Source organism: Shewanella sp. 10N.286.52.C2 (assembly GCF_002874545.1).
In the GTDB taxonomy this organism is placed as follows: domain Bacteria; phylum Pseudomonadota; class Gammaproteobacteria; order Enterobacterales; family Shewanellaceae; genus Shewanella.
Genome location: NZ_MCTV01000039.1, coordinates 57,672 through 115,342 on the forward strand (window position 1 = coordinate 57,672; position 57,671 = coordinate 115,342).

51 protein-coding genes (2 of these 51 cut by a window edge) are annotated in these 57,671 nt (G+C 41.2%); 18 read left to right on the forward strand and 33 right to left on the reverse strand.

Annotation, left to right across the window (positions count from 1 at the left end; all coding sequences use genetic code 11):
- Window positions 1-145: the 3' end of a DNA endonuclease SmrA gene (gene smrA / locus BCU94_RS14075; RefSeq protein WP_102476731.1), read on the forward strand. Its footprint begins 446 nt before the window's first position; the window shows 145 of its 591 coding nt (coding positions 447-591); its start codon lies off the left edge, out of view; the stop codon is at window positions 143-145.
- Between the two features lie 113 nt (window positions 146-258).
- On the opposite strand, the gene BCU94_RS14080 is transcribed toward smrA, so the two are convergent.
- A complete protein-coding gene (locus BCU94_RS14080) occupies window positions 259-2,142 on the reverse strand; it encodes a M2 family metallopeptidase (protein WP_102476732.1) in 1,884 nt (627 codons plus the stop codon).
- A gap of 193 nt (window positions 2,143-2,335) precedes the next feature.
- Here BCU94_RS14080 and BCU94_RS14085 point away from each other — a divergent pair, with 193 nt between their 5' ends.
- Window positions 2,336-2,977 (forward strand): TetR/AcrR family transcriptional regulator, encoded by a 642-nt coding sequence (locus tag BCU94_RS14085; RefSeq protein WP_102476733.1) that lies wholly within the window; start codon window positions 2,336-2,338, stop codon window positions 2,975-2,977.
- Window positions 2,978-2,989: 12 nt separating this feature from the next.
- Entirely contained in the window at window positions 2,990-5,266 is a 2,277-nt protein-coding gene (locus BCU94_RS14090) for an acyl-CoA dehydrogenase (RefSeq protein ID WP_102476734.1), read from the forward strand.
- 205 nt (window positions 5,267-5,471) lie between these two features.
- On the opposite strand, the gene pyk is transcribed toward BCU94_RS14090, so the two are convergent.
- Together pyk and BCU94_RS14100 are read right to left on the reverse strand one after the other, a co-directional pair.
- Entirely contained in the window at window positions 5,472-6,911 is a 1,440-nt protein-coding gene (pyk, locus tag BCU94_RS14095; RefSeq protein WP_102476735.1) for a pyruvate kinase, read from the reverse strand.
- Between the two features lie 209 nt (window positions 6,912-7,120).
- Complete coding sequence (locus tag BCU94_RS14100) at window positions 7,121-7,975, reverse strand: MurR/RpiR family transcriptional regulator (RefSeq protein ID WP_102435538.1); 855 nt, start codon at window positions 7,973-7,975, stop codon at window positions 7,121-7,123.
- A 330-nt stretch (window positions 7,976-8,305) separates the two neighbouring features.
- Between BCU94_RS14100 and zwf the strand changes: the two genes are divergently transcribed.
- The 6 genes from zwf (at window position 8,306) to BCU94_RS14130 (ending at window position 14,938) form a co-directional block, all read left to right on the forward strand.
- The gene (gene zwf / locus BCU94_RS14105) at window positions 8,306-9,778 is read left to right on the forward strand and encodes a glucose-6-phosphate dehydrogenase (RefSeq protein WP_102435536.1); all 1,473 of its coding nucleotides are present in this window, start codon (window positions 8,306-8,308) and stop codon (window positions 9,776-9,778) included.
- A 9-nt stretch (window positions 9,779-9,787) separates the two neighbouring features.
- A complete protein-coding gene (pgl, locus tag BCU94_RS14110) occupies window positions 9,788-10,486 on the forward strand; it encodes a 6-phosphogluconolactonase (protein WP_102476736.1) in 699 nt (232 codons plus the stop codon).
- Window positions 10,487-10,497: 11 nt separating this feature from the next.
- Entirely contained in the window at window positions 10,498-12,324 is a 1,827-nt protein-coding gene (gene edd, locus BCU94_RS14115; protein ID WP_102476737.1) for a phosphogluconate dehydratase, read from the forward strand.
- Window positions 12,325-12,343: 19 nt separating this feature from the next.
- A complete protein-coding gene (locus tag BCU94_RS14120; RefSeq protein ID WP_102476738.1) occupies window positions 12,344-12,985 on the forward strand; it encodes a bifunctional 4-hydroxy-2-oxoglutarate aldolase/2-dehydro-3-deoxy-phosphogluconate aldolase in 642 nt (213 codons plus the stop codon).
- Window positions 12,986-13,122: 137 nt separating this feature from the next.
- The gene (locus tag BCU94_RS14125; RefSeq protein WP_102476739.1) at window positions 13,123-13,830 is read left to right on the forward strand and encodes a class I SAM-dependent methyltransferase; all 708 of its coding nucleotides are present in this window, start codon (window positions 13,123-13,125) and stop codon (window positions 13,828-13,830) included.
- 4 nt (window positions 13,831-13,834) lie between these two features.
- Window positions 13,835-14,938: a hypothetical protein gene (locus tag BCU94_RS14130; RefSeq protein WP_102476740.1), complete on the forward strand. Its 1,104-nt coding sequence runs from the start codon at window positions 13,835-13,837 to the stop codon at window positions 14,936-14,938.
- A gap of 41 nt (window positions 14,939-14,979) precedes the next feature.
- Here the strand turns inward: BCU94_RS14130 and BCU94_RS14135 are convergent, their stop codons facing one another.
- The gene (locus BCU94_RS14135; protein WP_102476741.1) at window positions 14,980-15,576 is read right to left on the reverse strand and encodes a DUF1569 domain-containing protein; all 597 of its coding nucleotides are present in this window, start codon (window positions 15,574-15,576) and stop codon (window positions 14,980-14,982) included.
- 83 nt (window positions 15,577-15,659) lie between these two features.
- Entirely contained in the window at window positions 15,660-16,508 is an 849-nt protein-coding gene (locus BCU94_RS14140; protein ID WP_102476742.1) for a LysR family transcriptional regulator, read from the reverse strand.
- A gap of 139 nt (window positions 16,509-16,647) precedes the next feature.
- Between BCU94_RS14140 and rimK the strand changes: the two genes are divergently transcribed.
- From rimK to BCU94_RS14160, 4 genes are read left to right on the forward strand one after another with little or no spacing between them, the layout of a single operon-like run.
- Window positions 16,648-17,553 (forward strand): 30S ribosomal protein S6--L-glutamate ligase, encoded by a 906-nt coding sequence (gene rimK / locus BCU94_RS14145; RefSeq protein WP_102476743.1) that lies wholly within the window; start codon window positions 16,648-16,650, stop codon window positions 17,551-17,553.
- A gap of 13 nt (window positions 17,554-17,566) precedes the next feature.
- The gene (locus BCU94_RS14150; protein ID WP_102476744.1) at window positions 17,567-18,589 is read left to right on the forward strand and encodes a succinylglutamate desuccinylase/aspartoacylase family protein; all 1,023 of its coding nucleotides are present in this window, start codon (window positions 17,567-17,569) and stop codon (window positions 18,587-18,589) included.
- 11 nt (window positions 18,590-18,600) lie between these two features.
- Entirely contained in the window at window positions 18,601-19,026 is a 426-nt protein-coding gene (locus BCU94_RS14155) for a RimK/LysX family protein (RefSeq protein WP_102435517.1), read from the forward strand.
- Between the two features lie 45 nt (window positions 19,027-19,071).
- Window positions 19,072-19,935 (forward strand): mechanosensitive ion channel domain-containing protein, encoded by an 864-nt coding sequence (locus tag BCU94_RS14160; RefSeq protein WP_102476745.1) that lies wholly within the window; start codon window positions 19,072-19,074, stop codon window positions 19,933-19,935.
- Window positions 19,936-20,099: 164 nt separating this feature from the next.
- On the opposite strand, the gene adhE is transcribed toward BCU94_RS14160, so the two are convergent.
- The 3 genes from adhE to yfbR form a co-directional block, all read right to left on the reverse strand.
- Window positions 20,100-22,712: a bifunctional acetaldehyde-CoA/alcohol dehydrogenase gene (adhE, locus tag BCU94_RS14165; RefSeq protein ID WP_102435513.1), complete on the reverse strand. Its 2,613-nt coding sequence runs from the start codon at window positions 22,710-22,712 to the stop codon at window positions 20,100-20,102.
- Window positions 22,713-23,103: 391 nt separating this feature from the next.
- Window positions 23,104-24,468 (reverse strand): anti-phage deoxyguanosine triphosphatase, encoded by a 1,365-nt coding sequence (locus tag BCU94_RS14170; protein ID WP_102476863.1) that lies wholly within the window; start codon window positions 24,466-24,468, stop codon window positions 23,104-23,106.
- 93 nt (window positions 24,469-24,561) lie between these two features.
- Window positions 24,562-25,170, reverse strand: coding sequence for a 5'-deoxynucleotidase (yfbR, locus tag BCU94_RS14175; RefSeq protein ID WP_102435511.1), 609 nt, complete (start codon window positions 25,168-25,170; stop codon window positions 24,562-24,564).
- Between the two features lie 209 nt (window positions 25,171-25,379).
- On the opposite strand from yfbR, the gene BCU94_RS14180 reads away from it, so the two are divergent.
- On the forward strand, window positions 25,380-26,288 hold the full coding sequence (locus tag BCU94_RS14180; protein WP_102476746.1) for a hypothetical protein: 909 nt from the start codon (window positions 25,380-25,382) through the stop codon (window positions 26,286-26,288).
- A gap of 14 nt (window positions 26,289-26,302) precedes the next feature.
- Here the strand turns inward: BCU94_RS14180 and BCU94_RS14185 are convergent, their stop codons facing one another.
- Window positions 26,303-27,115: an endonuclease/exonuclease/phosphatase family protein gene (locus BCU94_RS14185; RefSeq protein WP_102435508.1), complete on the reverse strand. Its 813-nt coding sequence runs from the start codon at window positions 27,113-27,115 to the stop codon at window positions 26,303-26,305.
- Window positions 27,116-27,267: 152 nt separating this feature from the next.
- On the opposite strand from BCU94_RS14185, the gene cls reads away from it, so the two are divergent.
- Window positions 27,268-28,719 (forward strand): cardiolipin synthase, encoded by a 1,452-nt coding sequence (gene cls / locus BCU94_RS14190; RefSeq protein ID WP_102476747.1) that lies wholly within the window; start codon window positions 27,268-27,270, stop codon window positions 28,717-28,719.
- A 151-nt stretch (window positions 28,720-28,870) separates the two neighbouring features.
- Here the strand turns inward: cls and BCU94_RS14195 are convergent, their stop codons facing one another.
- The 7 genes from BCU94_RS14195 to BCU94_RS14225 form a co-directional block, all read right to left on the reverse strand.
- Entirely contained in the window at window positions 28,871-30,085 is a 1,215-nt protein-coding gene (locus BCU94_RS14195; protein ID WP_102476748.1) for a pyridoxal phosphate-dependent aminotransferase, read from the reverse strand.
- A gap of 331 nt (window positions 30,086-30,416) precedes the next feature.
- On the reverse strand, window positions 30,417-30,977 hold the full coding sequence (efp, locus tag BCU94_RS14200; RefSeq protein WP_076540967.1) for an elongation factor P: 561 nt from the start codon (window positions 30,975-30,977) through the stop codon (window positions 30,417-30,419).
- 46 nt (window positions 30,978-31,023) lie between these two features.
- On the reverse strand, window positions 31,024-32,217 hold the full coding sequence (earP, locus tag BCU94_RS14205) for an elongation factor P maturation arginine rhamnosyltransferase EarP (RefSeq protein ID WP_102476749.1): 1,194 nt from the start codon (window positions 32,215-32,217) through the stop codon (window positions 31,024-31,026).
- A gap of 121 nt (window positions 32,218-32,338) precedes the next feature.
- Window positions 32,339-32,866 (reverse strand): flavodoxin FldA, encoded by a 528-nt coding sequence (gene fldA, locus BCU94_RS14210; protein WP_076540963.1) that lies wholly within the window; start codon window positions 32,864-32,866, stop codon window positions 32,339-32,341.
- A 49-nt stretch (window positions 32,867-32,915) separates the two neighbouring features.
- Window positions 32,916-33,188, reverse strand: a complete 273-nt coding sequence (gene ybfE, locus BCU94_RS14215) for a LexA regulated protein (RefSeq protein WP_076540961.1) — start codon at window positions 33,186-33,188, stop codon at window positions 32,916-32,918.
- 8 nt (window positions 33,189-33,196) lie between these two features.
- On the reverse strand, window positions 33,197-33,418 hold the full coding sequence (locus tag BCU94_RS14220) for a DUF2788 domain-containing protein (RefSeq protein ID WP_076540959.1): 222 nt from the start codon (window positions 33,416-33,418) through the stop codon (window positions 33,197-33,199).
- Between the two features lie 109 nt (window positions 33,419-33,527).
- Window positions 33,528-34,292: an alpha/beta fold hydrolase gene (locus tag BCU94_RS14225; protein WP_102476750.1), complete on the reverse strand. Its 765-nt coding sequence runs from the start codon at window positions 34,290-34,292 to the stop codon at window positions 33,528-33,530.
- Between the two features lie 307 nt (window positions 34,293-34,599).
- On the opposite strand from BCU94_RS14225, the gene seqA reads away from it, so the two are divergent.
- Both seqA and pgm read left to right on the forward strand, forming a co-directional pair.
- Window positions 34,600-35,193: a replication initiation negative regulator SeqA gene (seqA, locus tag BCU94_RS14230; RefSeq protein ID WP_102435498.1), complete on the forward strand. Its 594-nt coding sequence runs from the start codon at window positions 34,600-34,602 to the stop codon at window positions 35,191-35,193.
- Between the two features lie 34 nt (window positions 35,194-35,227).
- Window positions 35,228-36,868: a phosphoglucomutase (alpha-D-glucose-1,6-bisphosphate-dependent) gene (gene pgm / locus BCU94_RS14235; protein ID WP_102476751.1), complete on the forward strand. Its 1,641-nt coding sequence runs from the start codon at window positions 35,228-35,230 to the stop codon at window positions 36,866-36,868.
- A 91-nt stretch (window positions 36,869-36,959) separates the two neighbouring features.
- Here pgm and BCU94_RS14240 read toward each other — a convergent pair whose 3' ends face one another.
- From BCU94_RS14240 to BCU94_RS14305, 15 genes are all read right to left on the reverse strand, one after another.
- Window positions 36,960-38,123: a DUF1501 domain-containing protein gene (locus BCU94_RS14240; protein ID WP_102476752.1), complete on the reverse strand. Its 1,164-nt coding sequence runs from the start codon at window positions 38,121-38,123 to the stop codon at window positions 36,960-36,962.
- A 1-nt stretch (window position 38,124) separates the two neighbouring features.
- Window positions 38,125-39,531, reverse strand: coding sequence for a DUF1800 domain-containing protein (locus tag BCU94_RS14245; RefSeq protein WP_102476753.1), 1,407 nt, complete (start codon window positions 39,529-39,531; stop codon window positions 38,125-38,127).
- 434 nt (window positions 39,532-39,965) lie between these two features.
- A complete protein-coding gene (locus tag BCU94_RS19670) occupies window positions 39,966-40,130 on the reverse strand; it encodes a hypothetical protein (RefSeq protein ID WP_198589276.1) in 165 nt (54 codons plus the stop codon).
- A gap of 59 nt (window positions 40,131-40,189) precedes the next feature.
- Window positions 40,190-40,537 (reverse strand): hydrogenase maturation nickel metallochaperone HypA, encoded by a 348-nt coding sequence (locus tag BCU94_RS14250; protein WP_102435491.1) that lies wholly within the window; start codon window positions 40,535-40,537, stop codon window positions 40,190-40,192.
- Window positions 40,537-41,550: a hydrogenase expression/formation protein HypE gene (gene hypE, locus BCU94_RS14255; RefSeq protein WP_102476754.1), complete on the reverse strand. Its 1,014-nt coding sequence runs from the start codon at window positions 41,548-41,550 to the stop codon at window positions 40,537-40,539. The genes BCU94_RS14250 and hypE overlap by 1 nt, the downstream gene beginning before the upstream one ends.
- Window positions 41,537-42,664, reverse strand: a complete 1,128-nt coding sequence (gene hypD / locus BCU94_RS14260) for a hydrogenase formation protein HypD (protein ID WP_102476755.1) — start codon at window positions 42,662-42,664, stop codon at window positions 41,537-41,539. Before hypD ends, hypE begins: the two co-directional genes overlap by 14 nt.
- Window positions 42,661-42,906 (reverse strand): HypC/HybG/HupF family hydrogenase formation chaperone, encoded by a 246-nt coding sequence (gene hypC, locus BCU94_RS14265; RefSeq protein ID WP_102435486.1) that lies wholly within the window; start codon window positions 42,904-42,906, stop codon window positions 42,661-42,663. The genes hypD and hypC overlap by 4 nt, the downstream gene beginning before the upstream one ends.
- Window position 42,907: 1 nt before the next feature.
- Complete coding sequence (gene hypB / locus BCU94_RS14270) at window positions 42,908-43,627, reverse strand: hydrogenase nickel incorporation protein HypB (protein ID WP_102476756.1); 720 nt, start codon at window positions 43,625-43,627, stop codon at window positions 42,908-42,910.
- Window positions 43,628-43,729: 102 nt separating this feature from the next.
- The gene (gene hypF / locus BCU94_RS14275; RefSeq protein WP_102476757.1) at window positions 43,730-46,108 is read right to left on the reverse strand and encodes a carbamoyltransferase HypF; all 2,379 of its coding nucleotides are present in this window, start codon (window positions 46,106-46,108) and stop codon (window positions 43,730-43,732) included.
- A gap of 4 nt (window positions 46,109-46,112) precedes the next feature.
- On the reverse strand, window positions 46,113-48,074 hold the full coding sequence (locus BCU94_RS14280; protein WP_102476758.1) for a hypothetical protein: 1,962 nt from the start codon (window positions 48,072-48,074) through the stop codon (window positions 46,113-46,115).
- Window positions 48,067-48,621, reverse strand: a complete 555-nt coding sequence (locus tag BCU94_RS14285; RefSeq protein ID WP_102476759.1) for a HyaD/HybD family hydrogenase maturation endopeptidase — start codon at window positions 48,619-48,621, stop codon at window positions 48,067-48,069. The genes BCU94_RS14280 and BCU94_RS14285 overlap by 8 nt, the downstream gene beginning before the upstream one ends.
- Window positions 48,622-48,624: 3 nt before the next feature.
- Window positions 48,625-49,290, reverse strand: coding sequence for a Ni/Fe-hydrogenase, b-type cytochrome subunit (gene cybH, locus BCU94_RS14290; RefSeq protein ID WP_102476760.1), 666 nt, complete (start codon window positions 49,288-49,290; stop codon window positions 48,625-48,627).
- A 29-nt stretch (window positions 49,291-49,319) separates the two neighbouring features.
- The gene (gene hyaB, locus BCU94_RS14295; RefSeq protein ID WP_102435476.1) at window positions 49,320-51,023 is read right to left on the reverse strand and encodes a nickel-dependent hydrogenase large subunit; all 1,704 of its coding nucleotides are present in this window, start codon (window positions 51,021-51,023) and stop codon (window positions 49,320-49,322) included.
- A gap of 3 nt (window positions 51,024-51,026) precedes the next feature.
- Window positions 51,027-52,163 carry a nickel-dependent hydrogenase small subunit gene (gene hyaA / locus BCU94_RS14300; protein WP_102435474.1) on the reverse strand — a complete coding sequence of 379 codons (1,137 nt, stop codon included), beginning with the start codon at window positions 52,161-52,163 and terminating at the stop codon, window positions 51,027-51,029.
- A 353-nt stretch (window positions 52,164-52,516) separates the two neighbouring features.
- Window positions 52,517-54,778 (reverse strand): cytochrome c3 family protein, encoded by a 2,262-nt coding sequence (locus BCU94_RS14305; RefSeq protein ID WP_102476761.1) that lies wholly within the window; start codon window positions 54,776-54,778, stop codon window positions 52,517-52,519.
- A 332-nt stretch (window positions 54,779-55,110) separates the two neighbouring features.
- Between BCU94_RS14305 and BCU94_RS14310 the strand changes: the two genes are divergently transcribed.
- Window positions 55,111-55,359, forward strand: a complete 249-nt coding sequence (locus tag BCU94_RS14310) for a YdcH family protein (RefSeq protein ID WP_102476762.1) — start codon at window positions 55,111-55,113, stop codon at window positions 55,357-55,359.
- A gap of 50 nt (window positions 55,360-55,409) precedes the next feature.
- Here BCU94_RS14310 and BCU94_RS14315 read toward each other — a convergent pair whose 3' ends face one another.
- Window positions 55,410-56,711 (reverse strand): ectonucleotide pyrophosphatase/phosphodiesterase, encoded by a 1,302-nt coding sequence (locus BCU94_RS14315; protein WP_102476763.1) that lies wholly within the window; start codon window positions 56,709-56,711, stop codon window positions 55,410-55,412.
- A 235-nt stretch (window positions 56,712-56,946) separates the two neighbouring features.
- A protein-coding gene (locus tag BCU94_RS14320) for an efflux RND transporter permease subunit (protein ID WP_102476764.1) crosses the window boundary here: on the reverse strand, window positions 56,947-57,671 show its 3' portion. Its footprint extends 2,473 nt past the window's final position; the window shows 725 of its 3,198 coding nt (coding positions 2,474-3,198); its start codon lies beyond the right edge, outside the window; the stop codon is at window positions 56,947-56,949.

The following is a 57,671-nucleotide window of genomic DNA, read 5'->3' on the forward strand; positions in this document are numbered from 1 at the left end:
GATGCAGTTAGACGAAGTGCAAGCCTATCATTCTGCTACTCGTACTCAGGGTGGCACCGGTGCAGTATTTGTTATGCTGGTTAAATCCGCTCAGCAACGAATTGAGGCAAGTGAAACTAATCGTAAAGGAAGCGGTTTTAGGTAGTCTATATTATCGGCATCACATAGCGTTATTACCCTTATAACAAGGCCTACTCACTAAAACAGTCAGTGGGCCTATTTGTTATTGGCAGTTCATTTAAAACAGCTAACGATGAGTTACCAACCGCATTGACGGTTTTGTTGGCTATTTTGCTTATCTAACCACACTTGTAATGGCGCAAAATAATCGAGTACCGCTTTAGCATCCATGTTTTTAGTGCCAGTGACGATATTTAACGCTTCAGGCCACGGCTGACTTAAACCTGACTCAAGCATTTGATTAAGCTTATCTCCGGCGTCTTTATTACCATAAATACTACAACGGTGCACTGGGCCTTTATTACCGGCGATCTCACATAATGCTTTATGGAACTGGAATTGAAGTACGTGGGCTAAAAAGTAGCGTGTGTAAGGAACATTGCCAGGGACGTGATATTTAGCGCCCGGATCAAAGTCTGCTTCAGTACGTGCTATAGGCGCTTTAACGCCTTGGTATTTTTCACGTAAATCCCACCAAGCTTGGTTATATTGAGCTGGGCTAATTTCGCCATTAAATACTTTCCAGCGCCATTGATCGATCATCAAACCAAATGGCATGAAGGCAATTTTATCAAGGGCTTGACGCAGTAACAGTCCGATGTCTTTTGATTCATCAGGCACTTCATCTAATAGACCGATTTGTTTGAGGTAACTCGGCGTAATTGATAGCGCAATCGTGTCACCAATGGCTTCATGGAAACCGTCGTTTGCAGAACCTTTAAATAGGTGAGGTTGGTTTTTATAAGCGCGCTGATAATAGTTGTGACCTAATTCATGATGAATAACGGTAAAGTCTTCGGCGGTTTTTTGAATACACATTTTAATGCGAATATCGTCTTCGTTATCTAGATCCCAAGCTGAAGCATGACAAACGACATCGCGATCTTTAGGTTGCACAAATAATGAGCGAGTCCAAAATGTTTCTGGTAGCGCTTCAAAGCCTAATGATGAGAAAAACCCTTCAGCTTGCTTAACCATTTTAATTTCATCATAGTTATTGGCCGCTAAAAGCTCGGTAACATTGTAGCCAGGATCTGCATCATCAGGGGCGACAGTATTGTAAATGGTTCCCCATTGCTGAGCCCACATATTACCCAATAGATGCGCAGGAATAGGACCATTATCTGGTGCTACCTCGTCTCCATATTGCTGATTTAGTTCGCCACGGACATAACAATGTAGTGAATCATATAAAGGTTTAATATCACCCCAAAGTCGGTCTAATTCGGCTGAAAACGCCTCAGGCTCCATATCATATTGACTACGCCAAAGTTCTGATAAATCGCTAAAGCCTAAATCTTGCGCGCCTTCATTAGCCAGCTCAACTTCACGTTTAAATAATGGACGCATAGGTTTGGCTATTTCACGCCATCCTTGCCATGCTTCTAATAGCACCGCAGGATCTTGAGATTCAGCCATCAAATTTGATAATTCTGGCTGGGTTAAGCAGCGACCATCGGCAAAACAGTATTTCCCTTTACCGTATAAGCCATTCAGTTCTGAGCTAATTTGTGCAAGCTCAGCGTTTTTAGCAGGATCTAATGGCGCAGGTAATACCAAGCTACTTCGTAAAATATGTAACTTGCGGGCGTTAACAGGATCTAATTCGACCTTGGCATATTTAGCCGCTTCGGTGGCAAAGCCAACTGACATCGAAGTCATTTTTTCACTAATTGCAGCAGAAAGCGCAGCAGTATCTTCAGTGATAAAATTGCTATAAACCCATTCGGTGCGTGCGCCTTCTACAGAGAGTTTGGCCAACTGTGCTTCAGCATCATTAATAAATGCGATTGCTGAAGCGCTATCAATTTTGGTTGTTTTTTCAGTTGATTGGCTAGCTGGTGGCAGAGGATTTGTGGTGGTTAAATTAATCTCTTCATCCATTTGTTGGCAGGCTGAAAGGCCAAGCGCCATTGAAATAACAACAGCGATAGTAGACGGTTGTTTAAAAGTTAACTTCATCTTACAGGTTTCCTTATTTTTATTTTCGACGACAGTTTACATAATTAACTTAAATATTGCATTTTAGTTGCAACTTGGTGCGCAAAGGGTTGCTGTTACTGTGTTGAGATGTAATAGCTACAAGAAATTAGATTGACAACTGTGCGCTCAATGTTTAATTTAAACGAGTGTTTTAATTGATTTGGGTCATGGAATGGCAGGCAAAACAGATACAAAAACAAGAATATTAGATGCTGCTGAAAAACTTTTCGCTGAGAGGGGCTTTTCAGAAACATCTTTACGTCTAATTACTAGCAAAGCCGAAGTTAATTTAGCTTCAGTTAATTATCATTTTGGTTCAAAGAAAGAGCTGATTAGAGCCGTATTAGCACGCTATTTAGATGTGTTCATGCCAAGTGCAGCTGCTGAAATAGATAGATTATTTAAAAATCCACAACTAGCTAATTTGAATGAGATATTTTCATCTCTAATTAATCCATTATTGGAATTAAACCAAGTAAGGCAGGGTGGAACAACGATATTTCTGCAATTGTTAGGTCGTGGTTATATCGAAAGTCAGGGCCATTTAAGGTGGTTTATCACCACGCATTATGGTGATTATTTAAAAGTTTTCGTTAAAGCGGTATCAGAAAGTGCGCCGCATATTCCGCCTGCAGAAATGTTTTGGCGACTACACTTTACCTTAGGGACCATAGTATTCACCATGGCTTCAGCTGATGCACTTAACGAAATTGCAGAAGCTGATTATGGTGAACATAATGATACTGAAGCAATCATTCGTAAGGTGATTCCATATATGGCCGCTGGTGTTTCAGTGCCAATTTTAGCTAAGTAATAAGGGATTAACATGACTGTCGTTATACTGGTTTTAATAGCACTTGCTGTGTTATTTGGTGTGCGTAATTTAAGGATGCGATTTATCACGCGTCCGGTTTTTTCGTTTTTTAAGAAAGTACTTCCGCCATTATCTAGTACTGAAAAAGAGGCGATGGAAGCGGGTGATGTGTGGTGGGAAGGTGAATTGTTTGGCGGAAATCCAAACTGGAACACGCTTCACAATTACGGTAAACCCCAATTAACAGCAGCTGAGCAAGACTTTATCAATAACCAAGTGCAAACAGCGCTGAGTATGATTGATGATTATGACATTGTTCACAACCGCAAAGACTTACCACCTGAGTTATGGGATTACTTCAAAAAAGAAGGTTTTTTTGCATTAATTATTCCCACTAAATTTGGTGGTCGAGAGTTTTCTGCCTACGCCAACTCAACCATTGTCAGTAAAATTGCCTCTCGCAGCATTAGTGCAGCCGTTACGGTTATGGTTCCTAACTCTTTAGGCCCTGGTGAGTTATTAACTCATTATGGTACTGAAGAGCAAAAACAGCGTTGGTTACCTGCCTTAGCAAATGGTGACGAATTACCTTGTTTTGCCTTAACGGGTCCTGAAGCGGGATCAGACGCTGGTGCAATACCTGATACTGGTATTGTGTGTCGCCGCGAATTTAATGGTGAAGAAGTATTAGGTTTAAGTCTTACTTGGGATAAACGTTACATTACCTTGGCACCTGTAGCTACAGTGCTTGGTCTTGCATTTCAAATGCGTGACCCTGAGGGCTTATTAGGTGATACGGTTAATCTTGGTATTACCTGTGCGTTAATTCCAACCGATCATCCCGGTGTTGAAATTGGTCGTCGTCATAATCCATTGATGATGGCCTTTATGAACGGCACCACAAGTGGTGAAGATGTATTCATTCCACTGGATTGGATTATTGGCGGCCCTCAGTTTGCGGGTAAAGGCTGGAGAATGCTGGTTGAGTGTTTATCTGCCGGCCGTGGTATTTCATTGCCAGCATTGGCAACTGCATCGGGTCATATGGCCACTAAAACCACAACAGCTTATAGTTATGTAAGACAGCAGTTCGGTATGCCAATTGGTAAATTTGAAGGTGTACAAGAAGCGCTAGCGCGTATTATCGCTAACACTTATCAATTAGAAGCGGCCAGATGTTTAACCACCACCGGTATTGATTTAAAAGTGAAACCATCGGTGGTTACCGCGATTGCTAAATATCACATGACTGAATTAGGTCGAGATGTGGTAGAAGATGCGATGGATATTCAGTCTGGTAAAGGTATTCAGTTAGGGTCGAAAAACTATCTCGGTCATGCTTATATGGCCAGTCCTATTTCTATCACTGTTGAAGGGGCGAATATTTTGACCCGTTCGCTGATGATTTTTGGTCAAGGGGCAACACGCTGTCATCCTTATGTATTGGCTGAAATGGAAACTGCGGCGATGGAAGATAAAAAAGCAGCCATTAACCGTTTCGATTCATTATTAATGGGCCATATGACTTATGCTATTCGAAATGGCGTCATGGCTTTCTTTAATGCATTAACAGCCAGTAAAACCAATTCATCGCCAGTTAGTGGTACCACTCAGCAATATTATCGTGATATGAGCCGTATCTCGGCAGCTTTAGCGATAATGACTGATTTAGCTATGTTGGTCATGGGCGGTGATTTAAAACGTAAAGAGATGATCTCAGCGCGTATGGGCGATGTGCTAAGTCAATTATACCTAGCATCAGCAACCTTAAAGCTGTTTGAAGATAATGGCCGTCAACAAGATGATTTACCGGCAGTGCATTATGTCATGACTGAAAGATTACATCTTGCCGCTAAAGCATTGGAAGAGGCTATTCGTAACTTCCCAAATAAGTTTGTTAGCGTATTGCTTAGAGTGATCATATTTCCATTAGGTAATCACTTTAATGCGCCAACTGACAAACAAGCAACGACCTTAGCAGATGGTTTCATGCAACCTTCGCCAGCAAGAGATAGGTTAACTTTCTTATGTGCTGATTTTGACGGAGATAGCAGCGGCATTGCTGAAGTTGAGCAAGCATTTACAGCTAAATATGCTTGTAAAGGTTTGTACTCTCGCCTTAAGAAAGCCCAAAAAGCGGGGACTCTTGATGCGAAACAGCCAATGGTTGACTTGTTTAACCAAGCTTTAGCCAATGACGTGATTAATCAAGCAGAGCTTGAGCAGCTACTTGATGCCAATGAAAAGCGCTTAGCTGCGATTCATGTCAATGATTTTGAAAGCCTATAATCGAAAGTTAACTGACGTTTGACTGTAACGGTCTAGCGTTACCTGAGGTTTGAATGTTAAACAAGTAATGTTTATGCCTTGGGTACTGTTAGCCTGAAATAATGACGACACACAATTTTCTAAATCAAAACACACATATTTAGCACATAAAAAAACCACCTAATCAGGTGGTTTTTTATTAGCTATTTGAAGCAATTAACTCATATTAAGCAACAACAAGTACTTTACAAGTGTTAGTGCCACCAACAGTTTCCATTGCATCGCCTTTAGTCATTAATACCATGTCACCTGATTTAAGGTAACCAGCACCTGCAACCGCTTTTAACGCTTCTGATGCTAATGCATCAGCTGGGAAAGCTGTAGAATCAAACTGAACTGGCATAACGCCACGGAATAAAGCTAATTTTGCTAAGGTCTTTTGATGACGAGACAGTGCGAAAATTGGTAATGCAGAGCTGATGCGCGACATTAACTTGGTGGTTTCGCCTGATTCAGTCAAGCTGATGATAGCTTTAACACCTTTTAAATGGTTTGCAGCATACATAGTTGAAAGGGCAATGGTTTCTTCAATAGTATCGAATGTTTCGTTCATTCTATGCTTAGAAGACATCACAGATGGATGCTGTTCTGCACCAGCACAAACATTGCTCATTGCTAACACAGTTTCTTCAGGGAAGTCACCGGCAGCAGTTTCAGCTGAAAGCATCACAGCGTCAGTGCCATCTAGTACGGCGTTCGCTACGTCCATAACTTCAGCACGAGTTGGCATAGGGCTTGAAATCATTGATTCCATCATTTGAGTTGCAGTAATCACAACTTTGTTCAATTGACGTGAACGACGGATAAGTTTCTTTTGTACTGCAACCAATGCAGCATCGCCAATTTCAACACCTAAGTCACCACGTGCAACCATTACCGCGTCAGATGCTTTAATGACATCGTCCATCGCTTCATCAGTACCAACAGCTTCTGCACGTTCTACTTTTGATACAATAAGTGCAAAACTGCCCGCATCTTCAGCAAGCTTACGTGCTAAATTTAAATCAGCGCCAGTACGTGGGAAAGAAACGGCTAAGTAATCAACCTGAATTTGCGCAGCCGTTAAAATATCTGCTTTGTCTTTTTCAGTTAGTGCAGGGGCTGTTAATCCGCCGCCTTTTTTGTTGATGCCTTTATTATTAGATAAAGGACCCGCAACAGTAACACTAGTGAAAACTTTACGACCTTCTACAGATTCAACTTTAAGCTGAACACGGCCGTCATCAAGCATAAGAATGTCACCTATGACAACGTCATTTGGCAATTCTTTATAATCGATACCAACTTGTTTCTCGTCACCTTCACCTTTAGCAAGATCTGCATCTAAAATGAAAGTATCACCTAAATTCAACTGAATTTTTTTGTTATCTTTAAAGGTAGATACACGAATTTTGGGGCCTTGCAAATCACCTAATACAGCTACGTGAACACCTAACTCTTTTGCAATATTGCGAGCGTCAGTAGCACGTTTAAGATGATCTTCTGGTGAGCCGTGTGAGAAGTTAAGACGTACAACATTTGCACCAGCGGCAATGATTTTACGTAGGTTATCATCGCGGTCGGTTGCAGGTCCAAGTGTCGTAACGATTTTAGTTCTGCGGAACATAGGATACTCCGTTAATTTAAAAGAAAAAGAATTCGGTACTAAATATTATGAACTTATATTAACAGAGATTTTCGAATTATGTAGGAAAGTTACGAACAAAAAGATCGTTTTTGAGATATATATCTGTGACTGAGTCGTATAAATTCAATAAAAAAGGCCGAACAGGTAATATTGTTCGGCCTTTCGGACAGGTAATTATTTAGTAATAATTAGATGGTAAGATCTTTATTTATCCGAGATTCTTTCAATACTTCTTTAACACGTTTTAGATTATCGCGAAAACGCGGGCCTCTTCTCAAGGTAAAGCCTGTGGCTAACACATCAATAGTAACCAGCTGTGCTAAACGTGAAGCCATAGGTAAATACATGTCAGTATCTTCTGGCACTTCCATGGTCACCGGCAACGTACATTCGTGAGACAGTGGCGAGTTACGAGCAGTAATCCCAATCACCGCAGCGCCATTTTCACGGGCAATTCGGGCTATTTCGATTAATGATTTAGTACGGCCAGTGTGGGATATAAGCACCACAACATCACCTTCATCGCAGCCAATACAGCTCATACGTTGCATTAATACATCATCAAAACAAATGACCGGTACGTTAAAACGGAAGAACTTATTCTGCGCATCGTGAGCAACTGATGAGGATGCTCCCAGGCCAAAAAACGATATTGTTTTAGCTTGCGTTAAAATATCTACGGCTTTATTGACTGCAACCACATCAAGGCTTTGACGGGCAGTATCAAGGGATGCCATTGAAGATTCGAAGATTTTTGTTGTATAGGATTCAGGAGAATCATCTTCTTCAACATGGCGGCTTACATAAGGTGTACCGTTAGCAAGACTTTGGGCCAAATGTAACTTAAAATCAGGGAAGCCCTTAGTATCAAGTCTGCGACAAAAACGGTTCACAGTGGGTTCGCTGACGTCAGCCATTTTGGCAAGCGTTGCAATACTAGAGTGAATCGCCGTTTGCGGAGAAGAGAGAATGACCTCTGCAACTTTTCGCTCTGACTTACTAAATTGTGTAAGGCTTTTTTGCACCTTCTCAAGGGTATTCATAAGTAATTGTCCGCTAAAATGGATGATGTAATTTTATATCATAAATTACAATTTAGGAGGAAATGAAGTAATTTTCATACCTCTAAAAACGATTATAAGCCGTTTTGTTTTATTTTTTGTAACTAATCTATGATAGTAAAGTAATTTAACAACTAAAATACTATCAGGTTTTATGTGAAAAAGGCTAGATGTAACCAATATCAATAATTGTAAAATTATAATGCACAAATTTAATTCTGTTGTTATATTACAACAAAAGTGTGCTTTTATTCACTGGCAACTAAAAATGGTTTGCCTGTGAACACGCATAATAAAGGAGTATTTTAAGCAATGAGTAACTCATCAATAGGCGCCAAGGCTTGCGACTTTGTACTTTTTGGCACCAAAGGCGATTTAGCACGCCGTAAGTTGTTACCTTCTCTCTATCAGCTTGATAAAGCGAATCTATTAGATAAAGACACCAAAGTTATTGGTGTCGCTAAAGATGCCTTTACTCAAGAAGAGTTCATTGAACTTGTCAATAAAGCATTAAACACTTTTGTAAAGGACGAGTTATGTGAAGAGACCCTCGCTCGCTTTATTGCTCGTTGTCATTATATCGGTACTAATTTTACCGATTCTGAAGGCTACAAAGCTTTCCATGGTCTTTTAGAGCCAACTAAGCGTGTAATGGTCAGCTATTTCGCCACGCCTCCGTCAATCTTTGGTGAAATCTGTCGTTGTCTTAATGAGCAAAACCTTATTCATTCCGACACCCGTATCGTGCTTGAAAAGCCAATTGGCACTTGCCTTGCGTCATCAAAAGTCATTAATGACAAAGTTTCTGAATTCTTCAATGAAAATCAAGTTTACCGAATTGACCACTATTTAGGTAAAGAAACCGTTCAAAATCTCATTGCCCTGCGCTTTGCGAATTCATTGTTTGCTTCTAAGTGGGATAACCGCACGATTGATCATGTACAAATCACCGTAGCTGAAGAAGTCGGTATTGAAGGTCGTTGGGGATACTTTGATACTGCAGGTCAAATGCGTGACATGATCCAAAACCATTTACTGCAAGTGCTGACGCTTGTGGCAATGGACCCGCCAGTAAATTTAGATGCTGATAGCATTCGTGATGAAAAAGTAAAAGTACTTAAGTCATTGCGTCCAATTACCCCAAACAACGTGTTTGAAAACACGGTTCGTGGTCAATATTCTAGTGGTTATTTAAAAGGCTCACCTGTTCCTGGTTATTTAGAAGAAGAGGGCGCCAATGTTAAATCTAACACTGAAACCTTTGTAGCGCTTCGCGTTGATATTGATAATTGGCGCTGGGCTGGCGTGCCGTTCTACTTACGTAGTGGCAAACGTATGCCGTTTAAGAGCAGTGAGATTGTGGTTTACTTCAAAAACCCGCCGCATAATTTATATCGTGACACCATGCGTAACTTACCACCAAACAAGTTGACTATTCGTTTGCAACCCCATGAAGGTGTTGAAATTCAAATGATGAATAAAGTCCCAGGTCTGGAAGAAAAGCAACGCATCCAAACCACCAAACTTGATTTAAGTTTCACCGATACCTTTAAAAACGAACGCATTGCCGACGCTTACGAACGTTTATTACTTGAAGCCATGTTAGGTAATCAAGCATTGTTCGTGCGCCGTGATGAAGTTGAGCAAGCCTGGACTTGGGTCGATGGCATCATCAATTCTTGGGAAAATGGCGGCGAGAAGCCTAAGCCATATCCAGCAGGTACATGGGGCCCTGTGGCTTCAGTTGCTTTAATCACTAAAGATGGTCGTTCTTGGGACGAGTAAGGAAATATTATGATTAAAGAATCTGTATTTAAAGCATTTGCAACCCCAGCGGATCTCGAAGCCAAATTAGCTGACAAAATTGCCAGTCAGTTGCAGGATGCGGTTGATAGCCGTGGTAAAGCAAGTCTTGTTGTTTCAGGTGGCTCGACACCGCTTAAATTATTTCAATTACTAAGCAATAAAGCGATCGACTGGAGTGATGTTTATATCACACTTGCCGATGAACGTTGGGTAGATGCAGAAGCTGCAGATTCTAACGAGCGCTTAGTAAGAGCACATTTATTACAAAATCGCGCAGCAAGTGCCAAATTCCGTGGTTTAAAGAATATGTTTGATAGCCCTGAAAAGGGCTGTGACATGACGATTGAGTCTCTGGCTAACTTCCCTAAACCATTTGATGTTGTGGTATTAGGCATGGGTACAGATGGCCACACTTGTTCGTGGTTCCCTTGCAGTAAAGAATTAGAAAACGCTTTTACGACTGATTTACTTTGCGCAGCCGTTAATCCAACGACTGCTCCACATGCACGTATTACCTTATCTAAAGGTGCCATTTTAAACAGTCGCCAGATTTATCTGCATTTAGTAGGTGAGTCAAAACTATCCGTATATCGCCAAGCTTTGGAAAGCGACGATGTGAATGCAATGCCAATTAGAGCCGTATTAGCGCAGCGTAAAACGCCCGTTGATGTGTTTTATAGCGCGTAAAGGAGTTAACCATGCACTCAGTAGTTCAAGCTGTTACCGATCGAATTATCGCTCGTAGCCAAGATTCACGTAAAAAATATCTCGAAGCATTAAACGATGCTCGCGCCAAAGGCGTACATCGTAGTGCATTAAGCTGTGGTAACTTAGCCCACGGTTTTGCGGCTTGTAAGCCAGATGATAAAGACTCTTTACGTCAATTAACCAAAGCGAATATCGGTATTGTGACGGCATTTAACGACATGTTATCTGCTCATCAGCCATATGAAGATTACCCAAATTTCATTAAAAAAGCCTGCCAAGAAGTCGGTAGTGTTGCTCAAGTTGCTGCGGGCGTTCCGGCAATGTGTGACGGTGTTACCCAAGGCCAACCTGGCATGGAGCTAAGCTTACTGAGTCGTGAAGTGATTGCAATGTCAACGGCGGTTGGTTTATCTCACAACATGTTTGACGGCGCCTTATTATTAGGTATTTGCGACAAGATTGTTCCGGGTTTATTGATTGGCGCGTTAAGTTTTGGTCATTTACCAATGATGTTTGTGCCAGCAGGCCCAATGAAATCTGGTATTCCAAACAAAGAAAAAGCCCGTGTACGTCAACAATTTGCACAAGGTAAAGTTGATAGAGCTGCATTGTTAGAAGCTGAATCAAGCTCTTATCACAGTGCGGGTACTTGTACTTTCTACGGTACTGCTAACTCTAATCAGTTAATGCTTGAAATGATGGGGCTACAGCTTCCTGGTTCTTCGTTTGTGAATCCTGATGATCCACTACGTGATGAACTAACCGCAATGGCAGCTAAACAAGTGTGTCGTTTAACTGAAATGGGTACCCAATACACCCCAATCGGTGAGATTGTTAACGAAAAATCAGTGGTTAATGGCATCGTCGGTATCCTTGCAACAGGTGGTTCTACCAACCTGACTATGCACATTGTTGCTGCAGCGCGCGCCGCTGGCATCATTGTAAACTGGGATGACTTTTCAGATTTATCTGATTGCGTACCATTATTGGCAAAGGTTTATCCAAACGGTCATGCTGATATTAACCATTTCCACGCCGCAGGCGGTATGGCATTTTTAGTCAAAGAATTGCTAGATGCAGGGCTTATCCATGAGGATGTCAACACTGTAGCGGGCTTTGGTTTACGTAAATATACCCAAGAGCCGCGCATTCTTGATGGCAAGTTAACTTGGGTTAATGGGCCAACAGAAAGTTTAGACAAAGAAGTGTTAACTCACATCGACACACCTTTTCAAAATAACGGCGGTCTAAAATTACTTAAAGGTAACCTTGGTCGTTCAGTGATCAAAGTCTCTGCTGTACCAGCAGCTAACAGAATTGTTGAAGGTCCAGCGGTTGTGATTGACGACCAAAACAAGCTTGATGCAATTTTCCAAGCAGGTGGTTTAGACCGAGATTGTGTTGTGGTGGTAAAAGGCCAAGGCCCGAAAGCTAACGGTATGCCAGAGTTACATAAACTCACGCCATATTTAGGTACCTTACAAGATAAGGGCTTCAAAGTGGCGCTTGTTACAGATGGCCGTATGTCTGGCGCGTCAGGCAAAGTGCCTGCAGCGATTCACTTAACGCCAGAAGCATTAGATGGTGGCCTTATCGCTAAGGTTGAAGATGGCGACATGATCCGTGTCAATGCTGATACCGGCGAGCTAAGTTTACTGGTGGATGAAGCCACTTTAACTGCACGTGTAGCTGGGAAAGTAGATCTACATCACTCAAGTTATGGCATGGGCCGTGAATTATTCGGTGCTTTACGAAATAGTTTAAGCAGCCCAGAAACAGGCGCTCGTAGTACCAGTGCCATTGACGAAATTTATTAATTAAAAGGAAGATACTCGAATGCTTGAGAATAACTGGACGTTACAGCCACAAGATATTTTTAAACGCAGCCCGATTGTTCCTGTAATGGTTATCAATAAAATTGAGCATGCAGTACCGTTAGCTAAAGCATTAGTAGCGGGCGGCATCAGTGTTTTAGAAGTCACTTTACGCACAGAATGTGCTTTAGAAGCCATTGCATTAATTGCTAAAGAAGTCCCAGATGCGTTAGTGGGGGCAGGTACTATTTTAAATGAATTGCAACTGCAGCAAGCTGTAGATGCGGGTTCACAATTTATTATTACGCCAGGTGCTACCGTTGACCTGTTAAAAGCAGCTAAGCGTGGTAATGTGCCGTTAATTCCAGGTGTTGCGAGCATCTCAGAAGTCATGGCGGGGATGGAGTTGGGTTACACCCATTTTAAATTCTTCCCTGCAGAAGCTTCTGGCGGCGTTAATGCACTGAAAGCCTTCTCGGGTCCATTGGCGAATATTCGTTTTTGTCCAACAGGCGGTATTACGCCGACAAGTTATAAAAATTACTTAGCATTAGCTAATGTTGATTGTATTGGTGGTAGCTGGATAGCGCCTACTGATGCAATGGAACAAGAAGATTGGGGTCGTATTACCCAGCTCTGTAAAGATGCCATCGGCGCTTTATAACCCGAGCGTTTAACTAACGATTAATAAAAGCCACTTTCGAGTGGTTTTTTTGTTTTTAAAATAAGTCCGATCATCAATTTTATAGTGTATAAATTAATACTGGTGAATTAACATTATAAAAATGGACACTTCTTTAAATGGACAAGTACCAGCAAACGGTAAACGTATTTGACAAAGCAGCTGATAAATATCAGCAAAAATACATGGATTGTGCCTTATATGCTGATAGTCTTAATCGTTTTGCTGCGTTAATAGACACTCAATTCAACATTGAATCTAGTTCTAAATCGGCATTTAAAACAGAAACGGGTATTTCTGTATACGATATCGGTTGCGGACCAGGTAACGCCAGTTTGTATTTGCAACAAGCATTAGCTCAGCAACGAAATGTCCCGATAAATATCAGTGGAATAGATTTATCTACGGCGATGATAACGATTGCCAAGCAGCAAAACCCCGCAGCGACATTTGAGGTTAACGATATTCGCCAGATTGCGGCAACAAATAATAGATTTAATGTACTGCTGTGCTCATTTTGTCTGCCGTATCTTGCAAAAACTGATATAGCGCCTTTTATTGAATCTTTAGCTAAGGTATCCACACCACAAGCGTTGATCTATATTGGCTTTATGCAAGATGATTACAGTCAATCATGTGTGCAAGAGTCTGCTGAAGGTGACAAGCTACATATGTATTTTTATCAACCTGAATTTATAGCGTCTTTGCTCTGCCAATATGATTTTGAAATTGTCACCAGCTTTACCCAAGATCATATCGTCGATGGTCAGAAGATGGCCACTGATAGGTTTTTATTTGCTAAGAAAACAGTGTTAATTAAGGAGTGATCGAATGCGAACATGGCCATTAGCTTCCAAAATCCCTTTTATTAGTCTGCTAGTTCTATCGTTTGCCTGGTTTTTATTTTATCAAAACGATATGTGGATTAATGATTATGGCGCAGCAAAATTCGATTGGTTGTTACTCATTGACGCTGCTATCATTTTACCCATAATTTGCTTTTTGTGTATCAAATCTACCAAGTTAGCACTCGTTAAGGCACTCGGTTATTTTGCTATTTTAATAGTGCTTGGCAGTTATATTATTCCCTCAGAGCAACAAATATTATGGCCTTATTTAACTCAGATCCGTTACCTGTTACTGACGGTATTTGTATTAATTGAGGTATTTTCAATTACCTGCGTGATATTTGCCATAAAAACGGCGCTTAAATCAGGAGTTGATCCTGATATTGCAATTAAGCAGCCAATTAGTGCTTTATTTGGTAATAACTTGGTAACCGATATCATGATTTTTGAAGCCAGAGTTTGGAGCTTCTTTTTGTGTGGCCATTTAATCAAACCGTCAACATATCACGGTGATTCACAATTTAGTTATCATCATAAAGACGGTAATCAGTCTAACGCGCTAGGATTTATAATGATGATAATGTTTGAAATACCGCTGATGCATTTACTGGTTCATTTTATGTTTTCAGCGTTCAGCGCTAATGTGGTAACGGCATTAACCTTGGTGAGTTTAGTATTCTTTATTGCTGAATACCGTGCTATGTCACGCAGACCGATCACAATAGAGACTTGTGCAGCCTCATTAGTCACTGATAATTACAACCCAAACACTCAAGCTGAGCTTGGCCTCGCAGATTTAAATTCAGGCTCAGGAGCAAGCGTCATAATTCAGAATAAATTACATATTCGCTACGGAGTGTTTAATAGCTTTAGCATTGATTTAAGTAATATTAAAACTGTCGAACCCAACAAATTAGCCATTCGACGTGCTGAAACGATAAAACGCTTTAACTTTTCTGGCGCTCCCAATGTCAAACTAACCTTAGTTGAGCCTATTAAAGGTATTGATAGTGTATATATTGGAGTCGATCAACCAGATGCGCTTATTGGTGAACTAACACTAGGTCTCGTTAAACCAAATTGCTGACACTAGGCCAATATAATGGCTGTTATTGACCTTATATAGTTTCAGCTTAACGTGCGCAGCTGTATTTGCTGCATATGATTATTAAAGTGCATTACATGGGCAAGGGCGTAGTCTTGTTTACTGAGCTTGCCATAAGCAAAGTGGGGCTGTAAATGACCGTTATATTGCTGAAAATCTACGAGCGATTGTTGCAACCTTTTGAGGGCTAGCAAATAATCAGCCTGCTTTGAAATTAAAGGTGCACCGGGTATGACTTCTGCAAGGTTATGAGTCATCTTGCCTTTAGCACTGAATAAAGCAAATGCGCTAGCCCCAATAGTGTGTTTAAAAATCTCTGCTTTTTGCTGGGGATAACCTGTCATTGAATACTCAACACTTTGGGCGCAATGAGTAAAAATTTGGTTTAAATCCCAACCTGCTGATGTCGTGCTTAAAGTAGCCTTTGCTGCTTGCTCTGGGTTGTTGCCAATGACGGCTGCAGCAAGCAATTGCGCTATTTGAGATAATATATTATCTATAGTCAATGGCCGAGGTGCTGGGGTGATGCTAAACCAAGTCACTGTACCTGCAATTGTCACACCAGCGCCAACCACGGCACTGCCTTTTACCAAAGCTGTTAAAAACGCTCTTCTGTCCATGGTTATCCTTGTTGGGCTTTGTGAGTAGCAGACTAAAATTACGCCAGCTGTTAATTTTGCCTTGCTGTTTCACTGATTTAAAATCAAGTTTTAAGGTAGGGAATTAGCTGTAGCGTTTGTTCAATAATATCGACTTTATGGCCTTTTTCTAAATACACTGCATAAATTTCTCGAGAAAAAACCGGCGCATCTTCGACAATAAAAAGTCTATTGCTTTCAATATATTCAAACGCCATTTGTCTTGGCAGGTAGGCGCAGCCACCGACATCCAATAAAAAATTAAGTGCAATCCTTGGTTGGTTCATCGAGTGTTTTGCTGGCGGTGAGTCTTGAAAACTGCGGCGGTATTGGCTGTTAATCGACTCACCATAGTCCACCATAATGTAGTTTGCTAATGTCGACTTTTGTTTGGCACGATTTGATTCTGTGCTCACTAGGTATAACGGCACAGTCGCAACCTTAGTGATGACAAGATCTTCTACATAAGGCGGCTCGAATAAAAAGGCCACATCAATAACGCGACTTAACAGGCTTTTTCTTAATTCAACGGGCGATAGGGTACTGGTTAATAAACTCATCCCTTCGATATTGAGGTGAATTTTGGTGAGCCAGCCTTGTAGGACGATATCCCATATAGACATGATAGAACCTATGGCCAGTTGGTGGTTATCACCCTCAGCAATCCCCACATCTTGCTTGGCTTTTTGCCACATCAATAACAGCTCATTGGCATGCTTAATTAAGCGGTTACCCTCAGGGGTTAATTTGAGGTGTTTCTTACTGCGATCAAACAGTAACACCCCCAAGTCCTCTTCTAAAAGCTTGATTCTGGCACTGACAGCAGATTGAGTGATAAACAAATTTTCGGCAGCGACTCTAAAATGTAGCGTATGGCTTACTTCTAAAAATGTTTTTAATAATTCTACTTTCATCAAAATCCTTTAAAAGCTTTGATTAAATTTTTTAATTAAACACATCAAAATATAACGTTATATTTATGAGAGAGATACTCTTACACTCAGCGAATTACAGCACCTTTGTGCAATAAAAGAAACATGTTCAGGACATATTATGAGAATTGCCATTCTATCAAGAAACCCAAATTTATATTCAACTCGCCGCTTAAAAGAGGCCGGTGAAGCTATGGGCCACACAGTGGATATTATTGATACATTACATTGCTACATGGATATTACCAGCAGCAAACCAACCTTGCGCTACGATGGTAAAGAGCTTCCTATGTATGATGCTGTGATCCCGCGTATTGGTGCATCAGTGACATTTTACGGTACAGCTGTGGCCAGGCAATTTGAAATGATGGGCACCTTTAATATTAACGAATCTGTCGCCATTAGTCGCTCTCGCGATAAATTACGTTCATTGCAATTATTGTCACGTAAAGGCATTGGGCTGCCACGTACCGGTTTTGCTAATAAGCCTGACAACATTAAAGATTTAATTAAAAACGTTGGTGGTGCGCCTGTTGTGATTAAGCTACTAGAAGGCACCCAAGGTATCGGGGTGGTTCTTGCTGATACCGCTAAAGCTGCTGAAGCCATTATCGAAGCCTTTATGGGGTTAAAAGCCAACATTTTGGTACAAGAATTTGTTAAAGAAGCTGGTGGTGCCGATATTCGCTGTTTAGTGGTTGGCGGTAAGGTTGTTGCGGCAATGAAGCGCCAAGGGGCAGAAGGTGAGTTTCGTTCCAACTTGCACCGCGGTGGCTCTGCTGTAGTGGTTAAATTATCTAAAGAAGAGCGTGAAACAGCAGTTAATGCAGCCAAAATTATGGGGCTAAACTTATGCGGCGTTGATTTACTGCGCTCACAAAATGGCCCTATGGTTATGGAGGTTAATTCATCGCCAGGTCTTGAAGGTATTGAAAAAGCCACAGGTAAAGATGTTGCCGCTATGGTGTTTGAGTTTATTGAAAAAAATGCTAAACCCCATAACAACAAAACTCGCGGTAAAGGTTAAATAGGACGTCATTATGGATAAGCTAACCATTGGCGATTTTGATATTTTACCTGGTGAGCAACGTAAAATTGAGCTGCCGGTAGCAAAATTATATACCGATGCTGATGTTTCTTTACCGGTACATATCATCCGTGCCAAAAAGCCGGGGCCGACAATATTTATCAGCGCGGCGGTACATGGTGATGAATTAAATGGTATTGAAATTATACGAAGGCTAATTAAACAAAATAAACTGAAGATTACTTCAGGAACCCTCATAGCTGTACCTATGGTCAATGTGTATGGGGTTGTGAATCAAAGCCGCTACATGCCAGATAGACGGGATTTAAATCGCTGTTTTCCTGGCTCTGCGAAAGGTTCATTAGCTGGGCGGGTAGCACATATATTTCTTAATGAAATCGTTAGACATTGTGATTACGGCATCGATTTACATACTGGCGCGATACACCGCTCTAATTTCCCGCAAATTAGAGCGGATATGGACGATGAGGAAACCAAACTACTTGCCGAAGTGTTTGGCGTGCCGGTTATTTTAAATTCAAACCTAGTGGATGGTTCTTTAAGGGAGTCAGCTGTTAAGAATGAAACCAAAATCCTCTTGTATGAAGCAGGTGAAGCGCTAAGATTTGATGAGTTTTCAATACGTGCAGGCATGAAAGGCATTTTAAATGTGTTGCAGCACTTAGGCATGATAAGAAAATCATCATCAAAAGCAAAGAAAAAGCGCGCCCCATTTATCGCCAACGGCAGTCAGTGGGTACGTGCCAATGCCAGTGGGATTGTGCATAACATTGCTAATTTGGGTGAACAAATTACTAAAGGGCAAGTTTTGGCTGAAATTGGTAGCCCCTATGGCGAAGTGATTGACTCGGTGATCGCATCACGCTCTGGCATATTAATCGGTAAACAAAACATACCGCTAGTGCAAGAAGGTGAAGCCATGTTTCATATTGCTTACTTTAGCGAAAATGATGAAAAAATTGCTGAACACATTGAAAATGTTCAAGAACAACTATTACCAGATTCTGTAAATTAATGAGTTTCGATATGAAAAATAAAACGATTATTGGCAACTTAGAGTATATCGCGCTGCCTAAATTGGGTATCACCGAGTTACAAGTACGTGTGGATACAGGGGCTAAAACTTCGTCTTTACATGTAGATAATATTAAAAAGGTGCTGATAGATGGCGAGCATTGTGTCTCGTTTGATATTCACCCAGATTCACATAATGTTGATACGGTAAAAAGCTGCCATGCTCCTATTAGTGATATCCGTAAAATTAAGTCATCTAATGGCACCTCGGAGCAACGTTATGTGATTAAAACGCCAGTAGTTCTTGGGCAACAAAAGTGGTCGATTGAAATTACCCTTACCGATCGCTCAGACATGAGTTATTTAATGCTATTTGGTCGTGAAGCTTTAGGTACACGGTTTTTAGTGGATCCGTCAGCGGTATATTTAGGATCTTGAATCTAAATATGAATTCAGGTTTAGTAATAACGACGAGGTGCAATAATGGATTTCGTACAAGTTGAACAATGGCTAAATTTGACAGTGTTTACTGTTGCACAACAGCCAATTACCTTAGGTGGGTTATTGATCATTCCGGTGATCATAATTGTCGGTTTGTTCATCACTAAATTGCTAGTAAAACTGATCACTAAGCGGTTAACGTCTAAAAAGACTGACCCTAATATTATCCATCTGTTGCAACGTATATTGTATGTCATCGCCATTGCAATATTATTAATTACTTCGCTTGATTTAATTAATGTGCCCATTACCGCATTTGCATTTTTGTCCGGTGCCATTGCAATCGGTTTTGGTTTTGGCGCGCAAAACATTATTAACAACTTCATTAGTGGTTGGATATTAATGTGGGAACGCCCCATTAAAATTGGTGATTTTCTTGAAGTTGAAGGTGCTAAAGGCATAGTCGAAGCCATTAATAATCGTTCGACTCGTATAAGACGGGTTGATGGCGTTCACTTGTTGATCCCCAATAGCACATTATTAGAAAACACTGTGGTGAATTGGACACTAGTTGATAATTTAGTCAGGTCAAATGTGCGGGTTGGCGTAGCTTATGGGACTAAGGCAAGAGTTGTCGCAGATTTGCTATATGAAGCAACTATCGCACAAAAAGAGGTATTAATTGAGCCTAAACCTGTGGTGAGTTTTGAAGACTTTGGTGACAACGCGCTAATATTTGAAGTTAACTTTTGGATTAACTCCACTGTAGAAGGGGGGTTAAGGGTGACGCGAAGTAATATTCGTTTTGCACTGGATGAATTATTAGAGCAAAACAATATTGTGGTGGCATATCCACAACGTGATGTGCATCTGGATGGCTCACTGACACTAATAAAGCAAAGGTAAACAGTAAATTATTAAATAAAAATACCGCTGATACATTTGATGATAATCAATATTGTATCAGCGGTTAATTAATCGCTACTGTTCAAGCCAGTTCTTTTATAACTCTAGCTTGTGTAGACTTGTACCAGAGCCAGTGCCGAAAAGTAGCAACTAGAACATAGCCATTAGTTATCTTGATATGGCTTACCATAAAAGCTATCTAATAATATCTGCTTTAACTCACTAATAAGCGGGAAGCGCGGATTGGCGCCAGTACATTGATCATCAAAAGCGTGCTCGGCTAATTCATCCAATTTGGCTAAGAAATCGGCTTCATTAACACCAGCTTCCTTGATAGATGTCGGAATACCGACTGCGGTTTTTAACTGTTCTATTTTACTTATTAGCAATGCTACCTTGTCTTTATCAGTGGTGTTTGAGTCAATACCTTCAAGCTTTAGGGTTTCAGCTATCTTTGCATAACGACATAAGGCTTTTGGGCGGTCGTACTGACTAAAAGAAGCTTGCTTGGTCGGCATATCGGTGGCGTTAAAGCGAATAACATTACTGATTAACAATGCGTTTGCTAACCCATGGGCTAAATGAAACTCAGCACCGAGCTTATGGGCCATTGAGTGGCAAATGCCTAAAAAAGCATTAGCAAAGGCAATACCTGCGATAGTGGCGCCGTTATGGACTTTTTCTCTGGCTATGGGGGCTTTAGCGCCCAGTTCATAAGCTGCCGGTAAATGCTCACATAATAATTCCAGTGCTTGTAAGGCCTGACCGTCACTAAATTCATTTGCCATCACGCTAACATAAGCTTCTAATGCGTGAGTTACAGCGTCAATGCCACCAAAAGCGGTTAATGACTTTGGCATATCCATTACTAAATTGGGGTCGACAATTGCCATGTTAGGAGTGAGTTGATAATCAGCAATAGGATATTTCATGCCGCTCACTTCATCGGTTACCACGGCAAACGGGGTCACTTCTGAGCCTGTGCCAGAGGTGGTCGGTATTGCCACCATTTGCGCTTTAACCCCTAATTTGGGGAACTTATAAATACGTTTGCGAATATCCATAAAACGCAAAGCTAAGTCAGCAAAATCAACGTCAGGATGTTCATACAATACCCAAATTATTTTAGCCGCATCCATAGGCGAACCACCACCTAATGCTATGATGACATCAGGTTGGAAACTTTGAGCAACTTTAGCGCCTTGTTTCACAATGGCTAAAGTAGGATCCGCTTCAACGTCATAGAATACTTCTGTTTCAAGCCCCTGAGCTTTTAAGATTTTAATGGTTTCATCGCAATAGCCGTTATTAAACAGAAACTTGTCAGTGACAATTAAGGCGCGTTTTTTAGTTGATAGCTCTTCTAATGCAATGGGTAAACTGCCTCGGCGGAAATAAATTGAAGAGGGTAGTTTGTGCCACAACATATTTTCAGCCCTTTTAGCGACAGTTTTCTTATTAATTAAATGGCTTGGGCCAACGTTTTCAGATATTGAGTTACCGCCCCATGAACCACAGCCCAAAGTCAGTGATGGCGCTAATTTAAAGTTATATAAATCGCCAATACCTCCTTGTGATGCTGGAGTGTTTATTAATATCCGCGCAGTTTTCATCCTAAAACCAAAGGCTTTAACTCTTTCTACTTGGCCATCTTGGTCAGTGTATAACCCTGAGGTATGACCAATGCCGCCTAATGTCACTAATGCTTCAGCTTTGTCCATGGCATCATTAAAATCAGTGGCGCGGTACATACCTAAAAGTGGTGATAACTTTTCATGGGCAAAGGCTTCAGCTTCATTGATATCCGTCACCTCACCAATTAATACCTTAGTCCAGCTTGGGACAGTAATTCCTGCCATGTTGGCAATGGTTGGGGCACTTTGACCAACGATGTCAGCATTTAACCCACCATTTTTAAGAATAACCTCTTGCATGGCAGCGGTCTCTGAATCGGATAACAGGTAACCGCCATGAGTTTCAAAGCGTTGTTTAACTTGCTCATAAATACTGTCTACCACGATGATGGCTTGCTCTGAGGCGCACACGACGCCGTAATCGAAGGTTTTTGACATAAGGATTGAGCTTACTGCGCGTTTTATATCAGCGGTTTCATCAATCACGATTGGGGTATTACCCGCACCAACCCCAATGGCAGGTTTACCCGATGAGTATGCAGCTTTAACCATACCGGGGCCGCCAGTTGCGAGGATAAGGTTGATGCTATCGTGTGTCATAAGTTGGTTAGACAGCGCCACTGAAGGTTCGTCAATCCAGCCGATAATGTCTTTGGGTGCACCAGCGGCAACGGCGGCATCTAAAACAATACGTGCTGCAGTCGTGGTGGATTGCTTGGCTCTTGGATGTGGCGAGAATATAATACCGTTACGGGTTTTAAGGCTAATCAGCGCTTTGAAAATGGCAGTTGAGGTAGGGTTAGTTGTGGGCACTATGCCGCAAATTATCCCTACAGGTTCGGCAATGGTGATGGTGCCAAAAGTGATGTCTTCAGCGATGATACCGCAGGTTTTATCGTCTTTATATTTGTTGTATATATATTCAGATGCAAAGTGATTTTTAATGACTTTGTCTTCTAATAAACCCATGTTGGTTTCAGTTGCTGCCATTTTAGCAAGTTTAATACGAGAATCTGTGGCGGCAAGCGCTGCTGCTCTGAATATATTGTCGACTTGTTCTTGGCTGAAATTGGCATATTCTTTCTGCGCTTTAGCGACTCGCTCTACCAGTAGCTCAAGTTGTTCGGTGTTGTTGACAGTCATCATTACGTCCTCAAAAATTGTTAACTAAAGCGTTTTAGTTAACAACTCTTAGCAGCTTTTATAGCTGTGACCTTGGCAAATTATTAGCGTCTACGTGATAAAATTACTCCTTTAGCGGTATATATGTCGTGATCCACAGCACAAATCACTACGAATGGTAATTTAATTACACAAAAAGGCTTAGTTAAGTGATTATTATCATGTCAGCAAAGCTGGCGGTTAATTCACTAAGAGTGTTTTACCTTTGAATTAATAGCATAAAAATTTAAGCTAACTGAGTGTGCTTTGGCTGGAAGTGAATTGAAGTTTTATTACAGTGTTAGTGACTTTAGATGCTTAACGCTCATCAAAGCCACTAACACAGGGGTCTCATCTTGATAGGTAAGTAAGGTTATCTTTCTAAGCTAATCTCAAAAATGCCAGAAGACTTGGGGCCAAATAATTGCTGATGCAACTTACCGGCAAATTCATCGGTCATTCCAGAAATATAATCTGCAATAATTCGCATTGGATTAAGGTTATTCTCCTTGGCATGTAACCAACGTTCTTGAGTGTTTAATGGCAGCAAACGTTGTGGATCAGACTCAAAGGCTTCAAATAATTCCATGACAATTTGTTGGCCTTTGTATTCGAGCATTTGCATTTCAGGTTTACGGATAACGTACTTATAGACAAATTGTTTTAAAGTATGCAGTGCGATGGCAAAGTCAGGCTCTAGGCTGGCATTGTATTTTAATAAAGGTTCATCAAATTTGTCGTCTTGCTCGATATTAATGGCAGTGACAAAACCATTCACTAAGGTACCTATGGCATCTTTACGTAAGTGATGTTGATGGGAAAATAATTTATCTGCGATATGGGTAAATTCGTGAGTAAGCCATGGGTCATTACTTTGGCTTAATTTGTCAGCGACATCCTGCTGCCATTGCAAAGGCGTGACTATGCCCATGACAATAGCATCTTCTAAATCATGGACTGCATAAGCGATATCATCCGCCAGTTCCATGATGGAGCAATCAAAAGATTTATACTGGGTTCTGTGGTGAGGATAGTGTTGATTAGTGCTGTTTTTAATGCTGATAAAGCGGTTTCTATCATTTACACTCAAACCTGAAAGCACCCAATCGAAGATATCTTTGTCATCGTTAAAAAGGCCTTTTACCGATGGCCACTGTGAAGGTCTTAATTGTCTGTGGCTGGTTATTTCTGGGTGACCTAAATCGACATGTAACTGGCTATATAAAGCGGGATACTTTAACACTCCAAGTAAGGTTCGCCTGGTTAGATTCATGCCCCAGTATTCTGTGTAGGGTTCAAGTCTGGCTAAAATTCTAAAAGTTTGACCGTTGCCTTCAAATCCGCCGTGATGGCGCATCATATAGTTCAAGGCCACTTCACCGCCGTGACCAAATGGCGGATGACCAATATCATGGGCTAAGCATAGTGACTCTATTAAGCTCATTGAATCTAATAGTTGCTCAATGTCAGGGAATTTACGTTTAAGCTGGGCAGCGATGCCTGTGCCTATTTGTGATACTTCTAATGAATGGGTTAAACGAGTGCGAAAAAAATCGTTCATGCCAATGCCGTGTACCTGAGTTTTAGCTTGTAGGCGACGAAAGGCGGCTGAGTGCAGTATTCTTGCTCTGTCACGCTGAAACGGACTGCGGTGATCATTACGGCGTAATTTATCTTCACCTAGGCGGCGTTCATGCCATGGATTTATCTTAGTGCTGCACTCAATATCAGCGTTCATTTGTTTGTCATTGATGGCAGCTAATTCATTTTCAGTGACATCACTACTGTGTATTTCATTGTCTGACATTGATCATCCTTTACTGTGTGAGCATCAGTTAGTTAATTCGTTTTCAGTCAATTTATCTAATGTGGAAGTGCAGCTATCGAGGAAAATTTCGATAAAACATTTTACTTCAGGTAAATCTTGTTCCATTTGCTTAAGCTTTTTATCCAAGTTAATTTTTACATGTTGAAACTCGTCATTGTTAAAGCGTAGCTCATTCATGGTTTTCACATAGGCTTGTAAAATATCTGCGGCTTTTACGATAGCTTTGTATTCTGGGTCGACTTGGGTTTGAACTAATAGTGGCTCCATTTCTTCACGCAGATCTTCAGGTAACGAGGCTAAGCATTCTTTTTCTGCCAGATCTTCAAGCTTTTTAAAGGCTTTGGTAAATTCAGGACTGTGATATTTGGTGTTGGAGTTGATATCTTGGAGCTTGGTTTCTGATACTTCATGGTAAAGGGCGATGGTAGCCGCTTTTTCTGGATTTAGCTTACCGCCAAAGCGTTTATTTTTAATGACCACCAATAAGTGCGCAATCACAGCGACTTGATGACAATGCTCTGATACGTTTTCTTTTTGAAAACAATGCATCAAAGCCCAACGTTCTAACAATGGCATACGGGTGATCCATGCCATAAAAGTGCTTGGTTTCATAATCTGCCTCGGTAATAGGATTAAGGCGAATAGCAGATCCGTGTCGCTAATGAATACGGATTACGGCTAAAAAGCTATCTGTCTACTGTAATCAACTACACTGCGCCATACAACTGTATTTTATATTAACAATTAACCAAAATTTACGTTAGCATAACAACGGATAAGCTTGATTATGAAAGAAAATGCTAAGTTAAATGAGATTGAATATGGATGATGCTCGCTGTTTGCAATTAGATAGATTAGTCACCAACGAAGAGCTATATATACTCGACAATGTAAAATCACTTAATTTTGTTTGCGATGAATGCGCTGTGGCGCTTATACCTTGCTCTTACAAAAAAGCGGTTAACTTACGTAGACCTTATTTTAAAACCTCAAAAAACGTTGATCATGAGCAGCATTGTTACGCTAAAGCCAGCAGTAAAATTAAGCAGCAAGGCAAAACATCACGGCTGAGCAGTGATGAAGGCTTTCCATTAGCTTATCCTAATCGGTTTACTTTAACCGCCGCAAAGTCCGTTAAAGCGGTGAGTACTACCGAGATTGCCGCTGATGATGTTAATCAATTAACAAGGTCGAAGGCCGCGAAAACTGTAAGCAGTAAGCGTAAAGCGAATTATCTGACCAGCTCTTTTCAAAGCATAGTCGATCAGTATTTTGACTTTCCTTACGATCGTGACAGGGCGCTTTCATTTGAAGGGGTTGAGGGAAACCAATATGGGCAGATTTTCACAAAAATCATTAACCCAGTAGGCAAGCAAAAGTTTCGTTTTCAAACTGACAATAATGATACCAAGGTGTTTTACAGCACCTTAGCATGGGATAAACCACAAGTTGAAGCTGACTATATTATGATTAAGTTATCCGCTGGCTGGTGGCAAAAAGTGGATAATAAGAATAAAAACCTCAGACCCTATGTTGTCAAAATTCAAACCAGTGCATGGCCTGAAGCGGTAAAGACAAATTTTGTAAAACGCTTAACTCAAATACGAGAACTGGTAAAAGGCACCGACAAAAAAGCCTTGGTAGCATTTGTTGGCAAGCAAGATCAGCAAGAGGATTTTTATCGCTTTTTTGCTGAAGAAGCCAAATTGATTAGTTTTAAAGTGGTTTAATTTTGCTCAGGGTGTTATTGCAGGATAAACTCTGTTTGGATCGGATTATGATCTGAGGCTGAGGTTTCGTTAGAGTCTGCATTTATTAAGGTTAAACCGCGATAAAATAAATGATCAAGTGGTAAGCCAAACACCCGTTTACGAAAATCTGCTTTGTATTTAGCTTCTGTTAGGCTCAGGCCATGAGTGAGTTGCCTTACGATACTCATTCTACCTTCTCGCCAGGTATTTAAGTCTCCTGCTAAAATAACCGGCCCCTGATGTATGGCGACTTTTTTTAGCACTTTTTTCAGTTGTGATTCGTAACTATTTAGTCGCCAGTCAAAATTAACGCCATGTAAATTGACCACCAGTAATTGCTGGCCATTAGATAATGGGTAGGTGGCCACAAGAGTCGATTTGGCGAATCGGATTAACGGTTCTGCAGTTTGATAGGCACAGGCTTCATTAGCTGGTTGAGATGAAATATTCATAACCCCCATTGGTACGTTAAGCAGGTTAAACCCTTTGGCCATTACCACATGGTGCTGGGTATCGGCTAAGTACTTTGAGAAACGACGATTAAGTTTGGCTTCTTGCAGAAGTAACAAATCTGAGCCTTGAGTGATTTGCTGTAATTCAGTTTGCCAGTTTCTCTTTTGTTGTTTATAAATGTTCCAAACGGCAATACGTAAGCGTCCTTGTTGATCAAGGGGCTTGCTGACTGTTTGGGATAAACATTGAGACACAAACATGGGTTGTAGTTCACTCATCATAACCTCGGCTTCGCCATTGAATTTCGTCACTACAAATAAATACAAACCGCCACTTAACAATAGCCCGATCATGATCCAATATTTTAGTTTTTTAAGGTTCAATGTTACCTCGAGATAGATGTATGACAGCTGAATGATTAGCTTTGCTATATGCTTGCTTGTTTAAAGAGTACAATCAACCTTACTATTAACTTTTCAATACACCTAGGAATACTGTAAAAACTATGGATCAATTGACCCAAATTATTGCCATTGTTGGTGTGGTGCTTTATTGGCTTATTTTAGGTGTGGTGGCAATACGTATCGTTATTAAACGTCGAAGTATCGGCGTGTCTTTTTCTTGGTTATTGATTATTTACTTTTTACCCTTTGTTGGGGTATTTGCCTATTTATTATTCGGTGAATTACATTTAGGTAAAACTCGCTCAAATCGTTCAAAAGCCATGTATAAACCCTATGCCGAGTGGTTTAAAGCATTATATGAGCATAATGCCCATAAACCCGAAAGCCAAAGTCATTATGCTATTCCTATTAGTCATTTGTGTGACACCCAATTAAGGATCCCATCTCTTACTGCCAATGAAATGGTGTTAAAACATACTACCGATGACATTTTAAACTCAATAATTAGCGATATAAATAAGGCTAAAAATTGTATTCATATGGAGTTTTATATTTGGCATCCCGGTGGTCTTGCAGATGAAGTGGCTAATGCATTGATTGCCGCTAGCCAGCGTAATGTCGCCATTAAATTACTATTGGATGCAGCAGGCAGTCGCCAGTTTTTCAAATCATCATGGCCAAAGTTAATGACAGATGCAGGAATTAAAGTGGTGCCGGCATTGATTGTTAGTCCACTGCGTATGCTGTTTAGGCGCATGGATCTGCGTTTGCATCGTAAAATTGTTGTCATAGACAATACCGTGGGCTATACCGGCTCAATGAACTTAGTTGATCCTAAATATTTTAAGCAGTCCAGCGAGGTGGGAGAGTGGATTGATATGATGGTGCGGATCACCGGACCTGTTGTACCAGTGATTAATACCGTAAGCAGCTGGGACTGGGAAGTTGAAACCAATGAGCGCTTTTTACCTGAGCAGCCGCCAGCGGCAGAGTCGACTCATACATCGTCATTAGTTCAAGTTATTCCATCGGGCCCAGGGATGCCGGAAGATGTTATTCATCAAGTATTATTACAAAGTTTATATCAAGCCCGTACACGCATTGTTATTACCACACCTTACTTTGTACCCAGTGAATACTTGTTAGTGGCCTTAGTCACCGCAGCGTTACGGGGAGTTGATGTTAATATTATTATCCCAAGGCGCAACGATTCCACTATGGTCAAATGGGCCAGTAGTTCGTTTTTCACTGAACTGTTAAATGCTGGCATAAAAGTTCATCAGTTTAACGGTGGTTTGCTGCACACTAAGTCGGTGTTGATTGATGATGAACATTGTTTGATTGGTACGGTAAATATGGATATGCGTAGCTTGTGGCTAAATTTTGAACTCACTTTAGCGGTTGACGATGTTAAGTTTGCTTATAAATTACAGCAGTTACAGCAAAGCTATATTGATGATTCTGAGCAACTTACTTTAGCACAGTGGAATAAACGCCCTTGGTACAAAAGGGTGATTGAACAAGTTTTTTATTTGTTTAGCCCTTTACTATAGCTTTTCACTTTAGCCGTTCACTTTAGCTGGTTGCTATAGAGTTTCGCGTAATCGATAGCGCCTTGTCATGAGCATATAAAAACAGCCACGATAAAAACTGTAGTGGCTGTGTTTGTTATGACTATTACTGATAAATACGGCAGTAATTTGATTACTGTGAGTAGTTCTCTAAAAAGTTGCCAAAATCTGTGAGTGCCTTAGTTAAGTCTTCTTTGTGGGGTAAAAATACCACTCGCAGATGATCTGGCTCTGGCCAGTTAAAGGCGGTACCTTGGACTAAAAGCATTTTTTCAGATTTTAATAAATCCAGTACCAGTCTTTCATCGTCTCTAAGATTAAATTTCTTTAAGTCCAGCTTAGGGAAGGCATATAAAGCTCCCTTAGGTTTTTTAACGCTAACACCGGGTATTGAATTAAGCACGTCATAACAGACGTCTCTTTGGGCGGTTAAACGGCCATTTGGCAGTATTAACTCGTTAATACTTTGATAGCCACCTAAAGCAGTTTGTATCGCATGTTGATTAGGTACGTTTGAACACAAGCGCATTGAGGCCAACATGTCTAAACCTTCAATATAATTTTTGGCGGCTTTTAAATTGCCACTGAGAACCATCCAGCCAACGCGAAAACCTGCAGCGCGGTAAGCTTTAGATAAGCCATTAAACGTCACTGTCAAAATATCATCTGAAAGCGAAGCTGCATGTACATGCACAGCTTCATCATAAAGAATTTTATCGTAGATTTCGTCGGCGAATAAAATGATGTCATGTTGACGGCACAGTTCAACCACCTCTAACAATAACTCACGACTGTATACCGCACCAGTAGGGTTATTGGGGTTGATGATCACAATGCCGCGGGTACGCGGGGTGATTTTACTTTTAATATCGTCAATATCCGGAAACCAGTCTGACTCTTCATCGCAGCGATAATGCACCGCTTTACCGCCAGCAAGGTTGGCAGCAGCGGTCCATAGCGGATAATCAGGTGAGGGGATCAGTACTTCATCATCGGTATTAAGTAGACCTTGTAATGCCATACAGATAAGCTCAGATGCACCGTTACCGATATAGACATCTTCGATATCAATACCAAAGATCCCTTGAGCTTGATAATGCTGCACAATGGCTTTACGGGCTGAAAATAGCCCTTTTGATTCACAATAACCTTGAGCGCTTGGTAAGTTTAAAATGACGTCACGGACAATTTCTTCAGGGGCTTCAAATCCAAAAGGGGCAGGGTTGCCGATATTAAGTTTTAATATTCTATGACCTTCATCTTCTAGGCGGCGTGCCTCTTTATGAACAGGTCCTCGAATATCATAGCAAACACTATCGAGTTTATTGGATTTGATAATAGGGCGCATACTTGCCTCAAGTTACTAATACGACATAAGTATCCGAACAATAACGAATTAATGGCAGTGAGAAAAGGATTAATTGAATATTTTATTGAGTTTATTAGAGGATTGTACTGCGCGACTTATATTATCGACACCCGGTTAGGTTAAATGACTAAATTGGTGAGCATAAGTAAGATGAAACACTGAATTGCTGGTGTTTTTGAGTGCAACTCTCTTATTAAAGATAAGCTAACTAAGTGCATAAAATAAATACAAAAAACAAAAAAGCCAGCAATTGCTGGCTTTTAGACTTTTAGGGTGGTTCCGTTAAGGGCCTCCCTAATGATAGCGATAATTAAACGCGTTTTTTGAACTCGTTAGTACGAGTATCAATTTCGATTTTATCACCGATTTTAACGAATTCAGCTACCGTAACAGTACCACCACCAGTAATGGTTGCTGGCTTCATTACTTTACCTGAAGTATCACCACGAGCAGCAGGTTCAGTGTAAGTTACTTCACGAACGATGCTAGTCGGTAATTCAACAGAAATCGCTTTACCTTCGTAGAAAGTGACTGAACATTCTTCTTCCATACCGTCAACGATATAAGCAGAAGCATCACCTAAGTTGTCAGCTTCAACGTCATATTGGTTGTACTCAGCATCCATAAATACATACATAGGATCTGCGTAGTAAGAATAAGTACATGCTAAACGTTCTAGGATGATATCTTCCATTTTGTCATCACCTTTAAAGGTGGTTTCAGTGGTAGAGTCTTGTAGAACGTTCTTTAATTTGATTTTAACGATTGCAGCGTTACGACCAGAGCGAGTTGTTTCAGTTTTCTGAACAACCCATGGGCTGCCATCTAACATGATCACGTTACCAGGACGGAGTTCATGAGCAGTTTTCATTACTTTATTCCTATATTTTAGGTATTAATTTTAATTGCGCAGTATCTTAGCTGGTTTTAATAAATTGAACCAGACGTGTAGCAAGATCTGCATCATTTTTAGCATCAACTGCCCAATCTGTAGCATGACGCTGCATAGGCAATTGCACTGAAATAAGTTGTTGCCAATAATCTGAGATATCGGCACGTTGCTGATTGAATGCAAAATTTACTTCCGAGAAGATATTTGCAAATCTATCATCAAGTTTGTGGGTATAGATATTAACAAAAGCCTGCAGTTTTACTAGGTGATAATCTTCATCTTGTGGGTAAATATGCCAAATAAACGGCCTAGCTGCCCACTGAGCGCGCAAAAAAGAGTCTTCTCCGCGAACAATGTTGATATCACAGCTCCAAAGCAGTCGGTCAAAGCCGCTTTGATCTGTCATAGGCAGAATGTGAATAACCAGATTTTCCAGCTGATATTGCTGACCTGGTTTAATGTTTTCTATGGTCACTGGCAATAAATCAATGATGCTGGTTAAGCTTTTGCCCACGGGAATTAACGCATGCATGGTTTGGCTTGATTGACGCCAAAGCTTGACCAAACTTGCTAGGGCTTGTGACTCATAACTAAATACTGATACGACGACATCTTCAGCGTTAATGCCTGATAAACCTAATTGGCGAAACAATGACAGTTTATTACTGCTATCAGCTTGCCAAGCATTACGTTGACTAAATAAGTCTTGCTCGCAAATCAATCCGCCACTTTTTGCAGTAAACCCAGGAAAATAAAAATACTTTTTAAGGCCACTTTGTTGCATTGAAGGTAAACCGTGACAGCCGTCGACCCAATCTTCAGCGCAAAGGTATTCAAGGTTTATCCATAGCGGTGGAGTATGTGATGAGGTTGAAGTGTGGTGTTTATTATGATTATGGAGTTCTTCAATACTGCTTTTAACTTGTGAAGGTAATTCACAAGCAAAAGCTTCAATCAATACGCTTCCAGCTTTGTACTCTATATCTAATGGGTTGTTCCATTGAAAAATATTAACACCGCAAAAGCATTGCTGGGCTATAGCTGGGTTTAACTGCGGCAAAATATGCGAAAAACTGTGTAAGTCATCGACCCATAAATTGATTTCAATACCGTATTCTGCGTGCAATTGTTTGGCTAAACGCCAGGTGACACCGATGTCGCCGTAGTTATCAACAACAGCGCAGAATATATCCCAATGTTGATTGCTTGATTTGTTCACTTTTTTCTCTCAACACAGCAGCTAGCTATTTGGCGCTAAATGTCAGCGCTAAAAAAAGCGGCTATGGCCGCTTTTTAAACTGATTTTACTCAACAGTAAAAACAAAGTTAGAGACTCAATATTAGTCTTCTAATTCAGCTAAGCACATTTCTTCATAAATTTGCTTAACCCATGCGTCAACGCGCTCTTCAGTCAGTTCAGGTTGACGATCTTCATCAATACCTAAACCAATAAAGTGTTTGTCGTCAACTAAACCTTTTGATGCTTCAAAGTCGTAACCTTCTGTTGGCCAATGACCAATAATGATCCCGCCACGCTCAGATACGATATCACCAACCATGCCCATAGCGTCAAGGAAGTACTCAGCGTAATCTTCTTGATCGCCACAGCCAAAAATTGCGACTAACTTATCAGTGAAGTCAACTTGTTCTAGCTCTGGGAAAAAGTCATCCCAATCGCATTGAGCTTCACCGTAATACCATGTTGGAATACCAAATAAGATCAAATCGAACTCAGCGATTTGCTCTTTGGTGCTTTTGGCGATGTCTTTGACATCGACCATTTTTTTACCCAACTTCTTCTGGATCATTTTGGCTACAGCCTCGGTATTACCAGTGTCACTACCGAAAAAAAGACCTACAGTTGCCATTGTCTATCCTTTAAATATCATGTTCGCTTTGCGAATTTAAAAAAACGGTTCAGTTGTCGATTTGTTGTTGCAAGATTAATTCGATTAACTGGCTACGGCTGATGTTACTGGCCAATGCTTGTTCGTTCAAGGCGTCATATAAAACTTGTGACACCTTTAACTCTATTCGTTTTAATCCGTTAGCGCGATCACGTTGTATTTGATTGCGCTTATTGACCTTTAACTGTTGTTCCCGACTTAAGGGGTTGCTTCTAGGACGTCCACGACGCTTCTCTGAAGCAAACAGGTCAATGGTGGTTCTATCTGTTGTTTCTTTTGCCATCGTTCTGTTTAACCGATCCCTGAACCTTCCCAGGTGATCTGAATAATACCTTTTGCTACAAACCCGGCACAGCCAAGGAATAATACTAACCATACGATGTAACGTCCAAATTTGGGCACTTGGCCTTGCTTAAGGACATCGTGAATAGCCATACCAATAAAGAAAAATATTAAAGCAAAAAACAAGTTTAGACCTAATGTCTCAATTTGATCCATATACTGATTCAACATGTTTTTTCCTTTAGTAATGCTTTAAGGCTAAAAGAGGGCGGGAATATATCACATAGATATACTATGAGCCATATTTGTTGGCTTCTATTAATGAAAATTTACAAGTTAATTATTGGCTATTGCTATCGATAAACTCAGCAACTAATCGATTAAATATTTCAGGTTTTTGGGCATGTAACCAATGACCTGTACCATTGATGGTTTTGGCACTGACACGAGGGAACTGCGTCATGATGGCATTGGTGTGCTCTGCAAGCACGTATTGAGAGTCACCACCACGGATAAAGAAACAGGCCTTATCGTATTGTTTGTCGGTGATATCCCAAGCAATGATTTGCGGATAATTCTCGATTAAACCGTCAAGATTCATTTTCCACTCAAAGCCATTGTCGGTTCGCTGCAGGTTTTTAAGCAAAAACTGCGCGGTACCTAAATCAATATCAGCGCTGATTAAATGCTCTAATGCTGATTTTCTGTTGGTGGATTGATCTAGAGTTAAGGATGTTAACCCTGCAAATACGGTTTGATGACGTGGTTCATAAGCCACAGGGGCGATATCTGCTACGACTAAACTAGTGACTTTTTCGGGATGTAATAACGCTAAAGCCATGGCGACTTTACCGCCCATCGAATGGCCAACAAAATGTGCTTCGGTTAAATTCAAGCTGTTTAGCAACTCTACGCAAGCTTCGGCAAGGAGTGGGTAGTCCAAATATTGCCAATGTTCACTTAAACCATGGTTAGGTAAGTCGACACGAATAACCTGATGGTTTGCTTCCAGTGCATTTGCGAGGTTTTTCAGGTTGTCCAAATTACCAAATAAGCCATGAATTAAAACCACTGTAGGGCCAGTACCTGATGAAACGTAATGCATTGAAATGTCCATTTTGATTGTCAACGAAGGCGTGATTTTGCCTGTAAAAGGGGATGATGATCAAGAACTGAAATGAATTAGTCAGTTGTTATATGTTCATTAAAGCATCCATCAGTGCCATTGATGATGTGAAATTGACTAATTTTGAGATGTTTAGCTGTTTTTACTCTTTACCATCGGCGTGAGATGGGTAGACTGTCATTATATAAAGATCGATCTAAATCGATCGGTAATGCCACTGGTCATTATTTAATGTCGTAAGTGGCTTGACGTTTTTGACTATAGATTAAGACCAAAGGAAGCATTAATGAGTAAATATATTGAGATAGACGAAGAACTCTATCGTTATATTGCAAGTAAAACAGAACGCATTGGTGAAAGTGCATCTGATATTTTACGCCGTTTGTTGGATCTTTCTATTGAATCAGTTGAACCTGTAGAGCCTTTAGCGATAAGCCAACCTAGCTTAGAAACCGCCCATGCTACAAGCGTTGCTAAAGTAAAGGCTGAGGTTATCACACCAGAAGTCGTTGAACCTGCCGTAATTGAAGAAGTAAACACTGAGGTCGATTTCAACACTGTTGTACATGAACATATGTTATCTCAGCAAAAAGGCGCAGTAGGGCGCTTTATGTTTTTGTTAGAGTCACTTTCTGCAATGACGCCAGCCACTTTTGATCAAATATTAAAAATCCAAGGCCGGGGCCGTTTATATTTTGCTCGTTCAAAAGCGGAATTATTAAAAGCCAGTCAGTCTGCTAATCCGAAGGAAATTGGTACTAGCGGTTATTGGGTTACCACTAATAACAACACCGCCAAAAAGCGCACTATTTTATCAGAAGTGTTATTGCAACTCGGCTGTAATGAAGAGCTGGCAAAATCAATTTCAGACAGAATCTAAGGCAATTTTAAATTTCTAAAATAGGGAGTATACCGTGGCAATTCATGACAGAGCAGGCACTGTAGCAATACAAAAGGATTTGATTAATTTACCCAAATTGATGAGCCACTATTACCGAATCGTCCCTAATGTTGAAGATGTGCAGCAAAAAGTGACCTTTGGTACATCAGGTCATCGCGGCAGTTCACTTAAGGCCAGTTTTAACCAAAATCATATTTGGGCTATTACTCAGGCTGTGGTTGATTATCGTCAACAAGCGGGTATCAGCGGGCCTATGATTGTAGGTTTTGACACCCACGCCCTATCGTATGCAGCTTATATGTCGGTGCTTGAAGTACTCACAGCGAATCAAGTCGCTGTAAGAGTGCAAAAAGATGAGGGTTTTACCCCAACACCGGTCGTCTCACAAACTATTGTGAGTGCCAATGTTAATGGCGGCGATCTCACTGACGGTCTTATTATTACACCATCGCATAATCCGCCTCAAGATGGTGGTATTAAATATAATCCGCCCCATGGTGGACCTGCTGAAGGCGAGATCACTAAACAAATTGAAACCGCTGCCAATGAATATTTAGCTAATCAATTAAATGGCGTTAAAAAAGTCAATTACGGTACTGCTGTAGAGTCAGGCTGGATTGATGAAGTTGATTTTATCGCGCCTTATGTTAATGCATTAAGCAAGGTTATTGATTTAGAAGCGATAGCAAAAGCCAAGATAAAAATTGGTGTTGATCCATTGGGTGGCTCTGGTATTTATTATTGGTCTCACATTGCTGAGCAATATGGTTTAGACATTACCTTAGTCAATGACAAAGTCGACCCAAGTTTTGGTTTTATGCCGTTAGATAAAGATGGAAAAATCCGCATGGATTGTTCATCACCTTATGCCATGGCGGGATTACTGGCACATAGCGAAAACTTTGATGTCTGTGTTGGTAATGATCCAGATTACGATCGTCACGGTATTGTTTGCCCAGGTTTTGGATTAATGAACCCAAATCATTACCTTGCTGTCGCTATAGATTACTTGCTGACTTACCGCAAAGATTGGGCGGCAGACTTAGCCATTGGTAAAACCTTAGTATCAAGTGCAATTATCGACAGAATTTGTCAATCACATCAACGACATTGTTTAGAAGTACCAGTGGGCTTTAAATGGTTTGTTGACGGTCTTGCTAACAGCAGTATTGCGTTTGGCGGTGAAGAAAGTGCCGGCGCTGCCTTTTTAAATAAAGATGGTTCTACTTGGTGTACCGATAAAGATGGTTTTATTCTGGCTTTGTTAGCCGCTGAAATTTTAGCGGTAACAGGTAAAACGCCTGCCCAGCGTTATGTCGAGCTAACTGAACAGTTTGGTAAGAGTTACTATACCCGTATCGATAGTCCTATAAGCCTGAAGAAAAAAGCCAAGTTTGAGACCTTATCGTCAGATAGCTTTACCGATACAGTCCTTGCAGGTGAAACCATTACGGCTATTTTATCTCATGCGCCAGGTAACAATGCGGCAATTGGCGGCATTAAAGTCACCACCGAAAATGGCTGGTTTGCCGCGCGTCCATCTGGCACTGAAGCATTATTTAAAATTTACGCTGAAAGCTTTGTCAGTGAGGCGCATTTAGCTGAAATTATCAGTCAGGCACAAGTCATGATTGATAGTGCGTTAAAAGCCTAAAGTTTAAACCAAAGGGTTAATAGCCTCAGATGATAAATGCCTGACTTAGCAATAAGTCAGGCATTTTTTTAGGGATTGTATTGCTACGGGTTTAGCTAATGATAGGTACATCATAGGGTGTGTTGTTTGGCAGTATGTGATTTATCTCTTCAGTTGTTAATTGCCAATGTTGCTGCATCACAGTCGATATCCAGCTAAAACTATTACTGGTAGGTTGTAAGTCTCGATTTTGAAATAACTGCTCAGGTTTAAGTCCCGGCCATTGCCCTAAGACTTTACCGCCTTTTACTGCGCCACCTGCGATAAACATAGCACTACCAGTGCCATGATCCGTACCATAGGTGCCATTTTCTTTTACAGTGCGGCCAAACTCGGTAGCAACAATTATCACAGTATTTTGCCATTGATTAACTAAAGCGCTTTTAAGTGCTTCTAGGCCTTTATCTAATTGGCTCAATTGACGGTTAAGGCGACTATGTTGGTTGCTATGGGTATCCCAGCCGCCCATTTCTAACATGGCGCAATCTATTTCATCACTTTGGGTTAAAAAATTACCACAGGCCTCGGCTAAGGCGACAAATTTACGACTCTTATTGCCACCACCTAGCATGGCCATTTCTTTCAATGAGATCCCATCCATTAGGTTTTGAGATAATTTTTTGTCTTGTTGATAAAGCACGGCTAACTGCTGATAAATATCTTCATCAGCGGGCTCTCCTTTAGTGGGATACCAAGTATTGACACTATCACTCCCGCGTAAACTGATAGGGATAGCGTTTGATATGGCAATAGCGCTATTGTTTTTATGATCTAGTGAAGCACTTATGGCTCGTCCTAACCAGCCAGACTCAAGCTCTTTAAGTTCTCCACCGCTTTCTAAAAAGTCTTGTCCAGCAAAATGTGACCGCTCAGGGTAACCAGACGATACTGCCACAATAGGTAACAGTTGCTTGTCGAGATACCACTGATGCATATTGGTTAATACTGGATTTAAACTAAATTGTGGGTTTAACACGAGTTTTGAATTGGCGACATTATCGGCTAGCGTGGGTCTTAATTGAGAAAAGTTAGGCTCCTTTAGTGGCACTATGGTATGCAATGGGTCAAGTGCGCCGCGAAGTATGACCCAGACGATATTCTTTTTAGTTTTAGCTGAGGACGCGGATGTTGCATTCGCCACAGAGCTAGGCGCTAGGCCGCTGCTTAACATCACTAAACTGGCACTGATCCCTTTAATAAATTCACGACGTTGCATGTTATCTCCTTAAGAACTCAGGGCTAAGTAATAATAACGCTAAAGCTTGTTCACGACTTTCTGCACGGGTAATGGTATTAAATGATAATTCAGATAATGAGTTGCCATATAAGGTATTAATTGCCTGAGCGGTATCAGAATCTCGTTGGGAGGTAGCAAATTGTGTGGTCCAGTTGATTTTGGTCATTAATGCATTAGCACTGTTCCAGTCTGGTTCTAGATCGCCAAATCCCTCAGGGGAGCCCGCTTTAAAAGGCTGTTGACCCATTTCACCTAACTGCTTAAGTAATTTTTGCATGTTAGTGACAGGCTTATTAACTGCGCGGTAACTAGAGATGACATGTTCAACGGGGGTTTTAAACTTCAGCTGTTCAGGCTGCCATGACTCGTCTGCATTAATTAAGGTCAGCATAACTTGTTTGATGTTGCCATTGGTGCTGTTCCATGTTTCAACAAGCTTGGTTTGCAGTGTTTCAGAAGGATTATCACTTATAAAATATTTAACTATTTTATAGCACAGGTGGGTTGCAGTTTGTGGCTGTTTGGCAATATCAGCTAGCATAACTTGACCCTGTTTAACGCCAGAGGCATTGTCTTGTGCGGCAGGATATTGTTTACCAAGTAGGGTTCTAGGTCCTGGCTCATGGCCATTGACTCGATAGATAAAACCTGTGGCATTATCTTTTCTGGGGTTGGCAATGCTCCACCCGCTAATTCCGTTTGCTAGCTCAATGACATCAGCTTGAGTGTAACCACCATTAACCCCAAGGGTGTGTAGTTCGAGGATTTCTCGAGCTAGATTTTCATTTAACCCTTTGCCTCGCTTGCCAAGAGGAGAATTTGCACCGAACGACTTTTCATTATTGAGATAACGTATCATGGCAGGATGACTGGTCACTGCCAGTAGCATGTCTGCAAATGATCCTAATAAATTTGGCGCTATGGCTTCACGCTCTAATGTGGCGGCAAGTGCTGTCATCACTCGTCCACTGACTGTGACACTAAAATGATTTGAAAAAAAATGTAATAAACGCCAGCTTAATGAGTTTGGAGAATTGATTGCGCTATTAAATGCACTGGCTGTTAGCTGGTAATAGGCTTGTTTGTGTGGCGGCAGTGGCTTTGGCCCGTTAAATTTCTTTTTATTGTTGGCTTTATTTGCATTAGATTGACCTTGCATGGACATCATATTTTCAGTTTGACGGTTTTTTTTTGCTAGCTGCTCTTGTCTTAAAAATTCGCTTACTTGACGGATTATTTCGTCAGAGTTGAATTCAGTTGCTTCAAACTCTGGGATCACCAATTGTTTAACTAAGTAGGCTTTTGGATCGTTAGTCGCTAGGGATAGTTCGTTTGGCCTCGCGCCAAGTCCAAATCGGTTAGTGGCAATTATCGCAGCTGCTGACATAGTACATCCTTGGATCAGTTAACTTGTGGTCTTGGTGAAATATTACCTTAAGCTAAACAAAGCCGATTTATAAGCGTGAACTAGATTTTTTAGATGGTTTTATGAACAAATTAGCCTTAAGAATGACATAAACTACACAAAATAGAGGGTAATATCATTTTTGGCTTGATAGACGCTTGCACTGCTGAGGATTTATTTTAACCACGACTGTTTCAAGATAGAAGGTGAGGCAGCTTAGCATTATTGCCAGACAAATTAGTTATGTTTGCGGGGCTGGCTGATAAATACAAAAAAACTACCCATTGAGCGCAGTGGGGAGCTCTGGCTCAAAGGGATAGCATTAAAAGTAAGCCGGCTGTATCTGGCTAACTAATATTGACTAAGCGACTTTTGTTAAAATAAGTGCTGTTTTAAATAAGTGCTGTCTAAGCAAGTTATCGCGTTTTGTTGTAAATAACTAAGGCGACAATGGCTACTAATGCAATAGCAGGTGCGAGTTCATACAGATGATGAAATAGACTGACTGCGCCATGACCTTCGTGGGCAAATGCAAGAGTAGGGGATGCAGCCATTAGCATTGCGGTTAGTTTCGTTTTCATTGTTAGTTCCTCAATAATTCTTTTTTAATTGGTTAATAAAAGTTATTACAAATTGAGCTTTAATCGGTATTCATTTCAAGTTGCATTAACATCATCTGCTCACCATCTATTACCTGAGTATTGGTACTTAAACATCTTGGGCAAACAATATTACGTTCGGTTAATTCTGATTGCGTGTCACATTGGCGGCAGTGAATGATTAGCGCCTGTATATTCATATCCAGCATGGCGTTGTGGCAAATCCCTTCAAGTTTGAAAGTTTCAAACGCCGTGGCCAATAAACGTGGCTCGACGCCACTTAACACCCCAACTTTAATCTGTACTCTGATGATTTCATTAGCTTGATTTTGGGCCGCTAATTGCTCAATTTGCTCCAATAATGACATCACAATTGAATACTCGTGCATTAGCAAATCCTTGGTAATAGCTCACCTTGGGGAACATCTAAATAGCGGCTACTGCCCCATGGTGTGGTTAATACTACTTTGCCAAGGTGTTGATTAGTCACATTGCCGATAATGCAGGCTTGATCGCAGTGGCAATATTGTTTCATGATAGTTAAAGCCTGCTCAGCTCTCTCCTGTGGCAGGGCCATAATAAAGGTGCCTTCATTTGCTAAATCAAAGGCTTCAAAACCATAAAGTTCACACAGGCCTTGGACTTGTGGCGATATTGGAATTAATTTTTCATCGACTTCAATGCCAACAGCAGATGCATTGGCCCATTCATTTAATACCGCAGACAGGCCGCCGCGAGTGGCATCTCTCATGGCATGGATTTCGATATTCGCTGCAATGAGTTGCTCGACTATGGGCCAAAGAGTGGCGCAATCACTGGTGAGTTCAGACTCTAAACATAAGCTATCACGTGCCATTAAAATGGCTGCTCCGTGCCTTCCAATGTCGCGGGATACGATAATAGCGTCACCTTGTTGCAGGTTTTTAACTGAAATACCGGGTTTTAAAATTCGGCCCACACCTGAGGTATTGATAAATATGCCGTCAGCGCAACCTTTAGGCACTACTTTAGTATCACCACAGACAATACGTGCACCAGATTTATGTAATTCAGCGGCCATGCTTTGCACTATGGTATTCAGATCTTTAATGGCAAAGCCTTCTTCAATAATAAAACTGCAGCTTAAATATTCTGGCTGCGCTGCCATCATGGCTAGATCGTTGACTGTGCCAGCAACGGCCAGTTTGCCGATATCACCACCAGCAAAAAATAAAGGCTCAACGGTAAAAGAGTCGGTAGTAAATGCACAATGGCCAGTTAAATTTAAATCCGCAGCATCTTCTTGAGACTCCAAAATTGGATTTGAAAAAGCTTTAAAGAACATATCAGTAATTAAACTGTTCATCTCTTTACCGCCACCACCATGGCTTAACTGCACGTGTTGATATTTATTCGCTGGCATTCGTTACTCCTGTATAACGATAATATGCATTGCAGGCACCTTCTGAGCTGACCATACAACTGCCCAATGGATTGTCTGGAGAGCAGACTCTGCCAAAGACTTTGCAATCTTGTGGATTGGCGAGACCGCGCAAAATATCACCGCATTGACAGGCTTTGTGGTCATCAATTTCTTCAGTGGGTAGCTGTTGTTTAAATATAATTTCGGCGTCGCGATGGGCGTACTGGGGTTTTAAGGTTAATGCTGATTTGGCAATCGGTCCTAAACCACGCCACCTAAATGATGCTCTAAGGGTTAAGTATTGGTTGATTAATGCCTGGGCTGCTTGATTACCCTCGTAACTGACTGCGCGGCTGTATTGATTATCAAGCTGGGCAATATTTTGCTGTTTTTGTTTTACAATTCTAAGAATCGATTCCATCACATCCACAGGTTCAAAACCCGCTACTACCACTGGTGTGTTGTAGTTATCTACTGCCGCTTGGTAAATTTTAGCGCCGCTAATCACGCTCACATGGGCAGGTCCTATAAAGGCATTTACTTTAGCTTGTGGGTTGGCCATCACGGCATCAATCGCTGGTGGCACTATGACGTGGTTGATATGAAATAACAGATTATTTATTTGCTGTTTTTCAGCTTGGTCAATTAACACTGCAGTCATTGGGGTGGATGTTTCAAAGCCGATGGCAAAAAAGATAATGGTTTTATCAGGGTTGTCTTTTGCGATACTAAGGGCATCCATAGGGTCGTATAAAGGCCGAATATCACAACCTTTAGCACGAAATTGAGCAAGGCTACCTTTTGAACCAGGCACTCGGATCATATCGCCTAGGGTCAATAATATAACGTCATCAAGCTGTGCTAATGCAGCAGCGTGGTCGATGCGCTCTTTTGGCATAATACACACAGGACAGCCGGGTCCATGAATAAAATTGATGTTAGCTGGCAGCAATTGCTTTAAACCATATTTCATTATGGTGTGGGTATGACCGCCGCATACTTCCATTATGTTAATATCAGTATCTATCTGACTAGCATGTGAGTTTATTTCTTCTGCTAACGCTTTGATGGTGTCAGGATTGCGAAACTGTTGATATAGATCAGTGAGGATCATAAATCATTTCCTTCATCATTAAGTTTATCAACAATCTCTTTATAGAGTTCCAAACTTAATTTGGCATCTTCTGTATCGATTTTATTCATCACAAATCCGATATGGATCAGCACAAATTCGCCCACCTTTAATGGCTCTGTCATTAGGTGACTACTGACCCGGCGTTTAACCCCTAAGGTATCGACGGTGACACTAGTATCATCGTGAACAGCGGTAATTTGAGAAGGCACTGATAAGCACATATTATTGCGCTCCAATTGCGCTGTTTATCCAATCAGCCACTTGGTTAAGAGATTGTGGGTCTTTGACTGAAATGGGTAATAAGGTCACATCAGGATTGAGTTTTTTAAGTTGCTGCTCGCATTCGGTTAAGGAAAAGTCAAAATACTCGGCTAAATCCATTTTGGTTATGAGTACCAAATCTGCACGGCGAAACATAACCGGGTACTTTTCAATTTTGTCGTCACCTTCAGGCACAGATAACAGTACGATATTTTTGTGGGTGCCGACATCGTAACTAGCGGGGCAAACAAGATTACCAACGTTTTCGACAAAGCAGACATCAATAGGTTTAAGGTCAATATGGTGCAGCGCTTGATGCACCATAAAGGCATCTAAGTGACAGGCTGAGCCGGTTTGAATTTGATAAGCACTAATGCCTTTAGCGATTAAGCGGTCAGCATCACGAGAGGTTTCTAAGTCGCCTTCAATGACCGCGAATTTAGCCATTAAATGAGTGGGTAAATATTCCAGTAAAGTGGTTTTACCGCTACCTGGGCTACTCATTAAGTTAAAAGCCATGACGTTATTGGCTTCAAAATGCGCACGGTTATGCTGGGCTTCATGATCATTCTTATCTAATATTTTATGAATAACAGATAAGGTCTTAGTATCATTAAGCTGCGGGTTAGAGTGTAGGCTATGTTGATGATCTGTAATTGAACATCCGCAATCTTGGCACATATCAATATTCCTTATTCGAAACGCCTCTTGCTATATCTCAGTATCAATGGCGGTTAAAAATTATTCTTTGATTAACATCAGCAATTAATCGTTATTTAAATATTAATTGGCTATTTGTGTTGTTTGTTGTTGTAAATAGGCAAACCATAATTGCCCTAAAGAGATGCCGGCATCGTTTATAGGGATAAGTTTACTGGGTAGTATTTGCCGCTGCTTTAACGCTTGCTGACATTGTGTTAGTAGTAATTTATTTTGAAACACACCGCCGCTAAACACTAAAGCATATTCAGGGTACTGATTAGCAACATCAGCGACAGCTCGGCTTAAACTCGCTGTGAATGCAAAACATAATTGTTCGGTCGATGGCGGCTGTTTAGCCGTGATAAGCCCGATAACTTGTTTGATTAATCCGCTGCTATCCCAAACTTTAACTGCTGAAGCAGCTGCTGTTGGCTCTGGAGACCATGCCAGTAATTGCTGCTCAAAGTTGGCAGTATTTGTTGTATTAGATGCTATTGATTGCTTGAGCCAGTTATTAGCACAAGTTTCAATTAACATGCCTGCTTGGGCTTCAAACTGATTCGTTTCAATAAGATTAAGCGCAACAGCAATGGCATCAAACAGCCGTCCTATTGAGCGTGATTCAATGCAAGCACTATTGTTAAGCCACATACGATGTAAATTATCTAAGGTATGAGCAGGCATTGTTTGAATTGCCTCGATGGGCAGTTTTTTTATTTGAGCAAGGCTGAAGTGCTCGAATAACAAGGCTAATAAAATCCTTACGGGATGTTTAATCGCTTGCTCGCCACCAATTAACTTAAATGACTTCAAGTGTGCGACACTGCGATAATTAATGCCATCAAGCAACATGCACTCACTGCCCCAAAGGCTGTCATCATCACCTAAGCCTGTGCCATCAAAACTAAATCCTAATACTGGTTTTTGGTAGTTATTGATCGCCAGCACACTAAGGATATGCGCATGGTGATGTTGAACCTGTGAAATCGGGACATTGTGTTGATTATTAGCCCATTGGCTAGATGCATAATCAGGGTGCTTATCACTTATTATTTTCTTAGGGTTAAAACGATACAGTCGCTTAAATGTGTTTAAGGTGTGTTCAAATAACTGGTTAGTTTCGAGGTTATACAAGTCACCAATATGCGGGCTAATAAAGGCATGTTGTTTAAAAGCAAAGCATTGAGTATTTTTTTGCTGCGCCCCGACCCCAAGAATTGGATATTTAATGGCGCTGGGTAAGGCAATACTTAATGGCGCATAGCCTCTTGCTAATCGAATAACCTGAATTTGCTCGTTAATTACTTGAACAACGCTATCATCACAAGGGTTTACAATGGCTCTATTGTGGTCAACGAGGCCATCAATCACATGGCCTAGTTGCGACATAATCTCGTTGGCGTCGGTAATAATGGGTAAGCCTGAAAGATTTGCGCTGGTGGCAACAATAGGTTTGTTAAAGGCATTAAGCAGCAGATGATGCATGGGAGTGTAGGGCAGAAACAGTCCTAATTTATCTATGTCGGGTGCAATTAACTTGCTGATAAAATTATCAATATTGGCGTGTTTAGCCATTAAGGTGATAGGTTTTTCAGCACTACTTAAGAGTTGCCACTCTGTTTTTGTGCCAGTAACGAGTTGTTTGGCTTGCTCGATATTCGCTGCCATAACGGCAAAGGGCTTTGCTGGGCGCTTTTTACGTGATCTTAGCTTTTTAATGGCCTCATCATTAGTGGCATCACAAATAATATGAAAGCCCCCTAGACCTTTAACTGCTAAAATTTTGCCATTATTTAACGCGCTGATGATGGCTGAAAACACTTGCTGTTGATCAGTAATAACCTCAGTTATCTGCCCATGGGTAAGCATGTCAAAACGTAACTTGGGGCCGCATTTAGGGCAGCTCACTGGCTGAGCATGGTAGCGTCGATTTAAGGGATCTTCATAGGCTTTTCGGCAGTCATCACACATAGCAAAATTAGCCATTGAGGTAAGATGGCGATCATAGGGAAGTTGCTTAACAATGCTGTATCTTGGCCCGCAATTGGTGCAATTTGTAAAAGGGTATTGGTAATGACGATTATTTGGATCTGCGATGTCAGCTAAGCAATCTGTGCAGCTACTTTTATCGGCTGAAATTGACACTATGGCTTGTTGATTAGACTGACTTTGGCTGATTGTAAAGTCGGCTAGTCTTGTATCGATTCGTTCTTCTACCACATTCAGTTTATCGATTCTGGCTAATGGCGGTGGATTAACTCTTAACTGATGGATCACATGATTGATATCAGTATTTAATCCTTGTAGATGAATGCATACACCTTGCTCATTATTTAGCACACTGCCGAGCAAATTAGACTGAGTGGCTAATTGATAAACGTAAGGGCGAAAACCAACCCCTTGGACTATGCCGTTTATATTGAGTTTTACCTGTTGAAGATAGGCTTGGTGCAGTCCCATAGGCTTACCTTAACCCACGTCTTTTGGCGAGATACAAACCACCAATGGCAATGTTGGCGCCATCGAGATCTAATTGATGGTTTACCACTAGAGGGTAATTCTTTTGTAGCCGCATACATAGGCGCTCAGCAAGTACGCTATAGACTAAATCGTTGCCTGCTAACACCACGGCATCAATTCCTTGTTGCTGCTCCAGATGATCAAGCCAGTTACTAAGATAATCAGCCAGTGAATCAAAAAAGCCAAAAGCTAAAATGGCGGGATTGGCGCCAGCTAATTTAAAACTCATTAAGCTGGCAAAGGTACGGCGCCAATTAATGCTCCTATAGCCGTTTTCTGAACAAAGTGGAAAATCAATTCTAGGGGCATTATTACCATGATACTGCTGCGCCAGTGCATGAAACGCATCTGCTTTTGCGTCAATACTGGTTAATTGATTTAAGGCCTCATCATCTAAAATCAACATGGCAGCTAGGCCAATAAAATGTTGAATATTATCACTAGCTTTATCCAGTTTGGTTAGTGCTAATTGATGGATTTGTTGTGGAAATGCTAGGGTAAACTTAGCGAGTACTTTTGATTCTTCGTGCTGTAATTGCGCAATAATATCAGCGCCATGTTGCTCAAAAGTCGGTAATCGTAAAAACTGGGCAATTTTTTGTTGTTTATTTTGGGTAATAACTACACTGGGGTTGTCATGGCTAAAATAGAGTGTGGCACTGGTGATGGATTGTTTGTCTGTTGCTGCTAGCGTTTGATTCGACAGCATTCGATTGGAAATTTGACTGATCACAGCTTCAGACAAATTCAGCAAACCTGCGTGCATGGCGCAGCAAGCCGCGTCTATTCCAGTCACTGTTATTTCAGTCACAGCGGTGATATCAGCTGCTGACATACGGCAATGGATCTGTTTGTTGTTCCAGCTGGCTTCATAGTGTTTGTATTGAGCAACATCATGTAATGGGCTGGCGCCATTAATGGAGAATTGGTGATTGCTGGCGATTTCTACCCAAGCATTATTGATGCGAGTTACGCTTGGCTTAGCTATGGACTTAGTTAAAGGCTTGTGTAAGTCGTTATGAGTATCAGCGCTAACTGAATCGTTTATATCAATATAGACCCAATCAATACCAATAGTGTTTAGCTGATCAGCCAGTGCCATAAGTAAACGACTGTCAGCAAAGCTCACTTGATAGTATGGATCAGTAAGTGTTGGCTGGACTTTACACTTAGCTTGATGTTTAGCAGTAGTAACACCTGAAAAGACTGCTGCATCAGCTGACATCAGTTTGAGTCGCGGTTTTTCTAAACTGGATAAGGCGAGGGTATGGTACTGCTGCACTGCAAAATACTTACTTAAATGCTGGGGGTTACAGATTAAAATATGTTGTTGGCCAGCGTTTTTGGCAAAAGGTTGTAAGCTCAAACTGAAATTTGAACTTGGATCCGAACTTGATACAGAACTTAATTCAGAACTTAAATAAGTGCTGCCACTGCAGCTTAAACTAATCTTGGTGTCATTTTTTAACCGCGCTGCAATTGCAATAAGATCTTGCGGCGCCATAGATTGCTCTAAGGTGCTTATACGCTCATGGCCGTGACAATGGGGACAAACTAGATCAAGCTTTAAAAAGTTAGCATCTGCGGCATTAACCATCTGCGGCTGGCATTCACTACAGTAACTGATGTTGAGCTCAGCATGGGCTAGCGGCTTTTGGCTGCCTTTACGGGTTTTGATGACACCGACATCAGCAGAGCATAACCAGATTGAATATAAAAATTTGGCGGCAATCTCATCGGCAAGGGCGGCGAGTTGTGGCTCTGTGGCCTCAACTTCTAAAAAATAGCGATTGTTGTTAAAACCCGCGCTAAAGTCAAAGCGGGTATCGGCTATATATTGATTACAAAGCTGCGCATAAAAGGCCACTGGGCGCTGGCAGGTAAAATTAAAACTGACTTTATGCATAGGGCTGACATCCACGTTTATAGGAATCAGGGATTAAGTCGTTAATATTAACACTGTGTTTTTTTGTATAGCTAAAACCTGCTTTTTCAAGGTGTGCCAGTAAGGCTTTTTCCATCGTCGGCACCGCAGCTTGTATTGACTCAGTTAAGCCTAATGTCATCGGCTCGATGACTGTCGGCGTAACTCCAATCACGTGAGTATTGGGTCTATCACCGACCATGTCCATCATGATCAGGGTTTGCAGCATCTCAACCTCATGGGCACTGCCTTGCCAATCAATTTCGGGTGGCGCTTGATCAAAATTAAATGAATACACCTCTCCGGGCTTTACCCCTGGACTGTTTACGGTATCCACCACAATTAAGTTGTCATATTGACAAAGAATAGGGATAAGTCCTTGAGCAAGGGTGCCACCATCTAAAATATCGAGTTGATGGTTTGGCTGATAGAAAGCGTATTTTTCATCGATATAATTAACAAAATGTACGCCGATCCCTTCATCAGCGTACAAAACGTTTCCTATACCTATTAGTAAGCTAGTAGACAAAGGCTAGTGATCCTTATGGTAGTCATAACCGGAGACGATAGAGTCAACAGAGTTATGCTTAAAGCGTATGCCTGACCAAACCGCCATATAGATATGAATAACCACAAATATAATGAAAGCCCAGGTGACTATGTGATGCCAAATTCGCACCTGTGCTAACCCGCCCATTAAGGCCGTAAACCAAGCTGAAACTTCCCATATAGCGCCACCTAACCCTTGATGATAAACATTGGCATAAAGCACCAAGCCAGTGATACACATGAATAAAGCCGCAAATGATATGGCAACGTATGTCATAAACTGCAAAGGTCCGTATACGCCAGCTTTATCTAAGTGTCCCATCCAGATATAGGATTTAATTTGTGCTATCCAGCTCTTCAGGCTTAAAACATCTCTGATTGAACGTCGTTCAATGGCGCTTTTAGCAAAAAAGAACAAGTAAAAACGTACTATGGTGATACTGGTAAGTACAAAGCCAAACACGAGATGTACAAAGCGGATCCCACCTTGAACCAAGACATCAGAAGATGCGGGCGCCACCAAAAATGGCCATGAAATGTAAAAACCAGTTACCACTAACATCAAAATAGACAGTGCTCTAAGCCAATGGAATATCCGTATGGCAGGTGAGAAGATGAGTTCTCTGCGATGGGTTGCAATTTGAGTCATAATCCTTTCCTCTTAGATCCGCAAACTTGCTAAAACCCGTTAGGATCGATGCGGAATTCACCTAAATCATTACCTTTATAATCCATTACGTGTACCGCGCAGGCCATACATGGATCAAACGAGTGAATAATTCGAATGACTTCCAGTGGTTTGGTTGGATCTTCAAGTTCAAGCCCAATCAGTGATGCTTCATAAGGGCCAACTTTACCGTCAGCATCGACAGGGCCAGAATTCCACGTGGTAGGAACAATAGCTTGGTAATTTTCTATCTTACCGCCCTTAATTCTGATCCAGTGACTGAGCATTCCACGCGGCGCTTCAATCATCGCATGGCCGATGTAATCGCGATCTGAGTCTATTTCTGGTGTCACATAGGTAGATTCATCCGATTGCATATTGGTTAACATGGCATCAAAGGTTTTTAAGCCTTCTTCTGCCACAATCACGGTTTGCAGCATGCGCGCCGCGGTGCGGCCTAAGGTGGTGAATAATGCTTCTATAGGCAGGCCTGTTGCGGCGAGCAACCCATTAACACTATCAACAACAATCTTGTTGCCACGGGCATAGTTCACCAGTAAACAGGCTAACGGCCCAACTTCTACGGGTTCGCCCTGATATCGTGGGGATTTAACCCAAGAGTATTTTCCATCACCATCGACAGTCGGTAATTTGCCATACACGGTATCGCGCTCAACAAATCCGGTGTAATTTGGAATCGTTGTGCCGTCATAGGGGTGCTGGGCGGTTTTTGCGTCATACCATGAGTGGGTGACATCTTCTTTTATGGCATCGGGATCTAAATCGCTCACCCCGGCTAAATCTCCATTCATTATCACGCCTTGCTCAAACAGATATTGACCATCAGCTAAGATAAAGTCATCGGTGGCTAAAAAGTTTTTAACATTGACGCCGCCTAACACACTTGGCTCGCCACCAAAGGCGGCAGCTGCCATAACGATGTCGGCTTTATAAGCGCGGATAATAAAGTCATGGACGATAGCGTGTTTTTGTTTCCACTCTTGTAAACGTGCAGGACTTAGCATGTCTCTAACAGAGGTAACACCGCCAACTACAAGGGATTGCGGATGCGGCGACTTGCCGCCAAATATTGCTAGCATTTCAGCTGCTACACGCTGAACTTCTAACGCTTTAAGGTAATGGGATAGGGCAATGAGGTTTTGCTCTGGCGTGAACTTGTAGGTTTTATTGCCCCAATAGGCATTAGCAAAAGGCCCAAGCTTTCCGGTATCAACCAAGCCTTTGACTCTTTGCTGTACGGCGCGTAATTCACCTTCGCCAGTGGCGATAGGGTTTTCGGTGTATTTATTGGCTTCTTGGGCGGCTAATGCCGGATCGGCACTTAAGGCTGACACCACATCAACCCAATCTAAACCATGTAAATGATAGAAGTGCACAATGTGATCATGCATATACAAAGAGGTTTGCATTAACGAGCGTAAGTACTTTGCGTTGAGCGGGATTTTAACCCCTAAGGCATTTTCAACCGCTTCAGTACCGCAGCGATAATGAGAATAGGTACATACCCCACAAATACGTTGCACAATTAGGCCGACATCCATAGGAGTACGGCCTTTTAAAATGACTTCAATACCACGCCAAAGGGTAGAAGATGACCAGGCCTTTTGAATAACATTATTTTCATCAACTTCAACTTCAACACGTAAATGGCCTTCGATACGGGTGATAGGATCGATAACGACTCGTTTACTCATGGTTTATTCCTCTAGCGGCTTAGCAAAAAGACTAGTTACTGCGTGAGCACCTATGCCCACAACGGTCGCACCAAGAATGACGGTACCAATGGTATCGGCAGTGGCATCAATACCGTGGAGCAACTGTCTGCCTAATGGCTTTTCGAAATCCGCCATATCATCCCAAAAATTAGGTTCAGCGCAGCCAATACAGCCATGACCTGCAAGTACTGGCCAACTGGTATGATGATTAAAGCGTTCAGTGGGGCAGTTGTTGTAGGTATAAGGGCCTTTACAGCCCATTTTGTATAGGCAGTAGCCATCTTTAGCACCTTGATCGCCAAAGGTTTCTACAAATTCGCCAGCGTCAAAACGACCACGACGTTCACAGTTATCATGCACTCTAGCGCCGTATGCCCATTTAGGGCGATTAAACATATCTAACGCGGGCAGTTTTCCGAACATGATGAAATACATCAAGGTACCGACAATGTTCTTTTCACTAGGAGGACAACCGCCTAAATTAATCACCGGTTTATCAATAACCTCTTGCACACCTTTAGCACCAGTAGGGTTTGGGGCTGCAGCTTGTACGCCGCCAAATGCGGCGCAAGTTCCAACAGAAATAATTGCAGCCGCCCCAGCAGCTGCTTCTTTTACTATCTGCATTCCGGTATGGCCTTTACAGCCGACCGTTAAATAAGTGCCATTATTAGCCGTTGGTACAGCACCCTCTACCGCTAATAAGTAATTACCTTTATATGCCTCCATAGCATGCTCAAGGTTTTCTTCAGCTTGCCAACCGGCTGCAGCCATCAATGTTTCATGATATTCCAAAGAAATATGATCAAAGATGAGGCTGTCTAAATTAGGGCTGTCGGTTCTGATAAGGGATTCTGAACAACCGGTACATTCGGCCATATGCAGCCAAATCAGTGGTACTCGATCAGCAAGCTCAGCGGCTTCGGCAACTAGATTGGTGAAAGGCAGGGGCAATGCGAGTAGTGCGGTAACAGATGCACTCCAAGTCATAAACTCACGTCGGCTAATGCCATTTTTTATTAATTTATCTTTTAGGCTAACGCTGTGACGTGGTTGTAACTGCTGCAATTGCGCAATTCGTGTTTTACATCGTTGATATAAAGCTGCATGTGTATCCATCTGATAACCTTATCCATGTTGGAGGATCAAACTGCTTTATTAAATATAGATCTGTTAGGGATAGGTATATTGATACACATCAATCATTGTTCACTTATTGAACACATATAAAAATAGAGTGTTTCGCTATTTGAACAAATAGTGAGCTGTTGAGTCTTGAAGTTTTTTGCGAGGATTGATAGCTGCTAAATAGAAGTCACTAGGAAACTAGAAGCTATTGGACGTACTTGTCTGATGTTGATTTTATTTACAGCAAAAGTTATTTCAATTTCTAACTTTATGGCTGTTTAAAACCAGTAAAATCGCGCTGACTTATCTCAAATTCAACGCGCATTTCATCATAATTATTTAAGTTAACTGCCAGTCAATTGTTTCAATACCTGTGGCGGTACTAAGGTTGATAATTTCGCTAAACAAGCATTAGTACTTGGATCGCGATATTTAATTTTAAATTCACATAATGTGTATAAGCGCTGTGGATCACGACTAACATCATAGGCTTTAGTTAAAGACTTCATCATCTCAACCGGATTGACTTTTTCTTGTGCAAGGCCTAATACCATCCAGTTTTGTGGGTCATTAGGCTCTACCTCAGTTGCTTGTTTAAAATAGTCAATTGCTTGAGATAACTGCTGCTGACGATAATAAGCCAACCCTGCGCTATAGCGTAATGAGCCTGCTTTGGGCTGATTTGTAATCCCTTGCTTTAATATCGCCATGGACGCTTGTTCTTTACCTAATTGTCGATATAAATCAGCAAGGTTGGCATAACTGCTGGCCAGTATTGGCTCAATAACAATAGCTTGTTTATACGCTTGTTCTGCCTTATCGAACTGTCTTTTAGCGAGGTAAACATTACCGCGGTTTAACCACGAAAAACCTCTATCGGCATTATAAGCTTGTATTTCGAGGTATTCTGTTAATGCAGGTTGCAGCAATTTCTGCTGCGCTGATGTCATATTCTCCCAGTTAGTGACTAGGGCGCCTGCCGCTTCAGTTCTAATGGCATAAGCCGTATCTGTTAACAGTGGCGCAATTAACCGCCAACGATCGGCAAACTCAAATGCGGCAGAAGCAGAGATAGCCGTTGAGCGTATTTGCGCAGAAGGATCAGTGACAGCTTGCTCCATAGCACGATAACTTTGCTGACTAGGAGAATTACCCATTCTTGAGAACGCAGAGGCGCGAATAATTGTCGGTTGCAACGGGTTTAAAGCTATTTTCGTTAAAAGCTCACCACTATTTGGGTCATTAGTCGCCGCTTGATAGAAAGCTTCTGCATAATTTGGTTGCTGACGAACCGTAGAATGCGGAAATTGTTTAGCGACAGCTTCAGCCGCCCAAGTAGCTAATTTATCACTATGACACTGACTACAGACATTAGGCGTTCCCATTGTGATTGATAAATCAGGCCTTGGTACTTTAAAACTATGATCAGCGCGGGGGTCAACTTCCATGTAGGTGGTTTTTGGCATATGGCAGCTAACACATTGCGCCGCTTCACTCCCTTGTTGATGCTGACTGTGTTTAGCTGCACTATATTCACTGGGGATATGACATTGAAAACAAATTGATTCAATAGGGGCTGTTAATTTATTGCTATGGGGATTGTGACAGTCACTACAGACTACGCCTGCCATATGCATTTTAGATTGCTTAAAAGAGCCTAATACAAATACTTCATCATAAATTTGGCCATCGGGATAATATAAGTTAGGCGCAATTTCGCTGAGGATGTATTTGTCGTAAAAATTATCGATATGGTCATGTGCCTTATCATTGCTATCTGTAAGCTGTGAACGGCGGCTATGACATTGGCCGCAAGTTGCTAACTGCGCAGAAGGTTTGATTTTGTTCGGCTGGAGAATTTTTTTACCTTGCTTAAACTCCCAAGCGCCTACTTTAGGGGTTAAATCGCGATTAAAACCATATTGGGCCAGCGGCTGTGTTTGATTTTTTGTCCATTTGATATGCTCACTGGCGGGGCCGTGACAGGCTTCACAGGCCACGTTGATTTCTGACCAACTACTGTCAAAGCTATTGTCTGTTACGTTATAGTTTTTTTTGACATTGGTTGAGTGACAATCAGCGCACATGTAGTTCCAGTTTTGGCCTTTATTAGTCCAAAAGAACTCGTCGTAAGGATCCATTTCAGGATACAAATAAAACCAGCGTTGTCCGCCTTCATCTTTACTACGACTATCCCACGCAAAAGGGATTAATTGTATCGCACCGTTTTCAAATTCAACCATGTATTGTTGTAACGGTTCATAACCAAAGGTATAGCTAATTTTATAGTCGTTAAACTTGCCATCTGGGCCTTTAATATTGACCCAGTACTCACTTCCTTTCATAAAAAAGCGTGAGACTTCACCTTGGTAGTCAAATTGTTGATCGGTAAAGTTTGCTAGAACGATATCTGCAGTAGCCTGACCCATAGACATATCATGATGAGATCCTTGCCAATCGCTGTATTGTTGCTGGTGGCATTCAACACAGGTTTGGCTGCCACTAAACTCAGCGGTATAAGCAATAGCACTCGTAAATAAAATGCTAAAACTAAAAAAGGTGCTTAAGCTTAGTAAGCTAATACTAAATAGTGGCTTGAATTTCATATTAAATTTACGGATAAGGCTAATTAATTGTCATAGTAAAGTTAAATTAACAATTAGCCAACACTTAGCGTGTGACAATTTATGATTCGTTAATCATTTTCACTTTTGACTGGACGTTGCACGCAGCTTAAAGGCTTGATAATCGAATTGAGGTTTGATCTTACAACTCTATGGCAAAGTATTATTTTGTGATAAATGTAGCGTTAATTTAAATGGCGTAACTTGTTTTTTATATCAATTGCTCTACATTTTAATAAGAGAACGACTAGCGTTACCGCGTAAGTACACATAGATACGTTTAACTCATTGAAGACAGGATATAAGAGGCTTTTATGCTAGGTGAAAATCATTCCCTCAGAAACGAATTTCCAGATCACATAGATACTATTACTTCGCTTATTAGCAGCAATGTCGATTTTGCTGAAATAATGAAAAAATACGATGCGTTAGATAAACAAATTAGGGATCTTGAGATGCGAGACTCGCCCATCGCAGACGAATCCATCCATGAGTTAAAGCAGCAGCGTGTAGTAATGAAAGACGCCCTTTATCATCAAATTACTTTGGCAGAACAGGGCTAAAAGAATGTATTTAAGAAGCGGGCAATATCGATTAGATATTGCCCGTTTTTTTATTGCTTTAATAAAGGAGACAGCACGTCAAGTTTGCCATCAATGGGTTCACTAATAGATAAATTAAGTATGTGTGCAATTAAAGGGTAAACATGAATATTTTTAGCTAACTCAATTTCTGCTTGATGGTTAAAAGCCGGGCCGTTGGCATAAAAAATGGCATTCATATCCGGCATCACTTCAGCGTAGTAGCCATGTTTACCCTTAACGCCAGGTTTTGCATCACTGCTGGTAATGTAATGATCATGGGTGACCAAAATCGCATCACCAATGGCGGGATTAAAGTCATACTCAAGGTGCTTAGGTATCGACTCCTTTCTATAAAATGCTAAGCCATCGGTCGCAGCAACTAGTTTCTCAAGGGCAATTAAATCTTGGTCTTTATTATTGCCATGGGCGCGCACTAATGAAAAAGCGGCGTCATTAATAAAACTAAATCGAGATTTTAATGCCTCATCATCGGCAAACAGTTTGTCTGTGTAGATACGCTCAAAATCAGCAACCTGTGCCATACCGTGATCTGATGTGATGATAATATTAACCGCATAAGGTAGCGCATTTACTTGCTCAATTAAGCTAGCAATGACCTTATCAATGTAATTGACAGCATCATGGGTTTGCTGCGATAACGGCCCGTGATGATGACCTGCGCTATCGACATCTGAAAAGTATAATGTCACAAATTGCGGCCGCTGCGTTTCAGGTAATTTAAGCCATTCAATAACTTGCTCGACACGGGTTTCATTTGCGACTCTACCGTCATATCGTTTCCAATAAGTGGGTCTAAAACCCGCTATTTCAGCTTCGGAGCCGGGCCAGAAATACGTAGCTGATTTCATTCCTTGCTGGGCAGCTAAAGACCAAAGTGGAACGCCAGTGTAAAAACGGCCATCGGTGACGGCATCATGGTCGCTTAAAGCGTAATGGCGCCCTAATGTGGGGTTGTAGAAACGATTAGCAACAATGCCATGATTACTGGGATAGAGACCGGTAACCAGTGTCAAATGGTTAGGGAAGGTGACTGTTGGAAATGACGGCGTTAATTGCGTTATTGTTGCGGCATTGCTGGCAAAGTTATTAAGAAACTTAGGCTGATGAACTTTATTGTAATCATGCCTATAACCATCAATAGAGATAAGTAACACATAGGGCTTATCATTGACATTATGGGGCTGATTTGACCCTAATGATGATGTTTCATCTGCCATGATATTATGGCTTAAAAAAACCAATGCGATAGTAATACTGCTACTAAGTTGTTTTAACCTTGCAAGGCTGTTGGATGCTAACCATTGACGCATTATTGCTTCCTTTATTATTGTATTTAGTCGAAGACAAAAATTACTTTGAACTCTTTTTATTATCTAATTTAGCCATCATAGTTAGTGTTGATGACAATCCTATGATGTGTCATTTTTTGCAGGCTGATTAGTTAACAAGTATTTTAGTTAATTATCAATGCAATTAACTGAAATTAAAACAATAAAAAAGCGAAACATCCTGTTTCGCTTTTAAGTTGGTCACATTGTTAACCGATTATTTTACTGCTTGACTGGCTAACTCTGCTTTATGCTCTTCAGCTGTTAATGGAAAATAATGTCTCCAAGAACCTCTCAAGAAAATCCGCGTATCTTCAATTGCTATATAAAGACAAGGGATTAAACACAGTGTTACCACTGTTGCGAACAACACCCCAAACGCCAGTGATACGGCCATTGGTATCACCATTTGTGCCTGCATACTGGTTTCAGTCATGATTGGCACTAGACCAATAAAGGTCGTTAAAGAGGTCAACATAATCGCTCTAAAACGTCTGCAACCAGCGTTAATTACCGCATCATTGAGTTTAACCCCTTGTTTTCGGGAATTATTCACATAATCCACCATCACTAGTGAGTCATTGACCACCACACCTGCAGCGGCAATAATCCCGAATACAGAAAGGGCACTTAAATCAATACCTAAAATGATATGGCCAAGCATTGAGCCAATCACGCCAAATGGGATCACCGACATGATCATAAAGGGTTGCACGTATGACTTAAGCGGTATCGCTAATAAGCTGTAAATCACCAACATAGAGATAATAAAATCACGCATTTGGGTATCGGCACTATCAAGTTGCTCCTGAATACTGCCAGAAACCTCACTTTTCACTCGAGGGTATTTTGCCAATAATTGCGGAATGAAATTATCACGAATATCTTTGGCGAGTTTAAATGGCTCAGCTTGTTCAGCATCAACCGAGGCCCATACATTAA

Bases quoted from the DNA above. Each gene is read 5' to 3' on its own strand.
- BCU94_RS14080 (WP_102476732.1), bottom strand. From the start codon at position 2,142: ATGAAGTTAACTTTTAAACAACCGTCTACTATCGCTGTTGTTATTTCA.
- BCU94_RS14085 (WP_102476733.1), top strand. From the start codon at position 2,336: ATGGCAGGCAAAACAGATACAAAAACAAGAATATTAGATGCTGCTGAA.
- BCU94_RS14090 (WP_102476734.1), top strand. From the start codon at position 2,990: ATGACTGTCGTTATACTGGTTTTAATAGCACTTGCTGTGTTATTTGGT.
- pyk (WP_102476735.1), bottom strand. From the start codon at position 6,911: ATGTTCCGCAGAACTAAAATCGTTACGACACTTGGACCTGCAACCGAC.
- BCU94_RS14100 (WP_102435538.1), bottom strand. From the start codon at position 7,975: ATGAATACCCTTGAGAAGGTGCAAAAAAGCCTTACACAATTTAGTAAG.
- zwf (WP_102435536.1), top strand. From the start codon at position 8,306: ATGAGTAACTCATCAATAGGCGCCAAGGCTTGCGACTTTGTACTTTTT.
- pgl (WP_102476736.1), top strand. From the start codon at position 9,788: ATGATTAAAGAATCTGTATTTAAAGCATTTGCAACCCCAGCGGATCTC.
- edd (WP_102476737.1), top strand. From the start codon at position 10,498: ATGCACTCAGTAGTTCAAGCTGTTACCGATCGAATTATCGCTCGTAGC.
- BCU94_RS14120 (WP_102476738.1), top strand. From the start codon at position 12,344: ATGCTTGAGAATAACTGGACGTTACAGCCACAAGATATTTTTAAACGC.
- BCU94_RS14125 (WP_102476739.1), top strand. From the start codon at position 13,123: ATGGACAAGTACCAGCAAACGGTAAACGTATTTGACAAAGCAGCTGAT.
- BCU94_RS14130 (WP_102476740.1), top strand. From the start codon at position 13,835: ATGCGAACATGGCCATTAGCTTCCAAAATCCCTTTTATTAGTCTGCTA.
- BCU94_RS14135 (WP_102476741.1), bottom strand. From the start codon at position 15,576: ATGGACAGAAGAGCGTTTTTAACAGCTTTGGTAAAAGGCAGTGCCGTG.
- BCU94_RS14140 (WP_102476742.1), bottom strand. From the start codon at position 16,508: ATGAAAGTAGAATTATTAAAAACATTTTTAGAAGTAAGCCATACGCTA.
- rimK (WP_102476743.1), top strand. From the start codon at position 16,648: ATGAGAATTGCCATTCTATCAAGAAACCCAAATTTATATTCAACTCGC.
- BCU94_RS14150 (WP_102476744.1), top strand. From the start codon at position 17,567: ATGGATAAGCTAACCATTGGCGATTTTGATATTTTACCTGGTGAGCAA.
- BCU94_RS14155 (WP_102435517.1), top strand. From the start codon at position 18,601: ATGAAAAATAAAACGATTATTGGCAACTTAGAGTATATCGCGCTGCCT.
- BCU94_RS14160 (WP_102476745.1), top strand. From the start codon at position 19,072: ATGGATTTCGTACAAGTTGAACAATGGCTAAATTTGACAGTGTTTACT.
- adhE (WP_102435513.1), bottom strand. From the start codon at position 22,712: ATGACTGTCAACAACACCGAACAACTTGAGCTACTGGTAGAGCGAGTC.
- BCU94_RS14170 (WP_102476863.1), bottom strand. From the start codon at position 24,468: ATGAACGCTGATATTGAGTGCAGCACTAAGATAAATCCATGGCATGAA.
- yfbR (WP_102435511.1), bottom strand. From the start codon at position 25,170: ATGAAACCAAGCACTTTTATGGCATGGATCACCCGTATGCCATTGTTA.
- BCU94_RS14180 (WP_102476746.1), top strand. From the start codon at position 25,380: ATGGATGATGCTCGCTGTTTGCAATTAGATAGATTAGTCACCAACGAA.
- BCU94_RS14185 (WP_102435508.1), bottom strand. From the start codon at position 27,115: ATGATCGGGCTATTGTTAAGTGGCGGTTTGTATTTATTTGTAGTGACG.
- cls (WP_102476747.1), top strand. From the start codon at position 27,268: ATGGATCAATTGACCCAAATTATTGCCATTGTTGGTGTGGTGCTTTAT.
- BCU94_RS14195 (WP_102476748.1), bottom strand. From the start codon at position 30,085: ATGCGCCCTATTATCAAATCCAATAAACTCGATAGTGTTTGCTATGAT.
- efp (WP_076540967.1), bottom strand. From the start codon at position 30,977: ATGAAAACTGCTCATGAACTCCGTCCTGGTAACGTGATCATGTTAGAT.
- fldA (WP_076540963.1), bottom strand. From the start codon at position 32,866: ATGGCAACTGTAGGTCTTTTTTTCGGTAGTGACACTGGTAATACCGAG.
- ybfE (WP_076540961.1), bottom strand. From the start codon at position 33,188: ATGGCAAAAGAAACAACAGATAGAACCACCATTGACCTGTTTGCTTCA.
- BCU94_RS14220 (WP_076540959.1), bottom strand. From the start codon at position 33,418: ATGTTGAATCAGTATATGGATCAAATTGAGACATTAGGTCTAAACTTG.
- BCU94_RS14225 (WP_102476750.1), bottom strand. From the start codon at position 34,292: ATGCATTACGTTTCATCAGGTACTGGCCCTACAGTGGTTTTAATTCAT.
- seqA (WP_102435498.1), top strand. From the start codon at position 34,600: ATGAGTAAATATATTGAGATAGACGAAGAACTCTATCGTTATATTGCA.
- BCU94_RS14240 (WP_102476752.1), bottom strand. From the start codon at position 38,123: ATGCAACGTCGTGAATTTATTAAAGGGATCAGTGCCAGTTTAGTGATG.
- BCU94_RS14245 (WP_102476753.1), bottom strand. From the start codon at position 39,531: ATGTCAGCAGCTGCGATAATTGCCACTAACCGATTTGGACTTGGCGCG.
- BCU94_RS19670 (WP_198589276.1), bottom strand. From the start codon at position 40,130: ATGAAAACGAAACTAACCGCAATGCTAATGGCTGCATCCCCTACTCTT.
- BCU94_RS14250 (WP_102435491.1), bottom strand. From the start codon at position 40,537: ATGCACGAGTATTCAATTGTGATGTCATTATTGGAGCAAATTGAGCAA.
- hypE (WP_102476754.1), bottom strand. From the start codon at position 41,550: ATGCCAGCGAATAAATATCAACACGTGCAGTTAAGCCATGGTGGTGGC.
- hypD (WP_102476755.1), bottom strand. From the start codon at position 42,664: ATGATCCTCACTGATCTATATCAACAGTTTCGCAATCCTGACACCATC.
- hypC (WP_102435486.1), bottom strand. From the start codon at position 42,906: ATGTGCTTATCAGTGCCTTCTCAAATTACCGCTGTTCACGATGATACT.
- hypB (WP_102476756.1), bottom strand. From the start codon at position 43,627: ATGTGCCAAGATTGCGGATGTTCAATTACAGATCATCAACATAGCCTA.
- hypF (WP_102476757.1), bottom strand. From the start codon at position 46,108: ATGGGACTGCACCAAGCCTATCTTCAACAGGTAAAACTCAATATAAAC.
- BCU94_RS14280 (WP_102476758.1), bottom strand. From the start codon at position 48,074: ATGCATAAAGTCAGTTTTAATTTTACCTGCCAGCGCCCAGTGGCCTTT.
- cybH (WP_102476760.1), bottom strand. From the start codon at position 49,290: ATGACTCAAATTGCAACCCATCGCAGAGAACTCATCTTCTCACCTGCC.
- hyaB (WP_102435476.1), bottom strand. From the start codon at position 51,023: ATGAGTAAACGAGTCGTTATCGATCCTATCACCCGTATCGAAGGCCAT.
- hyaA (WP_102435474.1), bottom strand. From the start codon at position 52,163: ATGGATACACATGCAGCTTTATATCAACGATGTAAAACACGAATTGCG.
- BCU94_RS14305 (WP_102476761.1), bottom strand. From the start codon at position 54,778: ATGAAATTCAAGCCACTATTTAGTATTAGCTTACTAAGCTTAAGCACC.
- BCU94_RS14310 (WP_102476762.1), top strand. From the start codon at position 55,111: ATGCTAGGTGAAAATCATTCCCTCAGAAACGAATTTCCAGATCACATA.
- BCU94_RS14315 (WP_102476763.1), bottom strand. From the start codon at position 56,711: ATGCGTCAATGGTTAGCATCCAACAGCCTTGCAAGGTTAAAACAACTT.